Genomic DNA, 55,501 nt, shown 5'->3' on the forward strand with positions numbered 1-55,501 from the left:
GGACTCGGACGACGACGGCTTCGACGATCACGACGACGATCACGACGACGCGTTCGACGGCATCGAGATCGATGCGCTCGACGACGAGGCGGATGACGAGGAGGCCGACGACGAGTCCGACGGCGCCGCGTCGTCAGCCGAGGATCACGACGAGCGCGACTGACGCCGCCTGAGCAGCTGCACGGCGACGATGCCGGCGACGCCCAGGCCGGCGCCGATCAGCGTCGTCGGCACCAGCAGCGCGCTCGCGCGCTCGTCGATCGTGCCGCCGAGGGCGAGCACCACCCCGAGCACGACGAGCCAGCCGATCGTGCCGACGAGCAGCGCCTTCCGCGCATCGGCGCGGGCGGGCTCCGGGTCGGGGCGCCGCTCGTGCTCGGCGAGCCAGAGCCGCATGGTCAGCCCAGCTCCCCGAGCACGTAGTCGATCGCCGAGGTGAGCGCGCGCACGTCGTCGGGCTCGATGGCGGTGAACGTGGCGATGCGCAGCTGGTTCCGGCCGAGCTTGCGGTACGGCTCGGTGTCGACGACGCCGTTCGCCCGCAGCGCCTTCGAGATCGCCGAGGCATCCGTCGACTCGTCGAAGTCGATCGTGACGACCACCTGCGAGCGGTCGGCGGGGTCGGCGACGAAGGGCGTCGCCACCGTCGAGGCGGTGGCCCAGTCGTAGAGCACCGACGACGACTCGCGGGTGCGCGCGTCGGCCCAGGCGAGGCCGCCCGAGGCGTTCATCCAGTCGATCTGGTTCTCCATGAGCAGGAGCGTCGCGAGGGCGGGGGTGTTCAGCGTCTGGTTGAGCCGCGAGTTGTCGACCGCGTTCTTGAGGGAGAGGAACTCGGGGATGTACCGGCCCGAAGCGGCGATGCGCTCGACCCGCTCGATCGCGGCGGGGGAGAGGATGGCGAACCACAGTCCGCCGTCGGCCGCGAAGTTCTTCTGCGGGGCGAAGTAGTACACGTCGAACTCGTTCGCGTCGACGGCGATGCCGCCCGCGGCGCTCGTGGCGTCGACGACAGTGAGCGCGCCCGCGTCGCCGGCGACGCGCCGGACCGGGGCCTGCACGCCGGTCGAGGTTTCGTTCTGCGGCCAGGCGTACACGTCGACGCCCGCGATCGCCTCGGTGCGGGCGCTCGTGCCCGGCGCCGCGGTGCGGACGTCGGGGGCCTCGAGCCAGGGAGCCCCGGCGGCCTTCGCGAACTTGGCCCCGAACTCGCCGAAGGAGGCGAGCTGCGCGCGGCGCTCGATGAGCGAGGCGGCGGCGGCGTCCCAGAACGCGGTCGAGCCGCCGTTCCCGAGCACGACCTCGTAGCCCTCGGGGAGCGAGAAGAGCTCCGAGAGGCCCGAGCGGACGCGGCCGACGAGGTCCTTCACCGGGGCCTGGCGGTGCGAGGTGCCGAGGATGGCCGGGCCGAACTCGGCGAGATGGGCGAGCTGCTCGGGCCGCACCTTCGACGGGCCGCAGCCGAATCGTCCGTCGGCGGGCAGGAGTTCAGCGGGGATCACGAGGCTCGGCATGCGGATGAGTCTATCGATGGCGGCGAGCCCACTAGGCTGGAAGGCGGGCTGTGACGACACGGGGAGGAAGCAGCGTGACCGACCTCATCGACACGACGGAGATGTACCTCCGCACGATCCTCGACCTCGAGGAGGAGAACATCGTGCCGCTGCGCGCCCGAATCTCCGAGCGTCTCGGCCACTCCGGCCCGACCGTCTCGCAGACCGTGGCGCGCATGGAGCGCGACGGGCTCGTCGTCGTGTCCGGCGACCGGCACCTCGAGCTCACGCCCGAAGGGCGCAGCAAGGCCGTGCACGTCATGCGCAAGCACCGCCTCGCCGAGCGGCTCCTCTCCGACGTCATCGGGCTCGAGTGGGAGTACGTCCACGACGAGGCGTGCCGCTGGGAGCACGTGATGAGCGAGCAGGTCGAGCGCCGGCTCATCGAGCTCCTCGGCCAGCCGACCGAGTCGCCCTACGGCAACCCCATCCCCGGCCTCGAAGAGCTCGGCGTCCCCGCGGCGGCCCCGTTCATGAGCGGCGTCCGCAATCTCGTGCAGGCGCTCGGCGACACCACTGAGCCCATCCGCGGCGTCGTCCGCCGTCTGGGCGAGCCCGTGCAGTTCGACCCGGAACTGCTCGCCCAGCTCAAGCAGGCCGGCATCATGCCGGGAGCGAAGGCGACGTTCAGCGTCAACGGCGGCTACGTGCTCGTGCAGGTCGACGACGTCGAGGGCGGGCTGGAGCTCCCGGTCGAGGTCGCCGCGCACCTCTTCATCGGCGACTGACGCTTCGGCGACTGACTCTTCGGCGACTGAGCCGCAGCTGCGCTGCCCGCCGGTCAAGCTTGGGATCGGCTGTGAGTCGGCGCCGTTCGTGATCGGAATGTGACATTCCGGAGGGCCTCGCGTATTCTCGTTCGAGTCCGCCGGCGAGAAGCCAGTCGGTGGAACCGAGATCGAGACGCCCCCGACGTCCACCGCTCGATCCTGAAACCCGTGAAGCGCTCCGGCGCAGCCAGGTGGAACGCCGTTCCCGGCCGTGGGCGACGGAGGTAGTGTTTTGGCTCGTTCCCCCAAGCGACGTCTTCCCGGCGGCCGCGTCAGCAAAGCTGCGACCAAGGCCATCGTGCAGGCGAAGACCAGGGCGGATGATTCCGAGACGGCGATCACGCCCGTCTCGACGATCTCCACCCGACGATTCCGCCGCGGCGGCGTCGCGAACCTGGTCGTCATGTCCATCTCGGCCGGCCTCGTCGGCACGCTGGCGATCCCCGCCTACGCGTTCACGCCCGGCAGCGAGGACCCGGAGTTCGCGACGACCGCGGCGGCCGCGCTCACGAAGGCCGACCCGCAGTCGGTCGACGTCGCCGCCGAGGCATCCGCCGCGCCCGTCTCGCAGGACACGCTGGCCGTGACCACCGGCGCCTCCATCCAGGAGGCCGCCGAAGCAGAGGCCGCCCGCCAGGCCGCGCAGACCGCGATGACCTCGTACGCCGCCTCGTATGACGGCCCCTCGGTCGGCGACTTCCTGGCGAACCCGCCGTACCCGAACTTCGACCTCGCGAGCGTCTACAGCGTCGCGACGCAGTACATCGGCGTGCCCTACGTCTACGGCGGCGCGACGCCGGCGGGCTTCGACTGCTCCGGCTTCGTGATGTACGTCTACGCCCAGTTCGGCGTCTCGATGCCGCACTCCTCCGCGGGTCAGGGCGCGATGGGCACGCCGATCTCCGAGTCGGCCGCGGTGCCCGGCGACCTCGTCATCATGCCCGGCCACGACGGCTTCTACGCGGGCGGCGGAATGATCCTGCACGCGCCCTACGAGGGCGCCTCGGTGCGCGTCCAGCCGATCTGGACGAGCGACTACTCGATCGTCCGCATCGGTATCTGAGATGAACTTCGGGTGACCGCCCGGGGGAAACGGCGCGCCGGAGGCATCCTGCGCGCCGTTTCCTGTCGTACCCTGGAGCCCTGACGAACCGAACCGAACGGGGAGGCCGATGGTGCAGCGCGAGCGCGTCCATGCCAGGAACGCGCGCGCGCAATTCCACCAACGGTCGAGTCAACAGCCGAACGACCTGAGCGCCAACGCGCCGCACGGGCACCGTCCTCTGGACGGTGCCCGTTTTTCGTTCCAGCGACCCCCGCAGGCGACGATTCGCCGTCCCGTATCCCGCGGCCGGAAGCCACCCGGCCCCGTACGAAAGGTGACGTCATGAGCGGCACCCTCATCCTGAACGCGAGTTACGAACCGCTCGCCGTGGTCCCGATGCGACGGGCCATGCTCCTCGTGCTGAACGGCAAGGCCTCGGTCGTCGAGGCGGCCGACGGCTGGCTGCACTCGCGCTCCGCGCGGTACGCCGTGCCGAGCGTCGTGCTGCTGCAGCACTACGTGCGCGTCCCGATGCGGCCGGTGCCGCTCACCAGGCGTGCGGCGCTGCAGCGCTACGGCTACCGCTGCGCCTACTGCCGCGGCTACGGGGACACGCTCGACCACGTGGTGCCGCGGTCGAGGGGCGGCGGGCACAGCTGGGCCAATGTGGTCGTCGCGTGCCGGCGCTGCAACCACCGGAAGGCCGACAAGATGCTCGCCGAGATCGGGTGGCGGCTGCCGTTCGAACTGACCGACCCGGCCCCGACCCCGCAGGCCCGCGCCGGACTCTGGTCGACCCGCCACCCGGAGTGGGCGCAGTACCTCGGCTCGGTTCCGCAGCCGACGCTGCTCGCCGGATGACCCGTCTCGGATCCGCGCGGCCGAGCTCCGTGATCGGATCGTGACATCCGATCCGACGTGCCCTATGGTGGAACGAGTCCGGTGCGGTGCACGCCCTCCGGTCGCCCGAGACCACCCCGCCTCCCTCTGCGCGGGATCCGGAGGAACTGCACGTGAACGGTGACACCAAGCGCGACGCGATCGAGCGGCCGCGCGAAGGACGGCGCTCGGCGCCCGCGGCATCCGACTCCCATTCCTCGCCCGCCTCCGACGGCCGGGTCCGCCGACGCAGCCCGCTCCGCGTCCTCGGCGCCGTCGTCGCCGTGCCGGCCCTCGTCGGCACCGTCGCCATCCCCGCGTACGCGATGATGCCGGGCGCCGACGAGTTCGCGAGCAGCGCGAACTACAGCCTCACGCAGAGCGAGGCGCAGGACCTCGTCGTCCCGGGCCTCGTGAACAAGGCCGGCGTCGCCGCCGACAGCTACGAGGTCACGACGAAAGAGGAGATCGACCGCAAGTCGCGCGAGGCCGCTGCCGCGGAGCAGGCCGCCTGGTCGGCCGAGCTCGCCTCGCGCGCCGGCAACGGCAACTACGCCGTGTACACGGTGAAGGCCGAGGGCGACGACTACCCGTGGTGGGACCAGCTCCCCGACGACTACGGCGGCGGCCTGTCGCCGCTGCGCTACTACTACCGCGAGTGCGTCGACTTCGTCGCCTGGCGGCTCAACCGCGACGCCGGCGTCACGAGCGCCCCGTGGAAGTGGGACTGGTCGAACCTCGCCTCCGGGAGCGCGTACGCCTGGGCGGATGCGTGGTCCGCGAAGGGCTGGCCCACCTCCTCGACGCCCGTCGTCGGCGCGGTTGCCTGGTTCCCGTACAACCACGTGGCCTACGTGCAGTCGATCAACGGCGACGGCAGCGTGAACATCGAGGAGTACAACCAGAACTCCGACCACTCGTACCACCGACGCACGATCCCGGCGGGCGAGGCGCTGTACCTCTACCCGCCGGCCTGAGGCAGGCCGGCGCGGCCCCGCCTCAGCGGGGCGCCCGGGCGAGGCAGGCGGGAGCCGGCGTCGGCACGGTGTCGACGAGCTCCTGCGGCGCGCCCTCGGCGTCGAGCGCGACGATCGCGATCGAGTCGGAGCCCTGATCGGCGACGAGGGCGAATCGCTGGTCGTGCGTGAGCTCCAGGTCGCGGGGATGGATGCCGCCGGTCGTCACGCTGGCGACGTGCTCGAGCGCTCGCGCCGCACGGTCGAGCCGCAGCCCGGCGAGCGCGTCGGCGTCGCGGTCGCCGACGAGCACGACGCCGCCCCGCGTCAGCCTGATCGCGGAGACGCCGAGGCCACGGGGCGTCACCCCCTCGTCGACCGGGGACCAGCCGAGCTCCGCGCGCGCGTCGAGGTCGAGGACCGAGACCGTGCGGTCGAGCTCGTTCGCGACGAGGGCGAGCCGCCCGCTCACCACGAGGTGGCGCGGGCCGGCCCCGGCGTGCACGGCGATCTCGCCGGCCTCGAGCAATGCGCCGCTCGCCTCGTCGAGCTCGAGCAGTCGGATGCGGTCGGCCCCGAGATCGGGTCCGAGTACCGTCGTGCCGTCGAAGACGATCTGGTGCAGGTGCGAGGACTCCTGCCGCTGGGCGTCCGGCCCACTGCCTGCGAACGTGGCGCGGGCGACCGCGGCGGCGGGCCCGGGCCCGCCGATCGGATGGGAGGTGACCGAACCGCCGGAGTAGTTCGCGGCGAGCGCCCACGCCCCCTCGGGGCTGATCGCGAGGTGGCAGGGGTCGCCGTCGGCGGGGCCGAGCTCGGCGAGCGGGGCGAGGCCGCGCCCGTCGGCTTGCACCGACCACGCGGAGACGCCGCCGGGCGCGAGTTCGTGGGCGACGGCGAGGCGATCGCCGCGGAGCGCCAGGAACATGGGGTTGGCGCCGACCGCGATCGGCTCGTCGAGCTGCCAGCCGCCCTGCGCATCGACCTCGAGGCGGCGGACGCCGCTCGCGGGGCTGCCGAGGCCGCCCGTCGTCGACGCGCCCACCCAGAAGACCGTCGGCTCGCCGCTCATGCTGCTCCATTCCGCGGCGGACCGCTGTCGGGGCGCTGCTGGCGCCGACCGCCAGGGTATCGCGAGCCGGTAGACTCGCTAGGCCGCCCCCGTAGCTCAGAGGATAGAGCGTCGGTTTCCTAAACCGTGCGTCGCAGGTTCGAGTCCTGTCGGGGGCACGGTTCGATTTCTGCGATCGGTCATTCCTGGTCCCACGGGAGCGCCACCAGCGGGAGGATGTAGATCCTGCCGAGCACGGCGACCGGGTGCTTCGTCATATACTCGGCCGCTTCGTCGATCGAATCCGCAGTGATCACGTCGTAGCCGGCGAACCACTCCTTGAACTCCGGGAACGGGCCGTCGGTGATGAGCGTCCGGCCGTCGCGGACAGCGACGGACTTCGCCCGCTCGGGGCCGGCGACCGGGCCGCCCAGACTGAGTCGGTCGGCGTGCTCGCCCTCGGCCACCCAGCGCTCGAGCATCGCCTGGTCCTCGGACTGGGGCAGCTCGGCGCCGGTGGGGTCGGACATGTGGATGACGAGGTACTGGCTGCTCATGAGCGGGGTCCTTTCGGTGCTGCGAGTTGGTTTCGTCGGCGGATGAGGTGTCTGGTCTCGGCGGTGGTCCCGGCCAGCTCGATCGCGCGGTCGTAGGCCGCTCGGGCCTCGGCGGAGCGGCCGGTCGCGCGCAGCAGTTCCGCCCGGGTGACGTGGAAGGCGTGGTGGCCGTCGAGCCGTTCGGCGAGCCGCTCGACGATCACGAGGGCGAGTTCGGGTGAGTCGTGCTCGGAGACCGCGATGGCCTTGTTGAGCGTGACGAGCGGATTCGGGTCGATCTGCTCGAGCCGGGAGTAGAGGCGCGCGATGCGCGCCCAGTCCGTGTCACGCGGATGCGGGGCGGTGACGTGGGCGGCGTTGATCTCGGCGAGCAGCCGATACCTGCCCGAGGGCTCGTCGGGCTCACGGGAGGAGAGCAATCGCAGGCCCTCGGCGATGAGCGCTCGGTCCCACGATCCGCGATCCTGCTCGTCGAGCCGCACCAGCTCACCGTCGGCCGAGACGCGGGCCGGAGCGCGGGCGTCCGTGAGCAGCATCAGCGCGAGCAGCCCGGCGACCTCGGCGTCGTCGGGCCGGAGCTCCTGAGCGAGCCGGGCGAGACGGATGGCCTCCGCGGTGAGCTCGCGCCGGATCACCGGCGTGTCCGGGCTGGAGGCGAGGTACCCCTCGTTGAAGACGAGGTACAGCACCGCGAGGACGGCGTCCAGGCGCTCGGGAAGATCCTCCGCCGCGGGAATGGCGAAGGGGATGCCGGCCGCCTTGATCTTCGCCTTCGCCCGGCTGATCCGCTGACCCATGGTCGTGTCCTGCACCAGGAACGCGTGGGCGATCTCGGCGACGGTGAGCCCGCCGACGACCCGCAGGGTCAGTGCGACGCGCGCGTCGAGCGAGAGCACCGGATGGCAGCAGATGAACAGCAGCCGGAGTCGATCGTCCTCGACGGCGCCGGTCGGGGCGGCGGGTTCCGGATCCTGCATCGCCACCGCCTCCCGGTGCTTCTCGTCCCGACGCGCCTCACGTCGCAGCCGGTCGATCGCCCTGCGGTTGGCCGTCGTGGTCACCCAGCCGGCGGGGTTCGGCGGGATGCCGTGCCTCGGCCACTGCTCGACGGCGATCGCGAACGCCTCCGCGGTCATCTCCTCGGCCAGGTCGAGGTCGTCGAACCGCCGCGCGAGTCCGGCGACGATCCGCGCCCACTCCTCGCGATGCGTGCGCGCGAGCACTGTCGCGACGTCCCCAGGGGCGTCCCGAGCTTCGGGCATGGTCACCTCTTCTCGTTCCATCTGCACTACGAACGGGCCGTTCAGTTTTCGACAGTCTTTCGGAAAAGACGTCGGAGCGCGGTGGGGCCGGCGGCCTTCGGCAGCGGGGCCTCGGCCGCCTCGGCGGCCCGGCGTTCGGCGGCGACGCGACGCCGTTCCGCCTCGACCGCGGCCCGCTGCAGCTCGGCCCGCTGGGAGGCGATCATCAACACCGGATCGATGTGCATGGAGGTGGCCCTTCCCGATCACGCCGGAATCGGTGCATCCCGGCTATCAAGACCACGAACGGGTGCGGCGCGGTTCGACATCGTCGGCCCTCGTCGCCAGGTGCTGGTGCCGCCGGCCGCGCCGGAGCATGATGGGTCGCATGGACCTGCCGGTGATGCCGCCCGTCGCGCCGATGCTCGCGAAGTCGGTCAAGGAGATCCCCGACGTCGGCCACGTGGAGCCGAAATGGGACGGCTTCCGCACCATCGTCTTCCGCGACGGCGACGAGGTCGAGCTCGGCAGCCGCAACGAGAAGCCGATGACCCGGTACTTCCCCGAGCTCGTCGAGGCACTCCGGCGGGAGCTGCCGGAGCGGTGCGTGCTCGACGGCGAGATCGTGCTGATGCGCGACGGCCGGCTCGACTTCGAGGCCCTGCAGCAGCGCATCCACCCCGCGGCGAGCCGCGTGCAGCTGCTGGCGGGGGAGACGCCCGCGTCGTTCGTCGCGTTCGACCTGCTCGCGATCGGCGACGAGGACCTCACCGGTGTCGCGTTCGGCGAGCGGCGGCGCCGGCTCGAGGAGGTGCTGGCCGGGGCATCCGATCCGGTGTTCCTCACCCCGGCGACGGCCGATCTCGACGAGGCCCGCGACTGGTTCGAGCGCTTCGAGGGGGCCGGCCTCGACGGCGTCGTCGCGAAGCCGCTCGACGGCGTGTACCAGCCCGACAAGCGCGCGATGTTCAAGATCAAGCACGAGCGCACGGCGGACTGCGTGGTGGCGGGCTACCGCTGGCACAAGAGCGGCGACGTCGTCGGCTCGCTGCTCCTCGGCCTGTACGGCGACGACGGGCGACTGCACCACGTCGGGGTCGTGGCGGCGTTCTCGATGGCGAGGCGCGCCGAGCTCGTCGCGGAGCTGGAGCCGCTCGTCGAAACCGATCCGTCGCGGCATCCCTGGGGCGAGTGGGCGGACCAGGCCGCGCACGAGCAGACTCGGATGCCCGGCGCGGTGAGCCGATGGAGCGCCGGCAAGAACCTGTCGTTCGTGCCGCTGCGACCCGAGCGCGTCGTCGAGGTCGCGTACGACCACATGGAGGGCGAGCGGTTCCGGCACACGGCGCAGTTCCGCCGTTGGCGACCCGACCGCGACCCCGCGAGCTGCGACTACGGCCAGTTGGAGGCGCCGGGCGCGCTCGAGCTCGGCGAGATCCTGCCGCTCAGGAGCTGAGCGCCCGGCTCAGAGCACGACGCCGATGCCGGCCGAGAGCGCGGTGTGGTGCTCGAACACGAGGTTCGTCTCGGTCAGCGCGACGGCGGGGTTCGCCGAGAGATTCTTCAGCACGAACTGGCGCACGTGCGCGCTGTCGCGGACGCGCACGTGGATGAGGAAGTCCTCGGTGCCGCCGAGGAAGAACAGCTGCGCCACCTCGGGCTCGCGGCGGAGCTCGTCGGAGATCTGCTCCATGAGGTGACGGGCGCCGGGCCGGATGCGGACGCTGACGAGCGCCTGCAGGGTGAAGCCGAGGGCCACCGGGTCGATCTCGGCGGTGTAGCGCGTGATGACCCCCCGTTCGCGCAGCGAGCGCACGCGGGCGAGGCAGGTGGACGGCGAGATGCCGACCGCCCGGGCCAGGTCGACGTTCGGGATGCGGGCGTTCTCGTGCAGGCGGGCGATGATCGCCCGGTCGAGCTCGTCGAGGACGACGGGCCCCTGGTCGCGGATCTGCGGCGCATCGCTCATGATCGGCCTCGCAATCGTATGAATGCTCTTCTGATCGTGAGTCTACCGAATTCTGTGCGGAGGAGCTTTCGTTCCGGCGAATAAGCGGCGACCATTGAGCGTACCCACCCAACAGCATTCGGAGTCTGAAATGCACATCGGCGTGCCCGCTGAGATCAAGAACAACGAATTCCGCGTCGCCATCACCCCGGCCGGCGTCCACGCCTTCGCGCAGCGCGGCCACCGCGTCGATGTGCAGGCGGGGGCCGGCGTCGGTGCCGGCTACACCGACGAGGACTACCGCGAGGCCGGTGCCACGATCGTCGCGACGGCCGACGAGGCCTGGAGCGCCGAGCTCGTCCTCAAGGTCAAGGAGCCCATCGAGCCGGAGTACGGCTACCTCCGCAGCGACCTCACGCTGTTCACCTACCTCCACCTCGCGGCCGACCGCCCGCTCACCGACGCGATCCTCGCCTCGGGCGTCACGGCGATCGCCTACGAGACCGTGCAGCTCGCCGACCGCTCGCTGCCGCTGCTCACGCCCATGAGCGAGGTCGCCGGCCGACTGGCCCCGCAGGTGGGCGCCGCCTCGCTGCACGCCTCGAAGGGCGGCCGCGGCGTGCTGCTCGCGGGCGTCCCCGGCACGAGCCCCGCGAAGGTCGTCGTCATCGGCGGCGGCGTCGCCGGCGAGCAGGCCGCGGCGACCGCGCTCGGCCTCGGCGCCGACGTCACCGTCTTCGACATCTCGCTGCCGAAGCTGCGCGAGATCGACGCGCGCTACCAGGGGCGCATCAAGACCCTCGCCTCCTCGCCGTACGAGATCGCCCGCCAGGTGAAGGACGCCGACCTCGTCGTCGGCGCCGTGCTGATCCCGGGCGCCGCGGCGCCGAAGGTCGTCACCGACGAGATGGTCGCCACGATGAAGCCGGGCGCCGTGCTCGTCGACATCGCGATCGACCAGGGCGGCTGCTTCGAGGGTTCGCGCCCGACGACGCACGCCGACCCCACCTTCAAGGTGCACGACGCGATCTTCTACTGCGTCGCGAACATGCCCGGCGCGGTCCCCGCGACCTCGGCCCCCGCGCTCACGAACGCGACCCTGCCGTACGCGCTGAAGATTGCCGACCTCGGCTGGGAGGCCGCCCTCGACGCCGACCCGGCGCTCGCCAAGGGCCTCAACGCGACCGCGGGCAAGCTCACCAACGAGCCCGTCGCCGTCGCCCTCGGGATCGAGTACCAGGCGCGCTGAGCCGCGCCGCGCGACCTCGCCCCTCGCAGCCGATCGACCGCCTCGCGCGGTCGCGAGGGGTGACGGAACGTCGTGGCGGGCCGACTCCCAGCGCCCGTCGCGACCGGATGCCCCGACTGCACACGATGCGGTCGGGGCATCCGTCCGTTCAGGACTCGGTTCGCTCGCGGCTCAGTCGTCGCCGAGGACGACGGGCAGCCCGTGCTGATACCAGGCGAGGATGCCGCCCTCGACGTTCACCGCGTCGATGCCCTGCTGCTCCAGATACTGCACGGCCTGCGCACTGCGGCCGCCGACGTGGCACATGACGTAGACCGTGCGATCGCGCGGCACCTCGTCGAGGCGGGCGACGAGTTCGCCGAGCGGGATGTGGTGCGCGCCCTCGACCCGCGCCTGCGCGAGCTCTTCGTGCTCGCGCACATCGATCAGATAGGCGTCGGTCGCGGCGTGGACCTCCGCGGGGGAGCTGGACTGCATGGTGGGCCTCTCGACCTCCGTCACGATACCCGAGCCTCGACAAAGCACGAGGTTCCGGGCGTCGCTGCGCCGAATCGGGGGAGGAGCGACATAAGGTGGCCCTGTGCAACGGCTGGAACGCGATCAAGGAGACGAGCAACTGCTCGCGCGCGAGACGGATGCCGCGGCCGACGAGCTCACCCCCGACCCCGTTCCCCACGAGGCCGGGCGGCCCACGAGCCTCAGCCTCGGTGATCCCGCCCTCGTCGCGGGCAATGTCGCCGAGCCCACCTGGCGGCGCTGGCAGGACGAACTGCGCGCCGCGGGCGGACGCTCGCCGCTCGTGCGCTTCGAGGACACGCCGCGCACCCGGATCGAGCTCTCGACGACGCACCCGGGAGGCCTGCCGCAGTTCATCACGGGCAAATCGACGCTGCTGTCGAGTCTGATCCGAGACGAACTCGCGCTGCGCAATGCGCGCCTGGCCGCCGCCGAGATCACCCAGAAGGGCATCGAACTGCGCTCGGTGCGCGGCATCGAGTCGGTGCACCTCGCCATCGGGCTCGCCTCGTGGCGGCACAACGGCCAGGAGTACACCGCGCCCGTCCTGCTGCGCCCGCTCGCGATCCGTCGGTACGGGCGGGACTTCGAGCTGAAGCTCAAGGGGCAGCCGTTCCTCAACCCCGCGCTCGCGCGCGAGCTGCACGAGCAGTTCAAGATCACGCTCGACGCCGACGCGTTCGTCGCGCTCGCGATCACCAACGGCGTGTTCAAGCCCCAGCCCGTCATCGACCGCCTGCGCGGGCTGACCTCGCACCTGCCGTGGTTCAGCGTCGCCCCGCGGCTCGTCGTCTCCTCCTTCGCCGAGGTCGGCCCGGCGCTCGCCGCGGACGCGGACGGCACCGCGCATCCGGTCGTCGACGCGATCGCCGGCAACAAGGCGGCCCGCGCCTCGCTCGCGGCGCTGCCGGAGCTGCCGCGCCCCGTCCCGCAGGACGAGCGGCCGCCGTCGACCGACGTGCTCCTGCTCGACGCCGACCAGGAGCAGGAGCAGGTCGTCGCGGCGGTTGCCGCCGGCGCCTCGATCGTCGTGAAGACGCTGCCGGGCACCGGCGGAACGCAGACCATCGTGAACGCGATCGGCGCCCTCGTCGCCGCCGACAAGCGCGTGCTCGTCGCCGGCGCGCGGAAGGCGAGCCTCGACGGCATCGCCCACCGCCTCGGCCAGGTCGGCCTCGGCGGCATGGCGGTCACGACCGCGGGCATCCGGCGCGAGCTCATCCAGTCGATCTCGCGGAACGAGCGCGCCGAGCGACCCCGGGTGAGCGATGTCGACGACGCGCTCGTCCGGCTGCGCAAGGTCCTGCTCGACTACCGTGCCGCGCTCACCCGGCGCGACCCGGAGTTCGGCGCCTCGGTGCTCGAAGCGCTCACGGCGCTCGCCGACCTCGCCGCGCTGCCGGCGGCGCCCGACACGACGGCTCGACTCGACCACGCGGCGCTCGTCGCCCTGACGGGCGACCGCAGCCGAGCCGCGCAGGACCTCGCTCGCGCGGCCGCGCTCGGCGAGTTCCGCTACGGGCCCGGCGACTCGCCCTGGTACGGCGCCTCCTTCTCGAACTCCGAGGACGCCGAGCAGTCGCACGCGCTGGCGAAGCGGTTGAGCCGCAGCGAGGTGCCGCGCCTCCTCGAACGCGGACGGGCGCTCATCGCGCAGACCCGCCTGCGGCCGTTCGAGTCCGTGGCCGAGCTCGGGGTCTTCCTCCGGCTGCTCCTCGATGTCCGCGAGACGCTCGACAAGTTCCAGCCCTCGGTCTACGACCGGCCGCTCGGCGAGCTCATCGCCGCGACCGGTTCCAGGCGCGACTCGGAGGGGATGAGTGCCGCCAACCGTCGCAGGCTCCGCCGCCACGCCGGCGAGTTCCTGCGTCCCGGCGTGCACGTGTCGGACCTGAACGCGGCCCTCCGCGGCATCCAGCAGCAGCGCACGCTCTGGCAGCGGTACTCCGAGGCGGGTGCGATCCCCGCCGTGCCGGCCGGCATCGACGACGTCCACGTCGCCTACCGCACGGTGGCCGCCGATCTCTCCTCCCTCGACGGCCCGCTCGGCGTCGCGGGCACTCCGCGGCAGCTCGCGGCACGGCCGATCCGCGAACTGCAGTCCACGCTCGCCGGGCTCGCCGAGGAGTCGGAGGTGCTGCTGAACCTGCAGGAGCGCACGGCCCTGCTCGGCCGCCTGCGCGACCTCGGGCTCGACCCGCTGCTGCTCGACCTGTCGAAGCGGCACGTCCCCGAGCTGCGGGTCGCGGCGGAGCTCGAGCTCGCCTGGTGGCAGTCGGTGCTGGAGACCATGCTGGCTCGCGAGAAGGCGCTGCTCGGTGCGAACACCTCGGTGCTCGACCGGCTGGAGGCCGACTTCCGCCTCGTCGACGAGGCGCACGCCGCCGCGGCGGGGCCGCTCACCGCGTGGCGCCTCGCCGAGAACTGGAAGGTCGCGCTCGTCGACCACGCCGACGAGGCCGAGCGGCTGAAGAAGCTGCTGCGCAGCGACCGGGTGCGGCCGCAGCTGCTCCAAGCGGAGGCGCCGACGCTGTTCCGCGTGCTGGCGCCGGTCTGGCTCGCCTCGCCGTACGAGGTGCCCGCCATCGACGACACGATCGGCTTCGACGCGGTCGTGCTGGTCGACGCCGGCGCGACGACGATCGCCGAGAACCTCGGGGCGATCCGTCGAGCGAAGCAGATCATCGCCTTCGGCGACCCTGTCACGCAGACGCCGACGCCCTTCGAGACGGGCATCTTCGATCGGGACCAGCAGGGGCCGGCCGAGCACGGCGTGGATGCCGCGCACGCGGACTCCGCGCTGGCCCGGCTCGGCGAGCTGCTGCCGACCATGACCCTGACGCGCAGCTACCGCGCCGGCGGCGAGGACCTCGCCGAGCTCGTGAACACCTGGTTCTACGGCGGCCGCATCGTCTCGATGCCGTGGGCGGGCAGCTTCCTCGGGCACGGCAGCCTCGGGCTGCACTACGTGCCGGGCAACGGCCTGCCCGACCCCGTGACCGGTACGGTCGAGTCGATCGACACCGAGGTCGCGAAGGTCGTGGAGCTCGTCATGGAGCACGCCGTGAAGCGTCCGCGCGAGTCGCTCATGGTGATCACCGCGAGCCAGCGGCACGCCTCCCGCGTGTACCAGGCGGTGCTCGCCGCGTTCGCGAAGCGCAGCGACCTCTCCGACTTCATCCTGAAGGACCGTGCCGAGCCGTTCACCGTGCTCACCCTCGAACAGGCCGTCGCGCAGAGCCGCGACCGGGTGATCTTCTCCATCGGGTACGGCCGCACGCCGCACGGACGCCTCCTGTCGAACTTCGGAGCGCTCGGCGAGCCGGGCGGCGATCGGCTCCTCGCCGTCGGGATGACGCGCGCCCGCCGGTCGATGGACATCGTCTCGGCGTTCCGACCCGAGCACATCGACGAGGACCGTCAGGCGCACGGCGTGCTCGCGCTCGCGAACGTGCTCGCTCAGACCGAGGAGCGGCAGTCCGCCCCGGCCGAGTCCGGGACCGGCGACGCGATGCTCGCGGATCTCGGCGCCCGCCTCGAACGGCGCGGCATCCGGGTGAGCGTCGGTCACCGCGGCAGCCTCGCCCTCGCAGCGGCCCACGCCGGGAAGGCGGTGGTCGTCGAGACGGATGCCTCGCTCGACGGCATGAGCCTGCGCGAGTCGCTGCGACTCCGCCCCGAGGTGCTGCGTCGGCTCGGCTGGCACTACCTCCGCGTGCACAGCTTCGAGCTGTTCAGCAATCCGGATGCCGTGGCCGAGCGCGTGGCGACGTTGCTCGGCAAGCCGAGCCCGCGCCGCGCCGCAGCCCAGCGGTGACGGACACGCTCCGATGACCGGGGCGACGCCGACTCCCGAGTCGGAGCCGGGTGGGGCGCCGGGCGCCGAGGAGACGGGGCCCGCGGCGCCGGAGCGTCAGCGCGTCGTCCGAGCCCGGGGCGCCAGGCGGGCGAAGCTCACGCCGGCGCCTGGCAGCGACCCGTCGCCGGAGTCGCCGCTGGAGCGGGAACCGAGCCGCCCGGCCGGCCCCGACGACGAGCGGATCACGCGGGAGCGCCCGCCGCACTGGTGAGCGGCGAGGCATCCGACTGCACGAGAACGCCCGCTGCACCGAGGTGCAGCGGGCGTTCGGCGTGTCGGGGGAGGCCGTCAGCCGCTGTGGCGGCCGGAGCCGCCCGGAGCGGTCGAGCCGCCGTTCTGCGCGGCGAGCAGGTCGCGGATCTCGGCGAGCACGTCGAGCTCGGTCTCGGGCGTCTCGGGGTCGGGCTGGCCCGCCTTGCGCTTCGCCTCGGCGCGCTCCTTGAAGTGGTTCATCGGCATCACGAAGACGAAGTACACGACGGCCGCGACGGCGAGGAAGGAGATGATGGCGCCGATGATGGCGCCGAAGGAGAACTTGGCGTCGCCGACCTGCCAGACGAGCGCGTTGTTCAGGCTGTCCGCCTGGAAGAGCAGGCCGAGCAGTGGGTTGATGAGGTTCTCGACGATCGAGTTCACGACGGCCGTGAACGCGGCGCCGATGACGACTGCGACGGCGAGGTCGATGACGTTGCCGCGCATGATGAATTCTTTGAAGCCGTTGATCATGGCTCGCTCCCTCCGGGGTGGGCTGGTCGTCGCCACGATAACGCAGGCTCAGGCGGATGCCGCGGAGGTGCTCCCGCCGGTTCCTTGGCTGGTCGAACCGGACTTTGCGGGGCTGCCTCCGTTCGACGCGCCGCCCGACGTGCTCGAGCCTCCGCCGGTGGCGGACCCGGCCTTCGCCGAGCCCCCGCTGTCGCCGGAGCCCGAGCGCGAGTCCGTGCGGTAGAAGCCGGAGCCGTTGAACGTGACGCCGATGGTGTTGAAGAGCTTGCGCAGCTTGCCGCCGCAGACCTCGCAGACGGTCAGCGCGTCGTCGCTGAACGCCTGGTGGATGTCGAAGGCGTTCCCGCACTCGGTGCAGCGGTAGGAATACGTGGGCATGGGGATCTCCGGATGTTGCAGGGCGCCGACGCTCAGAAGGCGACGATGCGGGTGGGGGTGACGACGCCGTTCACGCCTTGGTCGTGGAGCTCGTGCGGCACGCGCTCGACGAACTCGCTGTCGAAGACGACGGCGTACACCGGAGGGCATTTTGCCATCGAGCCGAGGGTCTTGTCGAAATACCCGCGGCCCCAGCCGAGTCGCATGCCGCTCGCATCGACGGCCGCGGCCGGCACGACGATGAGATCGACGTCGTTGATCGCCATCGGGCCGAGCAGCTCGCCGACCGCCTCGGGCGTGCCGTGCAGCCCGAGCTGCTCGGTGTCCTCTTCGCCGACCGTCCAGTCGAGCAGGCCGTCCTCCCGGGTGACGGGGAAGAGTACGCGGAGCCCCTGCGCCTCGGCCCAGTTCACGAACGGCCGGGTGTTCGGCTCGCTCGGCATGGACAGGTAGCAGGAGAGCGACTCGGCGTTCGTCCGGGCGACGAGTTCTTGAAGCCGGGAGGTGAACCCCTCGGTCGCGAGTTCGCGCTCGTGGTTGGAACGGTTCTGGCGGCGCTCGCGGAGTTCGGCGCGGAGGATGCGCTTCTGGACGTCCGGATCGTCGGGCATGCTCTCATCCTAGACAGCGGAGGCCATCGGATAGGCTGTCCTGATGACCGAGCGCATTACGAAGGCCGTGATTCCGGCGGCCGGCCTGGGCACCCGCTTCCTGCCGGCGACGAAGGCGATGCCGAAGGAGATGCTCCCCGTCGTCGACAAGCCGGCGATCCAGTACGTCGTCGAGGAGGCGGTGCACGCAGGCCTGACCGACGTGCTGATGATCACGGGCCGCAACAAGAACGCGCTCGAGAACCACTTCGACCGGGTCGCCGAGCTCGAGGCGACGCTCGAGGCGAAGGGCGACACGGCGAAGCTCGAGAAGGTCAACGAGTCGACCGAGCTCGCAGACATGCATTACGTGCGGCAGGGCGACCCGCTCGGTCTCGGCCACGCGGTGCTCCGGGCGAGCATGCACGTCGGAGACGAGCCGTTCGCCGTGCTGCTCGGCGACGACATCATCGACGCTCGCGACGAGCTGCTCACGCGCATGCTCGCCGAGCAGGGCAAGCGCGACGCCTCGATCGTCGCGCTGCTCGAGGTCGACCCCGACAGCATCCACCTCTACGGGGCTGCAGAGGTCGAGCAGACCGACGACCCCGACGTCGTGCGCATCACCGGCCTGGTCGAGAAGCCCGCCAAGGAAGTCGCCCCGTCCAACTACGCCGTGATCGGCCGGTACGTGCTGCGGCCCGAGGTCTTCGAGGTGCTCGAGCGCACGGCGCCCGGCAAGGGCGGCGAGATCCAGCTCACCGACGCGCTCATGGAGATGGCCGGCGACGTCGAGGGCACGGGCGGCGTCTACGGGGTCGTGTTCCGCGGACGCCGCTACGACACGGGCGACAAGCTCGACTACATCAAGGCCGTCGTGCAGCTCGCCGGCGACCGTGACGACCTCGGCCCCGAGCTCAAGACCTGGCTGCGCGGCTACGTTCAGGGTCTCGACGGCTGAGACCCGAGCGGCGACCGCCTGGGGCCCTGCTCGACCGCTACCCTCTGAGCATGGCTTCAGCCGCCCTTCCCACGCTCCGCGACGGCGAGCTCGTGCTCCGAGGCATCCGAGTGCGCGACGCGCGCGCGCTCGAACGCGTGCTCGTCGAGAATCGGGCTTGGCTGCGCCGTTGGGAGGCCACGTATCCCGGTGGCGGCTTCGCGATCGACGTGAAGAGCTCCATTCGGAATCTGCTCTCCCACGCGCGGTCCGGGCACGGCCTGCCGTTCGTGCTCGAGGTCGACGGTGAACTCGTCGGCCAGCTGAACGTGTCGTCGATCTCGTACGGCTCGCTGTCCTCGGCGACGATCGGCTACTGGGTGGCGCAGAGCGTCGCCGGGCGCGGGCTCACGCCGGCCGCGGTCGCGCTCGCGACCGACTACTGTTTCCGCACGCTGCGCCTCCACCGGATGGAGATCTGCATCCGGCCGGAGAACGCGCCCTCGCTGCGCGTCGTCGAGAAGCTCGGCTTCCGCTACGAGGGGCTGCGCCGCAGGTACATCCACATCGACGGCGACTGGCGCGACCACTTCGCGTTCGGCCTCGTCGCAGAGGAGGTGCCGCGCGGCGTGCTCCAGCGGTGGCGCGACGGCCGCGTTCCACCCGGTGCCGCCGAGATCCACCCGGCCGATCGGGTGGCGGCGCTGCATCCGCTGCAGCTCGACGTCCGTTGAGCCCGCGAGGCCCCGGGGCCGTCGTGGCATCCCCTCGCTGACACACCCGCGAATCTCGCGGGACGTCGAGGCTCCGTGCCCTACCGTTGATGCATGGACGTGGTGGGCGGGGGCGTGCTGGTGGCGGTGGCCGCCGCGCTGTGGATCGTCTATCTGCTGCCGAACTGGTTCCGCCGGCGTCAGTACGAGGCGAGCGAGCGGCACGCGATCCGGCTGCAGCAGACCCTCCGGGTGCTGGCCGAGACCGCGGAGACCCCCGAGGCGGTCCGCCTCGAGGCCACGGCGCGCGAGGTCGTCGCCCAGCGGCGCATTCTCGCGGCGCAGGAGGAGGCGGCCGCCCACCAGGCCGAAGCCGCACGTCTCGCTGCCGAGGCCGAGGCCCAGATCGCGCTGGTCGAGCGCCGCGCGGCCGAGGAGGCCGTCGCCGCCGCTCGCGAACGCGCCACCCGCCTCGCGGCCGCGCAGGCGATGCCGGCGCTCCCGCAGGCGACGGGAGCCGTGGCCGCGCCGCCCGTGACGCGCGGTGCCGCGCGCGCCGCGCGCCGCCGGGGTCGTGCGTTCTGCTCCTCGGTCGTGCTCGTCGCGACCCTCGTCGTCCTCCTCGGCCTCGCCCTGGCGTGGCCCCTCGTCGCTCTGCTCCTGGCCGCCGCCGCCGGTGCCGGAGCCACGGCCGGACTCGTGCGTCTGGCTCGGCCTGCCGCCCCGGTCTCGGTGTCGACGGCGCAGTCCGTCGCGCCGATTCCCGCGGCGCCCGCGTTCGAGCCGATCGAGCTGCAGACCGCGCCGCCGCGCTCGGTGGAGTGGACGCCGCAGCCGCTGCCGCGTCCGCTGCACCTATCGCGGGGCACGATCGCCGCGACCGCCATGGCCTCCGTCGAGGCGGCGGCGAAGCTGCAGCGCGCCACGGCCGACGAGGCGATCGCGGCGAAGGCGGAGCGGATGGCGCCCAAGGTCCCCGTGCTGCGGCCGGCGGCCGAGACGGCTCGGCCCGCGGCATCCGCCACCGCTCGCACCGCCGCACCGGCCCGCGCGGAGTCCGCGCCGAACCCGTATGCCGCGATGGGCATCGTCGGCAGCGCGGAGCCCGGCTTCAACGACCTCGACACCGTCCTCCGACGTCGTCGCGCGGTCTGATCGCTCTGGACGACCCGCAGCGGTGGTGGTCACCACCACACTGTCGGAGGTGATAGGCTCGTTCACGGCTCGGGCCCATGGCGCAGTTGGTAGCGCGTCTCGTTCGCAATGAGAAGGTCGGGGGTTCGAATCCCCCTGGGTCCACCACGCACGAAGGCTCGAACCCCGGTCGACGGAGACGTCGGCCGGGGTTCGAGCCTTTTACGGTTCGGACGGGAATCCTCGGGCGAACGCGAGCACGGTGCGCCGATCGACGCCGTCGTCCGGGACGGGGCGACGGCGCCAGCTGAGCAGGACCGTTTCGATCTCGCGCCCGAGCTCGGCCAGCTCCTCGGGGGAGAGCCGCATCCAGGTGTGGACGGCGAAGGCGCTGTCCTCCCACGGTGGCTCTGCGCTCTGCAGGAACTCCCGGGCGCGCTCGTGGTCGCGTTGCGCGATCACCCCGTCCGCGGCGACCGCCGCGGCGTGCGTGGCCGGCGAGGCGCGGAACGAGCCATTGCTCCATCGTGCACCCCGCGATACGAGCTGCCAGCTGCGCTTGCGGCGGTCGTGGTCGCTCGACGGGGCCGGCTCCACCAGCTTGGCCGCGACGAGCACCTTCAGGTGGTGCGAGACGCTTCCGGTGGCGAGCTGCGCGAGCTCGGCGAGCGAGCCGGTGGTCTGCGGGCCGTGGGCGGCCAGCACATCCATGAGCCTGGCCCGGTCGGGGTGGGCCAGGGCGGTGAGCGCGCGCAGGTCTTCGACGGGCGCGATGTCGTTCGGCTGATCCTCGCTCATAGTCCGATCGTACCCGGATTCTTGCAAGCAGATTTGCGCAAATCGGCTTGTGAATCTACGGTGACTGCTATGACCTCCCTCGCTTCCACGAAGCTGGGTGCGACCGGTATCACCGTGTCCCGCCTGGGGCTCGGCACGATGATGTTCGGCCATGCGGGCAACCCGGATCACGACGACTGCATCCGCATCATCCATGCGGCGCTCGACGCGGGCATCACCCTGATCGACACCGCGGACATGTACTCCGGCGGCGAGTCCGAGGAGATCGTCGGCGCGGCGCTCCGACATCGGCGGGACGAGGTCGTCCTCGCGACGAAGGGGCACTTCCCACTCGAGGGAGCGCTCGGCGCGGGCGGGAACTCCCGACGTCATCTCACCCTGGCGGTCGAGGCGAGCCTCCGGCGGCTCGGGGTCGATCACCTCGACCTGTACCAGGTGCACCGTCCCGACTGGTCGACGGACCTTGAAGAGACGCTCGGCGTGCTCACCGACCTCGTGCGCGCGGGCAAGATCCGGGCGTTCGGCTGCTCGACCTACCCCGCCTTCGAGATCGTCGAATCGCACCGTGTGGCCGAGCAGCGCGGACTGATGCGATTCCGCACCGAGCAGCCCCCGTACAACCTCCTCGCCCGTGGCGTCGAGCGCGACGTGCTGCCCGTCGCCCAGCGGTGGGGCATGGGCGTGCTCACCTGGAGTCCGCTCGCGTTCGGGTTCCTCACCGGACGCCACCGCAAGAACGGGCCGATCGTCTCCGAGGGTCGCGCCGCGCTGCGTCCGGCCTGGTTCGACCCGAACGACCCGGTGACCGCGCGGAAGCTCGAGGTGGTCGAGCGGCTCGTGGCGGTCGCCGATGGGCTCGGCTGCTCGCTCCCGGCGCTGGCCACCGCGTTCCCGCTGCACCATCCCGCCGTCAGCTCGGTGCTGCTCGGCCCTCGAACCGCCGCGCAGCTCGCCGACTCGCTCCGCAGCGCCGACCTCGTCATCGACGACGCCGCGCTCGATGCGATCGACGAGATCGTCCCGCCCGGGACCGATGTCTACGACGCGGGCAACTGGACCTCGCTCCCGTGGATCGCCGAGCGGCATCGGCGCAGAGTCTGAGTCGCGACATGTCGGCGGTCGCGGGCAGGCTGGGCGCATGACCGAGTCAGAGACGACGAAACTCCCGGTGCCGCGCGTGGTCGACCGCGAGGAGTGGGCGGCTGCACGGGCGACGCTCCTCCAGCAGGAGAAGGCGCTCACCCGTATGAACGACGCGGTCTCCGCGATGCGCCGGCGGATGCCGGTCGTGGAGATCGAGCGGGACTACGTCTTCGAGGGGCCGAACGGGCCGGTTCGACTGCTGGACCTCTTCGACGGGCGTCCCCAGCTCATCGTGCAGCACTTCATGTACGGGACCGACTGGGCCGAAGGCTGCGACGGCTGCTCGATGATGGCCGACCACATCGGGCCGCTGTCCCATCTGCACGCCAGGCGCACCTCGTTCGCGATGGTCTCGCGCGCACCGATCGGGAAGCTCACCTCGTTCCGCGAGCGGATGGGGTGGGATCTGCCGTGGGTCTCCTCCGGCGGGACGAGTTTCAACGAGGATTTCGGGGCGACCGTCGACGGCGAGGAGCGGCAGGCGATCAGTGTGTTCCTTCGCGACGGGGAGCGGATCCTCCACTCGTGGACCACCTACGCGCGCGGCGAGGAGCGGTTCATGGTCGTCTTCGACCTGCTCGATCTGACGCCATACGGTCGGCAGGAGTCGTGGGAGTACTCCCCAGCCGGCTGGCCGCAGGAGCCGCCCTACACGTGGATGCGGCTCCACGACCGCTACGCTCAGCCCGATTCAGTCGGCTGAGCCGGCGCTCACTTCAACCCGGCGCACCAGGTACTTCGCGGGCTCCGGGAGGTCGACGAAGCCGTACTGCCGGTACAGCCCGTGGGCGTCGGAAGTGGCGAGCAGCGTGCGGGGGACGCCGAGTGCGTCGAGATCGGCGGCGACGCCGGTCATGAGCAGCTTGCCGAGTCCGGTGCCGCGCGCATCCGGGTCGACGAAGACATCGCACAGCCAGGCGAAGGTGGCCCCGTCGGTGACGACCCGCGCGTAGGCGAGCTGCGCGCCGGTCTCCTCGTCGTAGACGCCGTAGTTGCGGGAGGTGTCGATCGCGGCGTCCTGCGTCGCGCGGCTTCGCCCTTCCGCCCAGTACGCGAGCGTGCTGAGCCAACGGTGCACGAGGGCGCGATCGAGGCGGTCTGCGGAGTTCGAGAACACGTACGGGGCCATTCGACCAGCGTAGGGTGGGGGCTCCGCCGTTTCGCCGAACCGAGGAGCTCAGGGTGCCCACGCCGCAGCAGATCGTCGACTTCACCGAGCCGCCGGCGCCCGAGGGGCGGTCCCCGTTCGTCCGGCCGCAGCGCGTCGCGCCGGTCGAGGTCGTCGCGTACGACGAGCGCTGGCCGGCGATCGCGGCGGAGCTCGACACGTGCATCCGCGAGGCCCTCGGCACCCGGGTGCTGCAGCTCGAGCACGTCGGCTCCACCTCGGTGCCGGGGCTGCCCGCGAAGCCCGTCATCGACCTCGACCTCACCGTCGCCGACCCCGACCGGGAGGAGGCGTGGCTGCCGCAGCTCGAGGCCGCCGGGTTCGAGCTCACGGTGCGGGAGCCCTGGTGGCACGGCCACCGCTGCCTCTCCCTCGACTCGCCGCGCGCGAACCTGCACGTCTTCGGGCCGACGGGCCCTGAGCAGTACAAGCACCGGATCTTCCGCGACTGGCTGCGGACCGACGCCGCGGATCGGTCCCGATACGCCGAGGTGAAGTCCAGCGCCGCGCTGGCCGCGACGGAGGCGGGGGAGACGATCATGCAGTACAACGCCCGCAAGGCTGCGGTGATCCAGGAGATCTACGGGCGCGCGTTCCGGGCGGCCGGCCTGCTCGACTGAGTCGTCAGCTCACGCTCGCGCTCGCGAGCGCCGCGTCGAGCAGCAGTGCGAGGCTGCGATGGGCCGCCGCTCTGGCTGCGGAATCGCCTGGATGCCCCGCGAGCCACAGCGCCGCGTCGTTCATCGCGCCCGAGAGCATCGCGGTGAGCGGCTCGAGGAGCGCGCCGGTGACGCCGGCGGCGGCGAGCGCCTCGCGCAGGTGCACGACGGAGTGCTCGGCGTCGAGCTGGCGCCACTCGGCCCAGCCGATCACGGCGGGCGCATCGACGAGGAGCGTACGGACCGCCGAGGCATCCGTGACGGCGTCGAGGAACGCGATGCACCCTGCGCGCAGCTGCGCCGAGGCATCCGCTCCCGCCTGATCGGCGGCCGCGACGACCGCCGAGGCGACCCGCTCCTGCAGGTGCGCGACCACCGCGGTGAAGAGTCCGCGCTTGCTCCCGTAGTGGTGGTAGACGGCGCCGCGGGTGACGCCCGCGGCGGCGGCGACGTCTTCGAGTGCGACCGCGGCGAAGCCGGACTCGGCGAACAGCGCCGTCGCGGTGTCGAGGATCGAGCGGGCCGTGCGGGCGGCGTCTTCAGCGGAGGCGCGAGGCATGGGCTTCCTTTACGTACAGAATGTATGTAAAACTGGGGATCAAACATTCTCAGTGTACGTAAAGGAGTCCACGATGACCGTCACGAGTTGCTATCCGGTGCTGATGAGCGACGACGTCGCCGCCACGGCCCGCTTCTACCGTGAGGAGCTCGGCTTCGAGGCGACGTTCGAGAGCGATTGGTACGTGAGCCTCCGACTCGGCGATTGGGAGCTCGCGGTGCTCGACCGCGGGCACGACACCATCCCCGCGGGCTACGGCGAGGCCGCTGCCGGGGTGCTGCTGAACCTCGAGGTCGACGACGTGGACGCCGTGCACGCCCGGCTCGTGGGGGAGCGGGGCCTCGAGCCGGTGCTCGCCCTGCGGGACGAGGCCTTCGGGCAGCGGCACTTCATCGTCGCCGCGCCAGACGGCGTGCTGCTCGACGTCATCCAGCCGATCCCGCCGAGCGCGGAGTTCCTCGCGGCCTACGCCGCGGGGGCCGCAGAGGGGTGAGCCGCTCGCCCCGCGCTCAGCCCGCCTGCTGCTCGCGGCGCACCATCTCGCCGATCCAGATCGGCGCGAACGGCGAGGTGCAGTTCGGCGGCGTGGGGTAGTCCTTCAGCACCTCGAGGCGTTCGCCGATGTCGAGCGCCCGCGCCCGGAGTTCGGGGCGACGGATGCCGATCGTGGCGAGGCAGGTGTTCATCTCCCACTGCAGGCGGTCCGGGGCGTCCTTCATCTCCGCCTCGATCGTGTCGAGGAGGGCGGGGAAGTCGAGCACCTCGGGCCGCTTCGCCACCGCGTCGGAGGTGAGCGCCCAGCCGGCGCTCGCCACGATCGGGTCGGGGTCGGCGAGCCACGTCTTCCGCAGCTCCTCGGCGTGCGGCCCCTTCTTGACGACGTAGTTCACGAGCCAGTCGTGCACCTTCGGAGCCCGGGCCTCCCGCAGCATCTCGTCGAGCTCGGCCGGGGTGAACGCGCGCGGCTTCGAGATCAGGATCGCGACCAGGCGGGCGGCGGTGTCGTCGGTCGCCCAGAGCCGGAGCGCGAGCTCCTGGTCGGACTTCAGGCGCTTCGCGACGCCGCGGAGCTTCGTCAGGTTCACGCCGTGGTCGTCGCCGTGCCGGGCGTTCACCTCGCGCATGCGCGGATCCTCGAGCTCGGCGAGTTCGGCGAGCACCTCGTCGACGGTGGAATCGGTCATCGGAGCCCTCCGCTCGATCGCGACCAGCCTAGGAGCTAATAGCTGCGGCCCACGATCGCGACGAGGCCCTCGGGCGCCGCGTCGCTCGGCAGCTCGCCGTCGGCGGTCTGGAGGCACCGGACCGTGACGGCCTTCGCCGCCAGCTCGTCCTCGCCGGTCTCGCCGAGGGCCGCGTAGGGGATCCGGGCGAAGCCGGTGGCTGCCGCGGTGATCGCCTCCGCGACGGTCTCGACGTCGGCGGTGCGCCCGGCGAGCCGCTCACGCGCCTGCGCGAGCAGATTCGCCTGCATCTCCTCGAGCAGCGCCGGGACCACCGTGCGCAGCCGGTCGAGCGGCAGCGTCGTCTTGCCCTCGGCGTCGCGCCGGGCGACGGTGGCCTGCTGCGCGTCGAGGTCCCGCGGCCCGAGCTCGATCCGGAGCGGCACGCCCTTGAGCTCCCACTCGACGATGCGGCGCCCGAAGCCGGGGGTGCTGCGCGCGTCGAGCCGGACCCGGACACCTGCATCCGTCAGCTCGTCCGCGAGCGCGGACGCGGCCGCCACGGTGCGCTCGTCGTCCTTCACCGCGACGACGACCGCCTGGATCGGCGCGATCCGCGGCGGCACCCGGAGGCCCGCCTGGTCGCCGTGGGACATGATCAGGCCGCCCATCATGCGGGTGCTCGAGCCCCACGAGGTCGTCCAGCACGTCTGGACGGCGCCCGCGGCATCCGTGTACCCGATGTCGAACGCCCGCGCGAACTTCTGGCCCAGCTCATGGCTGGTCGCCATCTGCAGCGCCTTGCCGTCGCCCATCATCGCCTCGCAGGTCATCGTATTGACCGCGCCCGCGAACCGCTCGCGGGGACTCTTCACGCCGACGAGCACCGGAATCGCGAGCGTGTCCTGCAGGAAGTCCCGGTACACCTCGAGGTGGATGCGCCGAGCGTACGCCGCGGCGTCCTCCGCGGTGGCGTGTGCGGTGTGGCCCTCCTGCCAGAGGAACTCGGTCGTGCGCAGGAACAGGCGCGGCCGCAGCTCCCAGCGCACGACGTTCGCCCACTGGTTCAGCAGCATCGGCAGGTCGCGGTGCGACTGGACCCACTTCGACATCAGGGCTCCGAAGAGCGTCTCGCTCGTGGGGCGGACGACGACGGGCTCCGTCAGCTCCTTGCCGCCCGCGTGGGTGACGACGGCGAGTTCGGGGCTGAAACCCTCGACGTGCTCGGCCTCGCGCTGGAGATAGGACTCCGGGATGAACAGCGGGAGGGAGACGTTCTCGGCGCCCGTGCGCTTGATGCGCGCGTCGACGTCGGCCTGCATGCGCTCCCAGATCGCGTAGGCGTACGGTCGGATGACCATGGTGCCGCGCACCGGTCCGTTGTCGGCGAGCTGCGCCTTCTCCAGGACGTCCTGGTACCAGCGGGGAAAGTCGTCCTGCACCGACGCGAGCACGCCGGAGCCTCCGTGTTGCACCATGCCTTCACATTATGGAGAAGGACCGGCGAGGCTGCACCTTGCACCAACGACGAACGCCCGCCGTTGCGGGCGGGCGTTCGGTGGTGCTGGCGGAGGATGGGGGATTCGAACCCCCGAGGGCTTTCACCCAACACGCTTTCCAAGCGTGCGCCATAGGCCACTAGGCGAATCCTCCAAAGACCCCTCACGCACCCGCCAGAGCCCGGTTACCCTTGCTGCGTTTCCGCCCTGGGGGAGTTGGCCTGGATGGCGCCACGTGAGGAGCCTCGGACAGTCTACCCGAGCGAACGGCTCCGGATGAACGCACGCTCTCAGGCTCGAGCAATAGGCTGGGTTCGTGGCGCACAGCATCTACATCTGCTCCGCCGAGGGGAACACGGGCAAGTCCACCGTCGCGCTCGGGACCCTCGACACGCTCATCCACCGCGCGACCCGGGTCGGCGTGTTCCGGCCGGTCGCGCGTTCGACCGCGGAACGCGACTACGTGCTCGAGCTGCTGCTCGGCCACGACGGCGTCGTGGACCTCGCCTATGAGGACGCGATCGGGGTGGGCTACGACGACGTCCACGCCGACCCGGACGGGGCGCTCGCGACGATCGTGCAGCGGTTCAAGGCGGTCGAGGCGCGCTGCGACACCGTCGTCATCCTCGGCTCCGACTACACCGACGTGGCGAGCCCGACGGAGCTCGCCTTCAACGCCCGCATCGCCGCGAATCTCGGCGCGCCGGTGCTGCTCGTGCTCGGCGGTCGCGCGGGGCTCCAGGGCGCCGACCGCATCGGGCACGCCGATCACGCGGTGGGCGACGAGGCGCGTACCGCGCCCGAGCTCGCGCAGCTCGCCGAGCTCGCCGTCGAGGAGCTCGAGCGGGAGCACGCGAGCCTGCTCGGCATCGTCGTGAACCGCGCCGACCCGGCCGCGCTCGACGCAATCGTCGCCGAGGTGCGCACCGCCGTGCAGCGCGGCCCCGGCCGGCACGGCCGGCCTGCGGCATCCGTCGTCGGCGAGGCGCCGACCGCGGTCTGGGCGATCCCCGAGGACCGCTACCTCGTCGCCCCCTCGATGCGCACCGTGATGGAGGCGGTCGGCGGCGAGCTCTACGTCGGCGACCCCGACCTGCTCGACCGCGAGGCGCTCGGCGTCGTCATCGCCGCGATGTCGATGGAGAACGTGCTCAACTGGCTGACCGAGGGCGCGGTCGTGATCGTGCCCGGCGACCGCAGCGAGGTGCTGCTCGGCGTGCTCACCGCGCACTCGAGCCAGGCCTTCCCGTCGATCTCCGGCATCGTGCTGAACGGCGGCTTCCCACTCCCCGAGCAGGTGGAGCGGCTCGTGCAGGGGCTGAAGGCCGGCCTGCCGATCATCCGCACGCCGATGTCGAGCTACGAGACCGCGCTCGCGATCACGCGCACGCGCGGCCGGCTCGCCGCCGAGTCGCAGCGCAAGCGCGACACCGCGCTCGCGCTCTTCGAGAAGCACATCGACGCCGAGGCGCTGCTCGAACTCCTCGATGTCGCCCGCACCGACGTCGTCACCCCGCTCATGTTCGAGTACGGCCTGCTCGAGCGGGCGCGTCGCGTGAAGAAGCACATCGTGCTCCCCGAGGGCTACGACGACCGCATCCTCCGCGCCGCGGCGACCCTGCTCGCGCGCGAGGTCGCGGAGCTCACGATCCTCGGCGAGGAGATCGAGATCCGCTCGCGGGCGATCGGTCTCGGCCTCGATATCTCGCGAGCGACGGTGCTGTCGAACCACGACTTCGTGTACGTCACCCGCTTCGCGGAGGAGTACCAGCGTCGCCGCGCGCACAAGGGCGTCACGCTCGAGCAGGCGCGGGAGCGGGTGCAGGACGTCTCCTACTTCGGCACGATGATGGTGGAGCTCGGCATGGCCGACGGCATGGTGTCCGGCGCCGCGCACACGACGGCGCACACCATCCGGCCGTCCTTCGAGATCGTGAAGACCCGGCCGAACGTCGACATCGTGTCGAGCGTGTTCCTGATGGCGCTCGCCGATCGGGTGCTCGTCTACGGGGACTGCGCCATCGTGCCCGACCCGACGGCGGCCCAGCTCGCCGACATCGCCATCTCCTCGGCGCGCACGGCCGAGCAGTTCGGCATCGAGCCTCGCGTGGCGATGCTCTCGTACTCGACGGGCGGCTCGGGCGAGGGCGCCGACGTCGACAAGGTGCGTAAGGCGACCGAGCTCGTGCGGCTGCGGGAGCCGGCGCTCGCCGTGGAGGGCCCCATCCAGTACGACGCCGCCGTGGATGCAGCGGTCGCGCGCACGAAGCTGCCCGAGTCGGAGGTCGCCGGGCGGGCCACGGTCTTCGTGTTCCCCGACCTCAACACGGGCAACAACACGTACAAGGCGGTGCAGCGCTCGGCGGGGGCCGTCGCGATCGGCCCCGTGCTGCAGGGGCTCAACAAGCCGGTCAACGACCTCTCCCGCGGCGCCACGGTGCAGGACATCGTGAACACCGTGGCGATCACGGCGATTCAGGCGGCCGAGGGCGGCGTGCGATGAGCGTCGTGCTCGTCTGCAACTCCGGCTCGTCCTCCTTCAAGTACCAGCTCATCGACGTCGCGCGCTCGGAGACGCTCGCGAGCGGCATCGTGGAGCGCATCGGCGCCGGCGTCGGGCACGCCCAGCACCGGCACGAGGGACCGGAGAACACGAGCCACGGCTCGAACTGGGACGGCGCGTTCGAGGTGCCGGACCACTTCGCCGCCTTCGAAGTGATGCTCGAGGGCTTCGCGGCGCACGGGCCGTCGCTCGAGGAGTTTCCTCCGGTCGCGATCGGGCACCGGGTGGTGCAGGGCGGCGCGCGCTTCTTCGAGCCGACCGTCATCACCGAGCTCGTGAAGATCAACATCGACGAGCTGTCCTCGCTCGCGCCGCTGCACAACCCGGCGAACCTCGCGGGCATCGAGGCGGCGCAGCGCGCCTTCCCGGACGTGCCGCACGTCGCGGTGTTCGACACCGCGTTCCATCAGACGATGCCGCCGGCCGCCTACAGCTATGCGATCGACCGCGAGGTGGCGGCGAAGCACCGCATCCGCCGCTACGGCTTCCACGGCACCTCGCACCGTTTCGTCTCGCGGGCGACCGCCGAGTTCCTCGGCCGTCCGCTCGAGGAGCTGCGCACGATCGTGCTGCACCTCGGCAACGGCGCCTCGGCCTGCGCCGTCTCGGGCGGGCGCTCGGTCGAGACGAGCATGGGGATGACGCCGCTGGAGGGGCTCGTCATGGGCACGCGCTCAGGCGACCTCGATCCGGCGGTACTGCTGCACCTGCAGCGGCGCGCCGGCTACTCGGTGGCCGAGGTCGACGAGCTGCTGAACCAGCGCAGCGGTGTGCTCGGCCTCGGCGGGCACGCCGACATGCGCGATCTCGTCGCGGCCGCGGATGGCGGCGACCAGGCGGCGGTGCTCGCGCTCGAGGTGTACGCGCACCGGGTCCGTTCCTACGTCGGGGCGTACGCGGCCCAGCTCGGCCGGGTCGACGCGATCGTGTTCACCGCCGGGGTCGGCGAGAATGCGGCACTCGTGCGGGAGTGGTGCCTCGCCGGGCTCGAGGGCTTCGGCGTCATCGTCGATCCCGACCGCAACCGGGCGGGCGAGCGCGGGGCGCGGCGCATCTCGGGCGACGACTCCCGCGTCGAGGTGCTCGTGGTGCCGACGAACGAGGAACTCGAGATCGCCAGGCAGACGGCCGAGGTGGTCGCGTCCGGCGCCATCGGCTGAACGGGCCGGTCCCCGGCCGGCCGTGCGCAGCTAGTGAGCCGGTCCTGCGCGGGACGACGCGCGTCGGGAGTTTCACAAGGACTATTGCGCAACACTTCTTGTGGAACTAGGCTCGCGCTATGACCGACGAGACCCAGCGCCGCGAGCCGAGTCGCATCGAACTGCAGGACCTCGGCCGCATGCGGGCGCTCGCGAACCCCGCGCGCATGCGGCTGCTGGGGCTGCTGCGGCTCGACGGCCCCGCGACCGTGGGGGTGCTGGCCGAGCGCCTCGGCGAGGCGCCGGGCTCGGTGAGCTACCACCTGCAGACGCTCGCCAAACACGGCTTCGTCGAGGAGGCGCCGGAACTCGCCCGCGACCGCCGGGAGCGGTGGTGGCGCGCCGCCCACGACTACACCAGCTGGAATCCGCTCGCGTTCCGCGACGACCCGGCGACGCGGGCCGGGCTCGACGAGTTCCGTCGCCAGGTGCTCGACGGCTATCACCGGGAGCTCCTCGACGCGCTCGCGGCCGAACCCGCCCTCGACACCGACTGGGTCGAGGCATCCGAGTCGGCCGACGCCGCTGCGCACCTCACCGCGCCGGAGCTCGCCGAACTCTCGGCGGAGCTCGCCGACGTGCGTGACCGCTGGTTCCGCCGCGGCCGCGAGCGCCGGGACGGCACTCGGGCCGTGCGCATCATCACACACACCTTCGTGCGGAGCGAGCCGTGAGCGGGCCGGACCCGGCCGCGCTCGACGCGGTGATCGGCGCGCCCTCGCCGCGGCGGCGCGCGCCGCTCTTCGCGACCTTCGCGGCGGCGCTCTTCTCGCTCGGCGGCAACGCGATCGCGCTCGTCGCGATCCCGATCATCGCGCTCCAGCAGACCGGCTCGCCGCTCGCGGCCGGCGTCGTCGGCGTCTTCGCCACGGTACCGCTCGTCATCGGCGGCGCGTTCGGCGGCGTCCTCGTCGACCGCTTCGGCTACCGCGCGTCGAGCATCGTCGCCGACCTCGCGAGCGCCGTCACCGTGCTGGCCCTGCCGATCCTCCACGCGACGGTCGGCCTCGAGTTCGCGGTGATGCTGGCGCTCGTGTTCCTCGGCGGCCTGCTCGACCCGCCCGGCGACACCGCGAAGACCGCGCTCACCCCCGACCTCGCCGCGCTCGCGAGGATGCCGATCGCGCGGGCCGCGGGCATCCAGTCCGCCGTCCAGCGCACGGCCACGATGCTCGGCGCCGCCACCGCCGGTGCGCTCATCGCGTTCCTCGGGCCGATGCCGGCGCTGCTCGTCGACGCCGCCGGGTTCGTGATCTCGGCCGCCCTCGTGCTGCTGTTCGTACCGCGGGGGCTGCGAGCGGCCTCGGCGGGTGCGGGCTCGGGCTCGGCGGGCCGAGCGGGGGAGTCGGGGCCGGCCGCCGACGACGACGGCGCCGGCAGCCGCGGATTCGTGGCCGGTCTGCGCTTCGTCGCGCGGTCGCCGCTCCTGCGCGCGATCGTGCTGCTCGTGACGTTGACGAATGCGATCGACGCGGCCGGGATGATGGTGCTGAAGCCGCTCTACGCCACGGAGGTGCTCGGCGACCCGGCGCTGCTCGGCTTCATGGTGGGCTGCTTCGCGGGCGGCGCGCTCCTCGGTTCGACGGTGTTCGCGGCGGTCGGCCACCGCTGGTCGGGGCGGGTGCTGTTCGCCGCGTGCTTCATGCTCGCCGGCACCGTGCCCTACGCCGCGATGGCGCTCGGGGCGCCCGCGCCGGTGCTCCTGCCAGTGCTCGCCGTCTCGGGCTTCGCCGCGGGCGCGATCAACCCGATGATCGCGACGGCGATGTACGGCCTGATCCCCGACGGGATGCGGGCGCGCGTCTTCGGCGTCACGACCGCGGGCGTCACCGCGACGATGCCGCTCGGCGCGTTCCTCGGCGGACTCGCCGCCGAACAGTTCGGCGTGGTCGGCACGATGGCGGGCTGCGCCGCGCTCTACCTCGTGCTGGCGTCGAGCCCGCTCTCCCTGCGGGCCTTCGGCGGGCTGCGCGCGGCGAACGCCCGTGCAGCGGCGAGCGACGGCTGAGCCCTCACGTGACGGTGCACGTGCCCGTTCCGATCAGGGCGGGCAGGCTCGCGGTGACGAGCCGCTGCGACGAGGTCCAGCCGGAGCGCTGCATCGAGACCGAGAGGTAGCCGGTGCCGCCGAGGGCGGCGTTCAGCAGCCCGCCCGTGTACGTCGTCGTGTACGAGCCGCCGCTGGGGCCGGTCGTGGTGAGCGCGCTGCCGAGCAGCACCACCTCGAGCAGCAACGGGTTCGTTCCGGCCTTGTAGACCGCCTCGCCGACGGCATAGCCGGCGGGCACCTGCCAGGTGATCGAGATGCGCGCGGAGCCGAGCACGTTCGATGCCGTGCAGGCGGTCGCGAGCGCCGTCGGTGCCGGGATCGTCGCCGCCGAGATGGTGCCGAGGCCGGCCTCGGCGTCGCTCCACGCGGCCTCGGTCGGCCGAACGGGGAGCGTCAGCAGGCCGAGCACGACCACGGCGGCGAGTCCCACCGCTGCGCGGGACCGCGCGGGTCCGCGCCGGGTCACGACGGCCGCCTTCGGCGTCGACGCGCCTGCGCGCCGAGGAGACTGAGCGCCGCCCCGAGGGCGAGGAGGCCCGCCGCGAGCAGCAGCCGGAGCTCGGGCGCGGCGCCGCTCGCCGCCAGCCCGGTCCGCGGGCTCGTCGCTCGGGGCTCGCCGTCGCTCCCGGTGGCGAGGAGCTCGCCGAAGCCGTCCGCCTGCACCCGCCACTCGGCGCGTGTCCCGGGGACGGCGTCCTGCTCCGGCATCCGCACGTCGAAGCGAAGCCAGCCACCCGGATGGCCGGGGACTTCGCCCAGGGCGAGGGCGCTGATCGAGGCGTCGAGCCGCTGTTCGGGCACGAGCTCGCGGCCGGACGCGCAGCTGCCGGCGACGGGCGCGCCATCGCAGGCGACGACGCGCAAGAGGATCGGGGTCGGCTCCGGCACCGCGACGTCGAGCCGGAGCTCGATCGTGCCAGTAGCGCGCGCGACTGTGGACGCGCCGAGCAGGAGGGTGGCGGATTGCCCGGGCGCGAGCCGCGCGAGGGCGAGTGGATCGCCGACGATCGCGAGCCTCAGGAACTCGCCCTGCACCACCCGCTCGAGCGGCGCCGCCTGCGCGGGCGCGCCGCCGAGCGCTGCGGCGACCGCGACCGCGAGTGCGGCGACGGCGCCGAGGGTTCCGATCCGTGCGCCTGCGGGGGATGCCTCGGGCTCGGCATCGGAGTCGGAGTCGCGCCGCCGCTCGTGCGGCCGGGGTGCCCGCGGCCCGCGGGGCCAGAACGCCCAGAGCACGAGCGCCGTGAGTCCGAGCGTGAGCCCGCCGAGCACGACCGGCTGCTGGAGCGCGGTGATGACGCCAGCGACACCCGGCACCGACCACAGCACGATCCGCACGGTGGCGACGTCGTACGGCGAGGGGTCGTCGACGGGATTCGCGTCGCCCCGCAACGTGAGCGCCCGGTGCTCGTCGTCGCCGTTCGGCGAGGCCTCGATGCCGACCACGCGGTGCGTGACGGGCAGCCGCCCGTCGCGCTCGACGGTGACGACGTCGCCGAGCCGCACCTCGGCGGCCGGGATCTCGCGCACCAGGGCGGCCGAACCGGCCGGGATGGTCGGGCTCATCGAGCCCGTCGCGAAGAGCATGATGGTGACGTTGAACGCGAGCGCGGCGACGACGAGGGCGATGCAGACCGCCCCCGCCGCGGCGAGCAGGAACAGCACCGCGTCGCCCGCCGCGCGCCCGACCCGCGCGGCGCTCACGTCGTCTCCGTCATTCCTGCCCCCGTCCCCCGTCGAGGTCTGCGATTCACTGGTTCGAGCTGGTCGTGACCGTCCACTTGAGCGTGCCGCTCTGCCCCTGGACCGTGCTCGGTGCGGTCGGTTTCATCCGCACCTGGAAGCAGAACCGCACGACGTTGCCCGCGGCCTTGGTGATCGCCGCGGACTTCCCGGCCGGCACGGCCGCCGTCGTGTCGGTGAACGTGGCGTCGGTGTAGATCGACGAGTCGCTGCACGCCGTGCCGGTGCCGGCGAGCACCGCGACCTTGTAGTCGAGCTGCGCCGTGAGCGTGCCGGACCCGCCGGGGGCGATCGCCGACAGCACGGCCTGGCCGTCGGCGGTCGTCGCGGCCGTCGTGCGGACGTCGAGTCCCGCCGTCGCGGTCGCCGACGGCGAGAGGCCGGCGACGGCGAAGGTCAGTGCGGCCGGGGCCGCGTCGCTCGTCTGGGCGTACGACGCCGACGCGGTGTCCTTCGCCTCGGAGACGAAGACGCTCGCGCTGAAGCTGCCGGTGCCCACCTCGGCGTCGTTCCACGCGGCCAGGGTGGCGGTGGCGCCGACGCCGAGCACGAGCCCGGAGGCGAGGATGGCGAGGAGCCGACGGCGGGCGACGCCGTGCGGCCCGCGCCAGCTGCGGTGCCGCGGCACGATCGGCCTACGAGATCGGGGCCGCTGAGGTGCCGAGGAACTCCCACGTGATGGATCCCGTCTGCGACTGGCCGAGCGCGCTGCTCGCGGTGACCGCGATGCAGTAGTTGCGCTGCTCGGACAGCGAGGCGAGCGTGCCGATCTCGTCGGGCGTCGTCAGCGTGGCCGGTGTCGAGTTCGGCACGACCGAGGTGCCGGCGGCGAACGCCGAGGCGTCGCAGCTGGTCCCGGCCCCGACATCGACGATGCCGTAGCTGACGTTCGGTGCGATGGTCCCCGTGCCGCTCGAGGTGAGCGTGAGGTCGGCGCCGTAGTTCGAACCGGTGCCGAGCTTCAGCGAGAACAGGTGATACACCGTGGCGTTCGGCGTCAACCGGTCGGCTCCGACGGCGAAGGTGAGCGCTGCGCCTGGCGCGGTCGGGTGCTCGCTGAACGCGGTCCCGTCGGGACTTCCGACGAGCGAGAACGCCCCGGAGCCGAAGGTGCCGCTCGCGAACTCCCGATCCGTCCAGGCGGCGAGCGTGATCGCCGCGCCGACGCCGAGCACCAGCCCTCCGGCCAGTATCGCCATGATCTTCCGGCGCCCCCGCGCCCCGTCCGCGCCGTCCGGCGGCTGCTCGGGCCCCCCAGCCCGAGCCGCCGCCGGAGCGGTCGCAACAGTGTCCTGATGCATGTTTCCCCCGATGTGCCGCATTCGCGACGGTTTCCCTTGCGCGGCAACGTACTCCTTTGCCAGCCGGACTGGTGTCCCCCTTTCGGAGGCCATGCCGCCCCCGGATGGTCGCCGGGGGGATGCCTCGCGCGCGGGTGCGCGGAGGTGCACCCGGGCGCGCGCGCGGGGGCCCGCACACGCGCGCGCGAGGGCGCCCGCGCGCGTTGAGATGAGCGATGCTCACCCCGATTCGGGGGGATGCCGAGGAATTTTCAACGAAGTCTTGAATCCGGCTCAGCTCCTGTGGCAGCGTGTGCGCCATCGACCGCAGCGATCGACACGCTGCGTCGGAAGGCGACGAAGCCGAGGGGAACGGCTTCGCCCACGGGGGAGGGAAAATGTCGCGTCCGCGTACACGTATGTCCGGGTTCGGGATGGTTCGGCGGGGGGTTGTCTCGTCGGGTTCTGGGCGGGCGGGGGTGGTGCGCGGGCTTGCCGCGGGCACCGTGGCCCTGCTCGTGGTCGGGGGTGGTGGGGCGCTGAGTGCGCAGGCCGCCCCTGGGGATCCGTCCCAGGCGTTGGGGCAGTTCCTGGGGGCGGATCTGCTGCAACTGCAGGCCGCGGACCTGGCCTACGCCTACGCCTCGGATCCGGGCGGTCCGCCCAGTGAGGCCGACCCGTTCGATCTCGCGGTGCTGCAGGCACTGGGCCTGCAAGTCGACCTGATCGGGAACGGGCTGGTGCAGGTGCCGCTGCTGACCGACGGGACCGGGCCGGGTTTGTTGAACCTCGGCGAGATCGGCGTGATCAACAGTTACGCCGGCACCGCGTCCACGACGGACTCGGTCGCCGCGTCCGGCGCGGTCGCCGATGACGGCACGATCTCGGTGTCCGAGGACGCCGACCCGGCCGATTTCGGCAACACGACGGTGAACCTCACCGATCTGCTCGACCAGCTCGGCGTCGCCGCCGTCACCGACGAGCTCATCGACGAGGCCTCCCTGGAAGTCGGGGCCCTCGCCACCCGCGCCGCGAAGAACGGCGGCACCGGGATCACCAGCGACTACCGCGTCACCGACCTGAAGCTGAACCTCTCCAGCCCCGCGGTCGCGGGCCTCGCGACCCAGGTCCGGGGGACCCTGAACAAGGCGGCCACCGAGCTCACCAGCGTCGTCGAAGCCCTCGCGGGGCCGGGCGGCGCCGTGCAGGGCGTGGTCGACGCGATCGCCGACATCCAACTCCTCGGCGTCGCGAACGTCAGCCTCGGCGACGCGACCATCGCCGTGACGCCGCCGAACCTGAGCCAGCTCGTGGACCAGCTCCTCGGCGGACCCAACGCGATCCTCTACAGCGACGACGGCGCCATCAGCGTGAACCTCACCGACGGCACCGTCTCGGTCGACCTCGCCGAACTCGTCAACCCCGGCGGACCCAACCTCAACGGGCTCCCCGCCAACACTTCAGTGCTCACGCCCGAGGTCATCGGGATGATCACCGACGGCGTGAACCAAGCCCTCGGCAAACTCGTCGGCCACCTCACCGGCGGCCTCGACGCCCTCCTCGAATCGACCCAGATCTCGCTCAACGTCGGCCTCAGCGTCGTCGCCCTCCCCGCCCTCGGCGGACTCCAACTCGTCAACGCCCCCATCATCATCAACGGCACCCTCACGCAATTCCTCAACGGCACCGCCACCACCGACCTGTCCCAGCTGCAGCTGCTGCCGGGCGTGCCCACGTGCCTCGGCGTCGAGGTCGGCGGGATCTGCACGGGCGTCGACATCAACACGCTGCTCGCCTCGGTGCTCACGACCGTGACGAACACGATCGTGCCGACCATCCTCGCCGGCGTGGTCGCCCCGATCCAGACGCTGCTCACCAGCACGAGCGGCGAGATCACGACGGCACTCAACGGGGTCGTCGACGCGGTGCTCACGCTGCTCGAGCCCGCGCTCGACGGGTTGCTCGCCAACATCGCGGTCATCCGCATCAACGAGCAACCCACCGAAGCCCCGCTGAACGAATCAGGCGGCGACCTCGGGCCGGGCTCCTTCACCGTGCGCGCGCTCAGCGTCACCCTGCTGCCCAACGTCGCGAACACGGATCTGGCCAAGCTCGACCTCGCCTCCTCGACCGTGCTCGCCGCGGCGCTGCCGCCGGTCATCACGACCCTCTCGCCGAACCAGGGGCCCGAGGGCGGCGGCACGCTCGTGACGATCACGGGCACCGACCTCGCCGACGCCAGCCAGGTCACCGTGGACGGTGGGTCGGTGCCGTTCACCCAGGTGAGCGGCACCCAGGTGACGTTCACCACCGCGGCGCACGCGCCCGGTCCGGTGAACGTGACGGTGACGACGCCGGGCGGCACGAGCAATGCGCTGCCGTTCACGTTCATCCCGGCACCGGAGATCACCTCCCTCGCACCCGATTCCGGTCCCACGGCCGGCGGCACGCCCGTGACGATCACGGGCACCGACCTCGGGGGCGCCACCGACGTGTCGGTGGACGGAGCATCCGTCGCCTTCAGCCAGGTGAGCGGCACCGAGGTGACGTTCACGACCGCGCCGCACGCGGCCGGGCCGGTGGACGTGACGATCACGACCCCGGGCGGCACGAGCGCTCCGATGACGTTCACCTACGTCCCGGCGCCGACGATCACCTCGCTCGCGCCGAACCAGGGTCCGACCGCCGGCGGCACGCCCGTGACGATCACGGGAACCGACCTCGGGGATGCCAGCGCGGTGTCGGTGGACGGGGCCTCCGTCGCCTTCACCCAGGTGAGTGGCACGCAGGTGACGTTCACGACCGCGCCGCACGCGGCCGGGCCGGTGGACGTGACGATCACGACCCCGGGCGGCACGAGCGCTCCGATGACGTTCACCTACGTCCCGGCGCCGGTGATCACGACGCTGACCCCGGACGAGGGGCCGGCTTCGGGTGGGACGCCGGTCACGATCGACGGCACGGACCTCGCCGGAGCGACCGCGGTCACGGTCGACGGCGCCTCGGTGCCCTTCACGCAGGTGAGCGGCACGCAGTTGAGCTTCACGACGCCGCCGCACGCGGCCGGCCCGGTCGACGTGACCGTCACCACCGCGGGCGGGACCAGCGGCCCGCTCACTTTCACCTACCTGCCCGCGCCGCTCCTCACTGAGCTGGACCCGGATGCCGGGCCGACCGCGGGCGGCACACCCGTGACGATCACCGGCAGTTTCCTCGGGGATGCCAGTGAAGTCACGGTCGACGGCGTCTCGGTGGCATTCACCGGGGTCACGTCGAGCGAGATCACGATCGTGACCCCGCCGCACGCCGCCGGTCCGGTCGAGGTCGTCGTGACGACGCCGATGGGCGTCAGCAACCCGCTCACCTTCACCTACTACGACGTGCCCGTGATCGCCTCGCTCACGCCCTCCGCCGGGCCGACGTCGGGGCTCACGCTCGTCACGGTCGACGGCACGAACCTCGCCGGTGCGACGGGGCTCACGGTGGACGGGGCCTCGGTGCCGTTCACCCAGGTGAGCGGCACGCAGCTCACCTTCCTCACCCCGGCGCACGCCGCGGGCCAGGTCGACGTGATCGTGACGACACCGGGCGGCGCGAGCAACGCGATGCCATACACCTACGTGCCGGCGCCGGTGCTCACCGCGCTCGACCCCGACGAGGGGCCGACGGCGGGCGGCACGGTGGTGACGATCACGGGCACGGACCTCGCGGACACGACGGAGGTGACGGTCGACGGCGCATCGCTGCCCTTCACGCAGGTGAGCGGCACCGAGGTGAGCTTCACGACCGATCCGCACGCGGCCGGAGCTGTGAACGTCGTCGTCACCACCACCGGCGGGCCGAGCAACGCGCTGCCCTTCACCTTTGTCCCGGCGCCGGTGATCACCTCGCTGGCTCCGGACGAGGGGCCGACGGCGGGCGGCACGCTCGTGACGATCACGGGCACCGACCTCGCCGGCGCCACCGAGGTGTCGGTCGACGGCGCCTCGGTGGCCTTCAGCCAGCTGAGCGGCACGCAGGTGACGTTCACCACGGCGGCGCACGCCGCCGGCCCGGTGGACGTGACCGTCACGACCGCGGGCGGCGAGAGCGCGCCGATGACGTTCACCTTCGTCCCGGCGCCGGTGATCACCTCGCTGGCTCCGGACGAGGGGCCGACGGCGGGCGGCACGCTCGTGACGATCACGGGCACCGACCTCGCCGGCGCCACCGAAGTGTCGGTCGACGGGGCATCCGTCGCCTTCACTCAGGTGAGTGGCACCGAGGTGACGTTCACGACCGCGGCGCACGCCGCGGGTCCGGTGGACGTGACGATCACGACCGCGGGCGGCGAGAGCGCGCCGATGACGTTCACCTTCGTCCCGGCGCCGGTGATCGCCTCGCTCGCGCCCGACCACGGCCCGACGACCGGCGGCACGCCCGTGACCATCACGGGCACCGACCTGGCTGGCGCGACGGAGGTCGCCGTCGACGGGGTATCCGTCGCCTTCACCCAGGTGAGCGGCACCGAGGTGACCTTCACCACGGCGGCGCACGCGGCCGGCCCCGCCGACGTCACGATCACGACGGCCGGGGGTGAGAGCGAGCCGATGACGTTCACCTTCATCCCGCCGCTCGGGCTCGCTTCGCTCAGCCCCGACCACGGGCCGGAGACCGGCGGGACCACGGTGACGATCTCGGGCGCAGGCCTCGACTCCACGACCGGGGTCACGGTCGACGGGGAATCGGTGCCGTTCACGATCGAGGACGACGGCACGGTGACGTTCGTCACCCCGCCGCACGCCCCCGGCCTGGTGGAGGTCGAGGTGACCAACCCGCTCGGCTCCGAGTCGCTGCCGTTCACGTACAACCCGGTCACGACGGTCGACGAGGTCGATCCGCCGAGCGGGCCGGAGGCCGGCGGCACCGAGGTGACGATCACCGGCTCCTGCTTCACCGGTGCGACGGACGTGCAGTTCGGCGGGACCTCGGCCACGAGCTTCACCGTGGTGAGCGACACCGAGATCACGGCCGTGGTGCCCGCCGGCACCGGCGTCGTCGACGTGACCGTTCTCGGCATCGGGGACTGCGGCACCGGCACCCTGCCCGACGGCTACAGCTACCTGCCGCCGGTGAACGCCCTCGCGCTCATGCCGGACCGCGGCCCGGCGAGCGGCGGCACGGCCGTGCAGGTGACGGGCACCGGGCTCGGCGGCGCGACGGAGCTGCTGCTCGACGGCGAGTCGGTGCCGTTCACCCAGGTGAGCGACAGCCGGGTCGACTTCGTGACCCCGCCGCACGCGGTCGGTCCCGTCGAGGTGACCGTCACCGCGGCCGGGGGCACGAGCGAGCCGCTGACGTACACCTACACGCCGGCGGGCATCGACACGGTGACGCCGCCGAGCGGTCCGTCGACCGGCGGCACCGAGGTGACGATCAGCGGGCAGTGCTTCACCGGCGCGACCGCCGTGAAGTTCGGCTCCAAGAACGCGAGCTCGTTCCGGGTGGTCGACGATCGCACGATCCTCGCCGTCGCCCCGGCCGGGACCGGCGTCGTCGACGTCACCGTGGTCGGCAGCGCCGACTGCGGCACGGCGACGCTCGCGAAGGCGTACACGTACCGATCGGGTGCGATGGCCTCCACCGGGTTCGACGCCGCCCCCGCGGTGCTCGGCGGGGTGGCGGCGCTGATCGCCGGATTCGGTGCGCTCCTGATGGCGCTCCGAGGCAAGCGGCGCCGCGCCTAAGAGGAGCGGGAGCGGGGGTCGGTGCCGCGGCGCCGGCCCCCGCTCTCCTGCGCTGCGGGCCAGGGCCAGGGGCGGTCGCGCGGTCGGCCGTCAGCCGGCGAGGCGGGCGCAGTCGATGCAGAGCGTCGCCGTGGGGCGCGCCTCGAGGCGCGCGACCGAGATCGGCTTGCCGCAGTTCGTGCACACCCCGTAGCTGCCGTCGGCCAGCCGGGCGAGCGCGCGATCGACCTCGGCGAGCTCGAGCTCGGCGTCGGCCAGGACCGCCGTGCGCTGCGACCACTCCTGCGTCATGGTCGGGCCCTCCGGGTCGTGCTCGTCGTCGGCCGAGGCATCCGACCGGGCGCTGCGCACCTCGGCGATGCCCTCCCGATGCTCCGCGAGGCGTGCTTCGGCCTCGGCGCGTTCGGCCCGGAGCGCCTCCTCGAACTTCGCCATCCGGGAGTCGCTGAAGTGCCTGGTCATCGTCGCCCCTCTCCGCCGGTCCGGCGATGGCATCCGGCGTCCTGGCATGGTACGCCCGCCGGATGCCTCGATGCGGGAGGCGTGTCGGCGGGGGTGGCTACGATTGTGTGGTGGTCACCGCCCTCTATCGCCGCTACCGGCCCGAGACCTTCGCCGAGATGATCGGCCAATCGCAGGTCACCGAGCCGTTGATGACGGCGCTGCGCACCGACCGGGTGAACCACGCCTATCTGTTCAGCGGCCCGCGCGGCTGCGGCAAGACGACGTCGGCCCGAATCCTCGCCCGCTGCCTGAACTGCGCCGAAGGCCCGACCGACTCACCGTGCGGGGTCTGCCCGAGCTGCGTCGAGCTCGCCCGCGGCGGCGGCGGCTCGCTCGACGTCGTCGAGATCGACGCGGCCAGCCACGGCGGCGTCGACGACGCCCGCGACCTCCGCGAACGCGCCATCTTCGCCCCGGCGCGCGACCGCTTCAAGATCTTCATCATCGACGAGGCGCACATGGTGACCTCCGGCGGCTTCAACGCGCTGCTGAAGATTGTCGAAGAGCCGCCCGAGCACGTGAAGTTCGTCTTCGCGACGACCGAGCCCGAGAAGGTGCTCGGCACCATCCGCTCGCGGACGCACCATTACCCGTTCCGCCTCGTGCCGCCCGCGCCCATGCTCGAGTACGTGCAGCAGCTCTGCGCCGAAGAGGGCATCCAGGTCGAGCCCGGCGTGCTCGCCCTCGTCGTGCGGGCCGGCGGCGGTTCTCCGCGCGACACTCTCTCGCTCCTCGACCAGCTCATCGCCGGGTCCGAGGGCTCCACCATCGACTACGAGCGCGCCGTCGCGCTGCTCGGCTACACGCACGGCGCGCTGCTCGACGAGGTCATCGACGCGATCGGCGCCCGCGACTCCGCGGGCGCGTTCGCCGCGGCCGACCGGGTCGTTCAGACCGGGCAGGACCCGCGGCGCTTCGTCGAAGACCTGCTCGAACGCCTGCGCGATCTCATCGTGGTCGCGGCGTCGTCGCCCGAGGCCGCCGCCGCGGTGCTCCGCGGGGTGCCCGACGACGAGCTCGCGCGCATGGCGGTGCAGGCCCGTGCCTTCGGCCCGGCCGAACTCTCGCGCGTCGCCGACCTCGTCAACCAGACGCTCACCGAGATGACCGGGGCCACCTCGCCCAGGCTGCACCTCGAACTCATGCTCGCCCGGGTGCTCGTGCCGCCGGCGGCGAGCGGCGCCGCGCCTGCCGCGCCCGCGCCCACCGCGCCGGCTGCCGCAGTTCGGCAGGCCGCCGCTCCTGCCGCCCCGACTCCGGCCACTCCTGCTCCTGCTCCCGAAGCTGCTGCCGCTCCCGCTGCAGAGCCGAAGCCCGAACCGGTTGCGGAGTCCGTTCCGCCCGCACGCTCCTCGCCCGCGCCGGCGAACTCCGAGCCGCCGGCCGCGGCCGAACGCCCTGCCGCTGTGCAGGCCGCGGCACCCGTGGCGTCGGCACCGGCACCGAAGCCGAGCGGCCCGATCTCGCTGCCGCAGTTCCGCGACGCCTGGCCCGAGGTGCTGTCCGTGCTGCAGAGCCGCAAGCGCACCGCGTGGATGGTCGCGTTCACCGCGAAGGTGCGCGACTACCGCGACGGCGACGTGCTCGTGCTTTCGTTCCCGAGCGTGCAAGACGTCGAGGGCTTCCGCGGCGGCCCGCCCGGGCAGAGCGTCGCCGAGCTGCTGCGCGAGGCCATCGAGCACGTGCTCGGCGTCCGCGTGAAGTACATCGCGAAGCCCGAGGCCGCGTTCGCGGGCGAACCGGCGCCCGCCGAGCCCGCGCCCGCGGCGGCTCCGGCGGCAGGCGGGCGGCCCGACCCGGCCGACGGCGCACGGCAGCCGGCCTCGTCCTCGCTGTCCGCGACGTCCACGACCGTCGCCGCACCTGCGCCGAAGTCGGCCGCACGCCCGGCATTCGGCGGCGACGTCGCCGCCGGCTCAGGCGCAGCGTCCGTCGGCACCGCGCCCCTCGACTCAGGCCCCGTCGACTCGTGGGCGACGGTGGCGATCCCGCGCGAAGAGCCCGCGGTCGTCGAGCCCGCACCGATCGGCGCCGTCGCCGCGTCGCTCCCGCCCGCGCCGGCGCGGCCGGCCGCAGCACCGGCGTCGACGCGCGACGACGAGCCCCCGGCCCCCGACGACGCCGACGCGCCGCCGGAAGACCACGAGCCGCCGTTCGACCCGGGTCCCGAGCCCGAGCTCGACGCGACCCCGGTGCGCGAGGCATCCGCACCGGACGAGGCGGCTCCGCAGCGCGCGGCGACCCAGTCGGCGGCCGCGTCGAGCGCACCCGCGCAGCGCGAAGCCGAAACGCCGCGCGCACCCGCCGCCCAGCGACCGCCCGCCGCGCAGCGCGGCGGCCGTGCCGGCGGCTCGTCCGGCGGCTTCCAGCGCTACGGCGAGGCCGTCGTCCGCGAGGTGCTCGGGGCGACCTTCCTCGAAGAGGTCGAGGCACCGCCGCCCCCTGGGCGCGGCGGCTACGGGGAGCGTGGCTAGCCCGTGTACGAAGGCATCGTCCAAGAACTGATCGACGAGCTCGGCCGTCTGCCCGGCATCGGGCCGAAGTCGGCGCAGCGCATCGCGTTCCACATCGTGCAGACCGAGCACTTCGACGTCACCCGGCTCGCCGAGGTGCTGCTCGAGGTGCGCGACAAGGTGCGCTTCTGCGACATCTGCGGCAACGTGTCCGAGCAGGCCACCTGCTCGATCTGCCGCGATCCGCGGCGCGACCCCAGCCTGATCTGCGTCGTCGAAGAGGCCAAGGACGTCGTCGCGATCGAGCGCACCCGGGAGTTCCGCGGGCTGTACCACGTGCTCGGCGGCGCGATCAGCCCGATCGACGGCATCGGCCCAGATGAGCTGCGCATCCGGCAGCTCATGCAGCGCCTCGCCGACGGCACCGTGCGCGAGGTCATCATTGCGACCGACCCGAACCTCGAGGGCGAGGCGACCGCGACCTACCTCAGCCGCCTGCTCACGACCCTCGAGATCCGGGTCACCCGGCTCGCCTCCGGGCTCCCCGTCGGCGGCGACTTGGAGTACGCCGACGAGGTCACCCTCGGTCGTGCCTTCGAGGGCCGCCGCGTCGTCGGCTGAGCCGAGAGGCCGAGCGCAGTGCCGCGCGGAGCGATCAGCGCAGCACCTCGACGAGCACGACCCAGGCATGCACGATCGACGCGGCGATCGCGAGCAGCGTGCCCGCCGCGAGCAGCCACAGGCCCGCGCCCCCGCCGGCTTCGCCCGCGATCACGAGGAGGAGCGCCCCCGCCAGGTAGGCGAGGAGCGGCAGCACTCCCGCGATCGACTTCCCGAATCGGACGCCGAATGTCGGGCTCTGCGCGCGATCCGCGAAGACGCTCCGCACGGCGTGCACCTGGAACGCGGTCGCCGCGAGCGCGGCCAGCAGCACCTCGACCCCGAAGAGCCGGGCGGGCTGCGTCGGGGCGATCGCGAGTCCCGTGGTGACGATCGCCAGCACGAGCGTCGCGAGGCTGCCGGCGATGCGCGCGGTGAGTGAGGACTCGCCGGTGATCCGGGCGATGTTCACCGACATCGCCACGATGAGCAGGCCGGCGAGCGCCGCGGTCGCCCCGACCATCGCGACATTGAACTCGGTCCACTCGCGCAGCTCCGGCATGGGGCGATGCTAGCGCCGCGCGCGTCCGCGCGACAGGGTGCGACGAGCGGTTGACGCGGGCGGGCGGCGGGCGTAGGAAGGGCGCGAACGCCGCGCGGGCCTGCCGCCCGCCGCGAGGGAGGAACGACGATGAGCGGTCAGGCGGATGCGCGGCGAGTCGCGCCGAGCGAGCGGCTGGCGGACTGGATGGCGGGGTACCTGCGCGCCTGGCGGGGAAACGACGCGGCCGAGATCGGCAGCTTGTTCAGCGACGACGCGGTGTACCTGACGGCGCCCGATGCGGAACCGAGGCGCGGCCGCGAGGCGATCGTCGCGGGCTGGCTCGAGGACGCCGACGCGCCGGGGGAGTGGTCGTTCGACTGGTGGGTGGTGCACGAAGGGCCGGACATCGCGTTCGTGCAGGGCCGCACCGAGTACCCCGCGGAGCGCGACTACCTGAACCTCTGGGTCATCCGCTTCGCCGACGACGGACGGGCCGCGGAGTTCACCGAGTGGTACCTGGCCCGCCCGCACGAAGCCTGACGCAGCCACGAACACCCACGTGGGCCCGCCGTCCGGCGGCGATGTCACATGGCGATCGGGGAATGCCGCCAGCCGTATGATGAAGACTTCCGACGACGGGCCCGTCGGCCCGCGCGCGCCCAGAACCCCGGGAGGCCACGTGAGCTTGATCGTGCAGAAGTTCGGCGGGTCGTCCGTCGCCGACGCCGAGAGCATCAAGCGGGTCGCAAAGCGCATCGTGGAGACGCGCAAGGCGGGCAACGACGTGGTCGTCGCCGTCTCCGCCATGGGCGACAGCACCGACGAGCTGCTCGACCTCGCGAACGAGGTCACGCCGATCCAGGCCCCCCGCGAGCTCGACATGCTCCTCTCGGCGGGCGAGCGCATCTCGATGGCCCTCCTCGCGATGGCCATCAAGAGCATGGGCCACGACGCGCGCAGCTTCACCGGCAGCCAGGCCGGCATGATCACGGATGCCACGCACGGCGCCGCCCGCATCGTCGACGTCACCCCCGTGCGCCTGCGCGAAGCGCTCGACGACGGCGCGATCGTCATCGTCGCCGGCTTCCAGGGCTTCAGCCGCGAGTCGCGCGACATCACCACGCTCGGCCGCGGCGGCAGCGACACCACCGCGGTCGCCCTCGCGGCCGCGCTCGAGGCGGACGTCTGCGAGATCTACACCGACGTCGACGGCGTCTTCACCGCCGACCCGCGCGTCGTGAAGCGCGCGCACAAGCTCGGCCGAGTCACGAGCGAGGAGATGCTCGAACTCGCCGCCTCCGGCGCCAAGGTGCTGCACATCCGCGCCGTCGAGTACGCGCGCCGCCACGGCGTGACCCTGCACGTGCGCTCGTCGTTCAACAACACCGAGGGGACCGTCGTCTACGACCCCTCGCGCGCCCCCGAAGGAGCCGAAGTGGAAGAATCCGTCATCGCCGGCGTCGCCGTCGACCTCTCCGAGGCCAAGATCACGGTCGTCGGGGTTCCCGACAAGCCGGGCGTCGCCGCCAAGATCTTCAAGATCGTCGCCGCCACGAACGCGAACGTCGACGTCATCGTGCAGAACGTCTCGGCCGCCGCGACCGGCAAGACCGACATCTCCTTCACGCTGCCGAAGGCCGACGGCGAGAAGGCGCTCACCGCGCTCGCCGGTGCGCAGGAGGCCATCGGCTTCGGCTCGCTGCAGTACGACGACCAGATCGGCAAGCTCTCGATCGTCGGCAACGCGATGCGCAACGCCTCCGGCGTCTCGGCGAAGCTCTTCGAGGCCCTCTACGAGGCCGGCATCAACATCGAGATGATCTCCACCTCCGAGATCCGCATCTCCGTCGTCACCCGCGCCGACAGCGTCAATCAGGCCGCCGTCGCCGTGCACACGGCGTTCGGCCTCGACGCCGACGAGGACGCCGTCGTGCACGCGGGCACCGGTCGCTGATCCCGGCGAACGGCCCGGATGCCGCGGCGCAGCGCCGGGGCATCCAGCCGAAGCATCCGGCCGGAATGCGTGACGTTCCTGCCAATCCCGCCGGTGATCGCGGATTTCCGGCCGGCACCCGCCCCGCGTCGGGCACACTTGAAGAGCTACGAATACGAGGGACAACATGAGCAACGGTGTGAACATCGGCGTCGTCGGCGCCACCGGTCAGGTCGGCGCGGTCGTGCGCCGCCTGCTCGAGGAGCGGGACTTCCCGGTCGCGAGCATCCGCTTCTTCGCCTCCGCGCGCTCGGCGGGCACGACCCTGCCGTTCAAGGGCGAGCAGATCGTCGTCGAGGACGCCTCCACGGCCGACCCGACGGGGCTCGACCTCGCGATCTTCTCCGCCGGGGCGACGCTCTCGAAGGCCCAGGCGCCGCGCTTCGCCGCGGCCGGCGTCACCGTGATCGACAACTCGAGCGGCTGGCGCATGGACCCCGACGTGCCGCTCGTCGTGAGCGAGGTGAACCCGCACGCCATCGATGAGGCGCGCAAGGGCATCATCGCGAACCCGAACTGCACGACGATGGCCGCGATGCCCGTGCTGAAGGTGCTGCACGAGGAGGCCGGCCTCGAGCGGCTCATGATCTCGACCTACCAGGCGGTCTCGGGCGCCGGGCTCGCCGGCGGCGAGGAGTTGCTCGAGCAGGCCCGCGCGGTCGTCGCGCAGGACGCCATCTCGCTCGTGCACTCTGGCGACGCGGTGTCGTTCCCCGAGCCCGCGAAGTTCCCCCGGCCGATCGCCTTCGATGTGATCCCCCTCGCCGGCTCGATCGTCGACGACGGCGACAACGAGACCGACGAGGAGAAGAAGCTGCGCAACGAGAGCCGCAAGATCCTCGAGCTGCCGGGCCTCCGCGTCGCGGGCACCTGCGTGCGCGTGCCGGTGTTCACCGGGCACTCGCTCTCGATCCACGCGGAGTTCGCGAACGAGCTTACGCCGGAGCGGGCGACCGAGCTGCTCGCCGCCGCGCCCGGCGTCGAGCTCAGCGATGTGCCGACGCCGCTCCAGGCCGCCGGCAGCGACCCGAGCTACGTCGGCCGGATCCGCGCCGACCAGTCGGCGCCCGAGGGCAAGGGGCTCGTGCTCTTCGTCTCGAACGACAACCTGCGCAAGGGCGCGGCGCTGAACGCCGTGCAGATCGCCGAGCTCGTCGCCGCGAAGCTGCCCGCCGCCGTCTGAGCCGCGCTCTCCGAACGCCCCGTGGCCACTGGCCCGGGGCGTTCGTGTGTCCGGGGAACGACGACCCTTGACGCGGCTGAGTTTTGTATACAGAATACTGAGATAGCAGTTCCCCCGACCGGCGTACGTCGCCGGCTCCTCCTGCAATGACGAAAGAGGTAGCGGAATGGCCCGCGCGAACTCGAAGATGAGGCGGCTGTTGGCGATCGGCGCAGCGAGCGCCCTCGCCATCGGCCTGGCGGCGTGCAGCGGTGGGGGAGGTGCGAAAGACGCGAACACCGTCGTGTGGTCGACCTGGGGAACCGCCGAGGAGCTCACCCGGTACCAGGACTTCAACAAAGAGTTCATGAAGCGCCACCCCGACATCACGGTGAAGCTCCAGCCGGTCGCGAGCTACGAGGAGTACCACTCGAAGCTGCTCGCCCAGCTCGCGAGCAACACCGCCCCCGACGTCTTCTACGTCGGCGACGACAAGATGGGGCAGTTCGTCGACTCCGGGCGGCTCATGCCGCTCAAGGAGCTGATGGAGTCGAAGGACAGCCAGACGAAGCCCGACGACTTCTTCCCCGGCCTCTTCGGCGCGGCCGAGCAGGACGGCGAGTACTACGGCGCGCCGAACGACTCGAACCCCGACGTGCTCTGGTACGACAAGACGGCGCTCGCCGCGGCCGGCATCACCGAGGACCCGGCGACGCTCGCGGAGCAGGGCGAGTGGACGACCGAGAAGTACCTCGAGATGAACGCCAAGCTGAAGGACGCCGGGCTCACCGGCTCGATGTTCTGGAACTACTGGGCGACGCACTGGAGCTGGCTCTCCTCCCAGGGCCTGCCCGCGCCGTACGACGAGTCGGGCGCCTTCACCGCGAACAGCGACCCGGCGAGCGTCGCCGCCATCGGCGAGCTCGGCGCGCAGTTCCAGGACGGCACCTTCGTCGTCGCGGACACCCTCCCCGACGGCGCCGGCGCCGACAGCGTCTTCGTGACCCACAAGGCCGGCTTCTTCGTGCAGGGCCGCTACACGATCGGCACCGTGCAGACCGCGGGCGAGCCCGACGCGTACGACATCGTGCGCTGGCCGACCCCGGACGGCCAGGCCGCGCCGACCGGCGTCGCCGTGTCCTTCCTCGCGATCAACGGCAAGACGAAAGCGAAGGACGCCGCGTTCACCTTCTGGACCGAGTTCCTCTCGGCCGAGGGCCAGACGTTCCGCCTCGAAGGCGGCGGCAACGCCGTGCCCTCGATCAAGGGCGCCGACGACGTCGTGCTCGAGGACGGCTACCCGGCCCACGCGCAGACGTTCCTCGACATGCGCGACATCGGCTTCACCAACTACGCCGCCGAGGCGCGCGTGCCCGGCCTCTCGACGGGCATCAGCGAGGATTTCCTGAAGCTCTACCAGGGCAAGGCGGACGCGCAGCAGACGCTCGATGCGGCCGCGGCGCTCGTGGAGAAGTCGGGGAAGTAGCGTGAGCGATCTCGCCACCGGCGAGCGGATGCCGCAGGCAGTGCCTGCGGCATCCGCCCCGCCCGCGACACCGCGGAAGGAGTCGGCCTGGCGCCGACGCGACCGCCGCTGGGGCTATCTCTTCATCGGCCCGCAGCTTCTCGGCATGACCGTCTTCGTCGTGCTGCCCTTCGCTGCGAGCCTCGTGCTGGCCTTCGCCAGCTGGGACGGCCTCAGTGACCTCAGCTGGGTCGGCTTCGAGAACTTCACCGCCCAGTTCCAGGACGAACTGCTCTGGCGCTCGATCGTGAACACGCTGATCATCGCGGTCGTCACGGTGCCGATCGGTCTCGGCCTCGCGGTCGTCATCGCGGTCGCGCTCGAGCGCTTGAAGACCCGCACGCTCTACCTGGTGCTCTTCTTCGCCCCGGTCGTCACCTCGACGGTCGCGGTCGCGATGATCTGGCAGCAGATGTTCCGCTCGGACGGCGTGCTCTCCACGACGATCGCGAACGTCTTCGGCATCGACCCGCCGGACTGGCTGGGCGACCCGAAGCTCGCCCTCCTCGCCGTCTGCATCGTGACGATCTGGTCGTCGCTCGGCCTGAACGTCGTGATCTTCCTCGCCGGGCTGCAGAACATCTCGCCCTCGGTGATCGAGGCGGCCCGCATCGACGGTGCCGGCGCGTGGCGGCTCTTCCGCAGCATCCGGCTGCCGCTGCTCTCGCCGATCGTGTTCTTCTCGTCGGTCGTTGCGTTCATCTCCTCGCTGCAGACCTTCGACACGGTCTACGTGCTGGTCTCGAACGCCGGGCCCGACAACGCGACGCGCACGATCGTCTACCACATCTACGATCTCGGCTTCGGCAAGTTCCAGATCGGCCCGTCGAGCGCGGCGAGCGTGATCCTGCTCCTGCTGACCCTCGTCATCACGGCGATCCAGTTCGGGGCCCAGAAGAAGTTCGTGCACTACGAGGACGACGCCGCATGAGTCTCACGAACCCCAGCCTCGTCGACGGAACCCAACTGCCGCCGACCGACTCGACCATCGCGCTCAGCGCCCCCGGCTACCGGCCTCGCGCGCCGCGCACCGGCAAAGGCAAGCGGCGGCTGAGCCAGACGCTGCTGCACGCGCTGCTCGTCGTCGGCGGGCTCGCGATGGTGTTCCCGTTCCTGTGGATGCTGCTCACCTCGTTCAAGACGCTGCCGCAGCTGCTGAAGGAGCCGCTGTCGGTGCTGCCGCAGCCATGGACCTTCGACAACTACGCCGATGCGTGGAACGCGGTGCCGTTCGGCCAGGCATACCTGAACAGCCTCTACATCGCGGCGCTCGTGGTCGCGGGGACGCTGCTCACGGCGTCGATGGCGGGCTACGCCTTCGCCCGGATCCGCTTCCGCGGGGCGAAGGTGCTCTTCATCCTGTTCCTCGCGACGCAGATGATCCCGAAGCAGGTGACGCTGATCCCGTTCTACCTGCTCATGACGCAGCTCGGCTGGGTCGATTCGCACCTGGCACTGATCGTGCCGGGGCTGCTGGCGAACCCCTTCGCGGTGTTCCTCATGCGGCAGTTCGTGCTGTCGCTGCCGAAGGAGCTCGAGGAGGCCGCGATCGTCGACGGTGCGGGGCGATGGCGGATCTTCTGGAGCATCATCCTGCCGAACCTGAAGCCGGGGCTCGCGGCGCTCAGCATCATCGTGGCGCTCGACGTGTGGAACGCCTTCCTGTTCCCGCTCGTGCTGCTGAACACGCCCGACCTCTTCACGGTGCCGCTGCTGCTCTCGGCGTTCCAGGGGCAGTTCGGCTCCATCAATTACGGCCTCGTGATGGCGGCCAGCGCGATCTCGACGATTCCGATGCTGATCGTGTTCGTCATCGGGCAGCGCCGCATCCTGAACAGCATGGCCGCGTCGGGCCTGGGGGGACGATGAGCGGACGGCCGGATGCCGCGCGGCTCGCCGGCCTCGCGGGCGCGCACCTCGACCTCGCGCGGGCGCCGTTCACGCTGCCCCGCTCGCGGGTGCTCGTGTTCCGCGTCGACCGCGAGGCCGCGGCGGACGCTCTCGGCGAGGGCGGCGCGCCCGCGCCGGCGACCGCGCTCCGGGTGCACACCTCGGAGTACGAGCGCGGGCTCGACGAGTGTCGGGTGCTCGACGAGCTGCGGGTGCTGGATGCCTCGGGCGAGCCGCTCCCCGTCACCGGGGTGCTGCCGCACGCGATCGAGTTCGGCGGGGGAGCGGCGACGCTCGGCTTCGCGGGACCGACGGCGCTCACGGCCGGTGCGGCGGGCGATGCTCCGCTGTTTCTCGAGTGGCTGCGGCCCGACGGCGGGCGCGAGCGGCGCGGGCTCGAGGGCTCGGGCGACGCGGTCCGACTGTCAGTCGGCGCGGACCGCGGCGTGCTCGCCGAGGCATCCGCGACTCACGGCGCCGAGCTCGCCGAGAGCGAGGCGGTCTGGCTCGACTGGTTCGAGAAGTGCCCCGTCGTGCGCCCCGAGCTGCAGTCCATGGCGGCGTTCTGCTGGTGGGTGCTCGGCGCGAACGTCGTTGAGCTGCCCGGCCTCGGCGCGGCGCGCGGCGTCGTGCCGTCGAAGATCGGCTACGTCGGCGTCTGGCAGTGGGATGCGTACTTCATCGCGCTCGGCCTGCGGCACGGCGACCCGGCGCTCGCGCGCGAGCAGCTCGAGATCGCCTTCCGCTTCCCGGCCGCCGACGGGCAACTGCCCGACGTCGTGCACGAGGAGGGCGTGCTCGCCACGAGCGATGACCTGCCGCAGGCCGACCGCGACCGGCTGCGCCGCGCGGGCTCAGACATCGCCGACCCGGACGCGCCCGTGCCGCTCACGAAGCCGCCGCTCGCGGCCTGGGCCCTCGCGAAGGTGCTCGAGGCCGAGGACCGGCCGGAGTGGGCGCGCGAGCAGCTCGCGGTCATCCGCCGCTCGCAGGACTGGTGGTTCGCGGGCAGCGACCTCGACGGCGACGGGATGCCCGAGTACGGGCACCCCTACTCCTCGGGGCTCGACGACAGCCCGATCTTCGACGGGCCGCTGCCGACGACGGCGCCCGACCTCGGCGCGTACCTCGTGCTGCAGGACCTCGAGCTCGCCCGGCTCGCCGAGCGCTACGGCGCGGATGCCGCGGGCGATCCCGCCGCGCACCGCGACCGCGCCGCGGCCACGATGCGCCGGCTGCTCGAGCTCTGGGAGCCGGAATCCGGGCGGTTCACGGCGCGGGCCGCGGGGGAGCGGGTCGCGAGCGACGCGATCGTCGGCTTCATGCCGCTGCTCACGGGCGAGCTGCCCGCCCCCGTGCTCGCCGCGCTCGAGGCGGCGCTCGCCGACCCGGCGCGCTATGCGACGCCGTGGGCGGTGCCGACGGTGTCGGCCGCCGATCCGGACTTCTCTCCGGAGCGGATGTGGCGCGGGCCCGTCTGGGTGAACACGAACCGGCTCATCGTCGAAGGGCTGCAGCGCTCGGGGCGTCCGGAGCTCGCCCGCGAGCTCGCCGAGCGCACGGCGGCCCTCGTCGTGCACGGCGGCGGGCCGCACGAGTACTTCAACCCCGAGACCGGCCGGAAGGCCCGCACGGCGACCACCGCGTTCGGCTGGTCGGCCGCGCTCTTCCTCGACCTCGCGGTCGAGCTCTCGGCGCCCGCGACGTAGCGACCGGGCGGGCGCGGCGGAGGAGATTCGTGCCGGAGGAGGGTCGAACAGCCCGTGGAGGCCTCCGCCGTGGATCTCCTCCACGCGCGCATCGCTCGGAACCTCGAGCTCGGGGCCCATTGCACCCACCATTTGTATTCAATATGCAATTCACGAGACAAGGAAGTCACATGAAGCGAACCCGCATCCTCTCCGCCGCGACCGCGCTCGCCGGCGCCGCCCTGCTCGCCGGCTGTGCCATGGGCGGCGGTCAGCCCGCCGGGCCCGTCGCGCTCGACCCCGACGCGAAGCTCGGCGGGGAGATCACCGTCTGGTCGTGGGACGTCGCGGCGACCGCGCTCGAGCGGCTCGCGCCCGAGTTCGAGGCCGAGCACCCGGGCACGAAGATCACGGTGGTCGACGTCGGCTACGACAACGCCTACGACAAGCTCTCGGTGGGGCTGCAGGCCGGCAGCGGCCTGCCCGACGTCGTGACGATCGAGACCGACCGGGCGCCCGGCTACCTGAACGAGTTCCCGAACGGCCTCGTCGACCTCACCCCCGTGCTCGGCGATGACGAGGCCGACTTCGACCCGTTCAAGTGGGCAGCGCAGTCGGACGCCGACGGCGCCCTGAAGGTCGCGCCGTGGGACTCCGGCACGGTCGGTCTCTTCTACCGCAGCGACTACTTCGCCGAGGCGGGCATCGCCCCCGACTCGATCGAGACCTGGGACGAGCTCGTCGCGGCGGGCGAGCAGATCAAGGCGAAGACCGGGCACACGCTCATGTCGCTCGACGTCGCGACCGGCGGCGGCTTCCAGATGCTCCTGCAGCAGCAGGGGCAGGGGCTGTTCGACGAGAACGGGGACATCACGGTCAACTCGCCCGAGGCGGTCGAAGCCCTCACCCTGCTGCAGACGATCAACGAGAAGGGCCTGCTGAAGAACGTCACCGGCTGGGACGGCCGCGTCACGAGCGCGAAGGACGGCGACTCCGCGGTCACGCCCGAGGCGGTCTGGTGGATCGGCACGCTCCAGGGCGACGCCCCCGAGCTGAGCGGCACGTACGGGGTCACCGAGCTGCCCGCCTTCGAAGCCGGCGGCGTGCGCACCTCGAACAGCGGCGGCTCCGGCCTCGCCGTCCCCGCGCAGGCGAAGAACCCGGCGCTCGCCGCGGCGTTCATCGAGTTCGCCCTCGCCGACGCCGACACCCAGGCCTCGATGATGGAGCACGAGGGGCTGTTCCCCTCGTACCTGCCGGCCCTCCAGGCCGAGTACTTCGCCGCGCCGCAGGAGTACTTCGACGGCCAGCCGGTCTACGAGCTCTTCGCCGAGCAGACCGCGAACATCCCGCCGATCGTGTTCACCACCGACAACGCGAAGGCGAGCGACCTCGTCGCGAACGCCGTCGTCGCGGCCGTGCTGAACGGCGCCGATCCGAAGCAGGCGCTCGACGACGCGGCCCAGCAGATCGCCACCGCGACCGGT

General features: G+C 72.1%; 52 protein-coding genes, 3 tRNA genes and 1 other RNA gene (2 of these 56 only partly in view). 32 read left to right on the forward strand and 24 right to left on the reverse strand.

Annotated features, from left to right (window positions below; genetic code table 11):
- A protein-coding gene (locus tag QSJ60_RS07595; RefSeq protein ID WP_285463186.1) for a DUF3027 domain-containing protein crosses the window boundary here: on the forward strand, positions 1-163 show its final stretch. Its footprint begins 536 nt before the window's first position; only the last 163 of its 699 coding nucleotides appear in the window; the start codon falls outside the window, past its left edge; its stop codon occupies positions 161-163.
- Here the strand turns inward: QSJ60_RS07595 and QSJ60_RS07600 are convergent.
- Positions 145-396: a DUF2530 domain-containing protein gene (locus tag QSJ60_RS07600; RefSeq protein ID WP_230764994.1), complete on the reverse strand. Its 252-nt coding sequence runs from the start codon at positions 394-396 to the stop codon at positions 145-147. The genes QSJ60_RS07595 and QSJ60_RS07600 overlap by 19 nt on opposite strands.
- 2 nt (positions 397-398) lie before the next feature.
- Entirely contained in the window at positions 399-1,514 is a 1,116-nt protein-coding gene (serC, locus tag QSJ60_RS07605; protein ID WP_230764996.1) for a phosphoserine transaminase, read from the reverse strand.
- A gap of 74 nt (positions 1,515-1,588) precedes the next feature.
- Between serC and QSJ60_RS07610 the strand changes: the two genes are divergently transcribed.
- The 4 genes from QSJ60_RS07610 to QSJ60_RS07625 all read left to right on the forward strand — a co-directional run bounded on the left by QSJ60_RS07610 (position 1,589) and on the right by QSJ60_RS07625 (position 5,224).
- Positions 1,589-2,281, forward strand: coding sequence for an iron-dependent transcriptional repressor DtxR (locus QSJ60_RS07610; protein WP_189083870.1), 693 nt, complete (start codon positions 1,589-1,591; stop codon positions 2,279-2,281).
- Between the two features lie 274 nt (positions 2,282-2,555).
- Positions 2,556-3,386: a C40 family peptidase gene (locus tag QSJ60_RS07615; RefSeq protein WP_229781505.1), complete on the forward strand. Its 831-nt coding sequence runs from the start codon at positions 2,556-2,558 to the stop codon at positions 3,384-3,386.
- A gap of 324 nt (positions 3,387-3,710) precedes the next feature.
- Complete coding sequence (locus QSJ60_RS07620; protein ID WP_230764998.1) at positions 3,711-4,229, forward strand: HNH endonuclease; 519 nt, start codon at positions 3,711-3,713, stop codon at positions 4,227-4,229.
- 152 nt (positions 4,230-4,381) lie between these two features.
- Positions 4,382-5,224, forward strand: a complete 843-nt coding sequence (locus tag QSJ60_RS07625) for a CHAP domain-containing protein (RefSeq protein ID WP_189083879.1) — start codon at positions 4,382-4,384, stop codon at positions 5,222-5,224.
- Between the two features lie 22 nt (positions 5,225-5,246).
- Here the strand turns inward: QSJ60_RS07625 and QSJ60_RS07630 are convergent, their stop codons facing one another.
- Positions 5,247-6,275 carry a lactonase family protein gene (locus QSJ60_RS07630; protein WP_285463187.1) on the reverse strand — a complete coding sequence of 343 codons (1,029 nt, stop codon included), beginning with the start codon at positions 6,273-6,275 and terminating at the stop codon, positions 5,247-5,249.
- 85 nt (positions 6,276-6,360) lie between these two features.
- Between QSJ60_RS07630 and QSJ60_RS07635 the strand changes: the two genes are divergently transcribed.
- A tRNA-Arg gene (locus QSJ60_RS07635) sits at positions 6,361-6,433 on the forward strand.
- Between the two features lie 21 nt (positions 6,434-6,454).
- On the opposite strand, the gene QSJ60_RS07640 is transcribed toward QSJ60_RS07635, so the two are convergent.
- Genes QSJ60_RS07640 through QSJ60_RS07650 form a run of 3 tightly spaced genes read right to left on the reverse strand, consistent with a single transcriptional unit; the run spans position 6,455 to position 8,300 of the window.
- Positions 6,455-6,811 carry a YciI family protein gene (locus QSJ60_RS07640; protein WP_230765001.1) on the reverse strand — a complete coding sequence of 119 codons (357 nt, stop codon included), beginning with the start codon at positions 6,809-6,811 and terminating at the stop codon, positions 6,455-6,457.
- Complete coding sequence (locus QSJ60_RS07645) at positions 6,808-8,073, reverse strand: RNA polymerase sigma factor (protein WP_230765002.1); 1,266 nt, start codon at positions 8,071-8,073, stop codon at positions 6,808-6,810. The genes QSJ60_RS07640 and QSJ60_RS07645 overlap by 4 nt, the downstream gene beginning before the upstream one ends.
- Before the next feature lie 41 nt (positions 8,074-8,114).
- Positions 8,115-8,300 (reverse strand): hypothetical protein, encoded by a 186-nt coding sequence (locus QSJ60_RS07650; protein WP_230765004.1) that lies wholly within the window; start codon positions 8,298-8,300, stop codon positions 8,115-8,117.
- Positions 8,301-8,440: 140 nt separating this feature from the next.
- Between QSJ60_RS07650 and QSJ60_RS07655 the strand changes: the two genes are divergently transcribed.
- Entirely contained in the window at positions 8,441-9,508 is a 1,068-nt protein-coding gene (locus QSJ60_RS07655) for an ATP-dependent DNA ligase (protein WP_189083884.1), read from the forward strand.
- Positions 9,509-9,517: 9 nt separating this feature from the next.
- On the opposite strand, the gene QSJ60_RS07660 is transcribed toward QSJ60_RS07655, so the two are convergent.
- A complete protein-coding gene (locus QSJ60_RS07660) occupies positions 9,518-10,021 on the reverse strand; it encodes an Lrp/AsnC family transcriptional regulator (protein ID WP_189083885.1) in 504 nt (167 codons plus the stop codon).
- Between the two features lie 130 nt (positions 10,022-10,151).
- Between QSJ60_RS07660 and ald the strand changes: the two genes are divergently transcribed.
- Positions 10,152-11,249, forward strand: coding sequence for an alanine dehydrogenase (gene ald, locus QSJ60_RS07665; protein WP_189083886.1), 1,098 nt, complete (start codon positions 10,152-10,154; stop codon positions 11,247-11,249).
- Between the two features lie 171 nt (positions 11,250-11,420).
- On the opposite strand, the gene QSJ60_RS07670 is transcribed toward ald, so the two are convergent.
- Positions 11,421-11,726 (reverse strand): rhodanese-like domain-containing protein, encoded by a 306-nt coding sequence (locus QSJ60_RS07670; protein WP_189083887.1) that lies wholly within the window; start codon positions 11,724-11,726, stop codon positions 11,421-11,423.
- A gap of 103 nt (positions 11,727-11,829) precedes the next feature.
- On the opposite strand from QSJ60_RS07670, the gene QSJ60_RS07675 reads away from it, so the two are divergent.
- Positions 11,830-15,582, forward strand: a complete 3,753-nt coding sequence (locus QSJ60_RS07675; protein ID WP_285463188.1) for an AAA family ATPase — start codon at positions 11,830-11,832, stop codon at positions 15,580-15,582.
- 330 nt (positions 15,583-15,912) lie between these two features.
- Here the strand turns inward: QSJ60_RS07675 and mscL are convergent, their stop codons facing one another.
- The 3 genes from mscL to QSJ60_RS07690 are packed head-to-tail and all read right to left on the reverse strand — an operon-like array spanning position 15,913 to position 17,339.
- Entirely contained in the window at positions 15,913-16,350 is a 438-nt protein-coding gene (gene mscL, locus QSJ60_RS07680; RefSeq protein ID WP_189083889.1) for a large conductance mechanosensitive channel protein MscL, read from the reverse strand.
- 48 nt (positions 16,351-16,398) lie between these two features.
- Positions 16,399-16,728: an FmdB family zinc ribbon protein gene (locus QSJ60_RS07685; protein ID WP_285463189.1), complete on the reverse strand. Its 330-nt coding sequence runs from the start codon at positions 16,726-16,728 to the stop codon at positions 16,399-16,401.
- 32 nt (positions 16,729-16,760) lie between these two features.
- The gene (locus QSJ60_RS07690) at positions 16,761-17,339 is read right to left on the reverse strand and encodes a 5-formyltetrahydrofolate cyclo-ligase (RefSeq protein WP_189083891.1); all 579 of its coding nucleotides are present in this window, start codon (positions 17,337-17,339) and stop codon (positions 16,761-16,763) included.
- Positions 17,340-17,382: 43 nt separating this feature from the next.
- Between QSJ60_RS07690 and galU the strand changes: the two genes are divergently transcribed.
- The 4 genes from galU (at position 17,383) to QSJ60_RS07710 (ending at position 20,273) form a co-directional block, all read left to right on the forward strand.
- Positions 17,383-18,279: a UTP--glucose-1-phosphate uridylyltransferase GalU gene (galU, locus tag QSJ60_RS07695; protein WP_285463190.1), complete on the forward strand. Its 897-nt coding sequence runs from the start codon at positions 17,383-17,385 to the stop codon at positions 18,277-18,279.
- A gap of 50 nt (positions 18,280-18,329) precedes the next feature.
- The gene (locus QSJ60_RS07700; RefSeq protein ID WP_285463191.1) at positions 18,330-18,992 is read left to right on the forward strand and encodes a GNAT family N-acetyltransferase; all 663 of its coding nucleotides are present in this window, start codon (positions 18,330-18,332) and stop codon (positions 18,990-18,992) included.
- 93 nt (positions 18,993-19,085) lie between these two features.
- Positions 19,086-20,126 (forward strand): hypothetical protein, encoded by a 1,041-nt coding sequence (locus tag QSJ60_RS07705; protein ID WP_285463192.1) that lies wholly within the window; start codon positions 19,086-19,088, stop codon positions 20,124-20,126.
- Between the two features lie 71 nt (positions 20,127-20,197).
- A tRNA-Ala gene (locus QSJ60_RS07710) sits at positions 20,198-20,273 on the forward strand.
- 54 nt (positions 20,274-20,327) lie between these two features.
- Here the strand turns inward: QSJ60_RS07710 and QSJ60_RS07715 are convergent.
- Complete coding sequence (locus QSJ60_RS07715) at positions 20,328-20,903, reverse strand: ArsR/SmtB family transcription factor (RefSeq protein WP_230765018.1); 576 nt, start codon at positions 20,901-20,903, stop codon at positions 20,328-20,330.
- 69 nt (positions 20,904-20,972) lie between these two features.
- On the opposite strand from QSJ60_RS07715, the gene QSJ60_RS07720 reads away from it, so the two are divergent.
- Both QSJ60_RS07720 and QSJ60_RS07725 read left to right on the forward strand, forming a co-directional pair.
- A complete protein-coding gene (locus tag QSJ60_RS07720; RefSeq protein WP_285463193.1) occupies positions 20,973-22,004 on the forward strand; it encodes an aldo/keto reductase in 1,032 nt (343 codons plus the stop codon).
- Positions 22,005-22,041: 37 nt separating this feature from the next.
- Entirely contained in the window at positions 22,042-22,749 is a 708-nt protein-coding gene (locus QSJ60_RS07725) for a DUF899 domain-containing protein (RefSeq protein WP_230765021.1), read from the forward strand.
- Here the strand turns inward: QSJ60_RS07725 and QSJ60_RS07730 are convergent.
- The gene (locus QSJ60_RS07730; RefSeq protein WP_285463194.1) at positions 22,738-23,175 is read right to left on the reverse strand and encodes a GNAT family N-acetyltransferase; all 438 of its coding nucleotides are present in this window, start codon (positions 23,173-23,175) and stop codon (positions 22,738-22,740) included. The two genes, QSJ60_RS07725 and QSJ60_RS07730, sit on opposite strands and share 12 nt — an antisense overlap.
- Positions 23,176-23,228: 53 nt before the next feature.
- Between QSJ60_RS07730 and QSJ60_RS07735 the strand changes: the two genes are divergently transcribed.
- Entirely contained in the window at positions 23,229-23,834 is a 606-nt protein-coding gene (locus QSJ60_RS07735) for a GrpB family protein (RefSeq protein ID WP_285463195.1), read from the forward strand.
- Positions 23,835-23,838: 4 nt separating this feature from the next.
- Here the strand turns inward: QSJ60_RS07735 and QSJ60_RS07740 are convergent, their stop codons facing one another.
- Complete coding sequence (locus tag QSJ60_RS07740; protein ID WP_285463196.1) at positions 23,839-24,432, reverse strand: TetR/AcrR family transcriptional regulator; 594 nt, start codon at positions 24,430-24,432, stop codon at positions 23,839-23,841.
- A 73-nt stretch (positions 24,433-24,505) separates the two neighbouring features.
- Here QSJ60_RS07740 and QSJ60_RS07745 point away from each other — a divergent pair, with 73 nt between their 5' ends.
- On the forward strand, positions 24,506-24,925 hold the full coding sequence (locus QSJ60_RS07745) for a VOC family protein (protein ID WP_285463197.1): 420 nt from the start codon (positions 24,506-24,508) through the stop codon (positions 24,923-24,925).
- Between the two features lie 16 nt (positions 24,926-24,941).
- On the opposite strand, the gene QSJ60_RS07750 is transcribed toward QSJ60_RS07745, so the two are convergent.
- From QSJ60_RS07750 to ffs, 4 genes are all read right to left on the reverse strand, one after another.
- Positions 24,942-25,616, reverse strand: coding sequence for a DNA alkylation repair protein (locus QSJ60_RS07750; RefSeq protein WP_285463198.1), 675 nt, complete (start codon positions 25,614-25,616; stop codon positions 24,942-24,944).
- A gap of 35 nt (positions 25,617-25,651) precedes the next feature.
- The gene (gene proS, locus QSJ60_RS07755; protein WP_285463199.1) at positions 25,652-27,073 is read right to left on the reverse strand and encodes a proline--tRNA ligase; all 1,422 of its coding nucleotides are present in this window, start codon (positions 27,071-27,073) and stop codon (positions 25,652-25,654) included.
- Between the two features lie 87 nt (positions 27,074-27,160).
- Positions 27,161-27,248 (reverse strand) — tRNA-Ser (locus QSJ60_RS07760).
- Positions 27,246-27,342: signal recognition particle sRNA small type (ffs, locus tag QSJ60_RS07765), an RNA gene on the reverse strand. Before ffs ends, QSJ60_RS07760 begins: the two co-directional genes overlap by 3 nt.
- A 68-nt stretch (positions 27,343-27,410) precedes the next feature.
- Here ffs and pta point away from each other — a divergent pair.
- The 4 genes from pta (at position 27,411) to QSJ60_RS07785 (ending at position 32,864) form a co-directional block, all read left to right on the forward strand.
- Positions 27,411-29,597, forward strand: a complete 2,187-nt coding sequence (gene pta, locus QSJ60_RS07770; RefSeq protein WP_285463200.1) for a phosphate acetyltransferase — start codon at positions 27,411-27,413, stop codon at positions 29,595-29,597.
- Positions 29,594-30,817: an acetate/propionate family kinase gene (locus QSJ60_RS07775; RefSeq protein WP_285463201.1), complete on the forward strand. Its 1,224-nt coding sequence runs from the start codon at positions 29,594-29,596 to the stop codon at positions 30,815-30,817. Before pta ends, QSJ60_RS07775 begins: the two co-directional genes overlap by 4 nt.
- 119 nt (positions 30,818-30,936) lie before the next feature.
- Positions 30,937-31,530 carry a winged helix-turn-helix domain-containing protein gene (locus QSJ60_RS07780; protein WP_285463202.1) on the forward strand — a complete coding sequence of 198 codons (594 nt, stop codon included), beginning with the start codon at positions 30,937-30,939 and terminating at the stop codon, positions 31,528-31,530.
- The gene (locus tag QSJ60_RS07785) at positions 31,527-32,864 is read left to right on the forward strand and encodes an MFS transporter (protein ID WP_285463203.1); all 1,338 of its coding nucleotides are present in this window, start codon (positions 31,527-31,529) and stop codon (positions 32,862-32,864) included. Before QSJ60_RS07780 ends, QSJ60_RS07785 begins: the two co-directional genes overlap by 4 nt.
- Positions 32,865-32,868: 4 nt before the next feature.
- Here QSJ60_RS07785 and QSJ60_RS07790 read toward each other — a convergent pair whose 3' ends face one another.
- The 4 genes from QSJ60_RS07790 to QSJ60_RS07805 are packed head-to-tail and all read right to left on the reverse strand — an operon-like array spanning position 32,869 to position 35,848.
- The gene (locus QSJ60_RS07790) at positions 32,869-33,372 is read right to left on the reverse strand and encodes a hypothetical protein (RefSeq protein ID WP_285463204.1); all 504 of its coding nucleotides are present in this window, start codon (positions 33,370-33,372) and stop codon (positions 32,869-32,871) included.
- Positions 33,369-34,610 carry a signal peptidase I gene (locus tag QSJ60_RS07795; RefSeq protein ID WP_285463205.1) on the reverse strand — a complete coding sequence of 414 codons (1,242 nt, stop codon included), beginning with the start codon at positions 34,608-34,610 and terminating at the stop codon, positions 33,369-33,371. The genes QSJ60_RS07790 and QSJ60_RS07795 overlap by 4 nt, the downstream gene beginning before the upstream one ends.
- A gap of 46 nt (positions 34,611-34,656) precedes the next feature.
- Positions 34,657-35,277, reverse strand: a complete 621-nt coding sequence (locus QSJ60_RS07800; RefSeq protein ID WP_285463206.1) for a SipW-dependent-type signal peptide-containing protein — start codon at positions 35,275-35,277, stop codon at positions 34,657-34,659.
- Between the two features lie 7 nt (positions 35,278-35,284).
- The gene (locus QSJ60_RS07805) at positions 35,285-35,848 is read right to left on the reverse strand and encodes a SipW-dependent-type signal peptide-containing protein (RefSeq protein ID WP_285463207.1); all 564 of its coding nucleotides are present in this window, start codon (positions 35,846-35,848) and stop codon (positions 35,285-35,287) included.
- 560 nt (positions 35,849-36,408) lie between these two features.
- On the opposite strand from QSJ60_RS07805, the gene QSJ60_RS07810 reads away from it, so the two are divergent.
- Positions 36,409-41,655 (forward strand): IPT/TIG domain-containing protein, encoded by a 5,247-nt coding sequence (locus QSJ60_RS07810; protein ID WP_285463208.1) that lies wholly within the window; start codon positions 36,409-36,411, stop codon positions 41,653-41,655.
- Positions 41,656-41,745: 90 nt separating this feature from the next.
- Here QSJ60_RS07810 and QSJ60_RS07815 read toward each other — a convergent pair whose 3' ends face one another.
- Positions 41,746-42,117, reverse strand: a complete 372-nt coding sequence (locus QSJ60_RS07815; protein WP_189084397.1) for a TraR/DksA family transcriptional regulator — start codon at positions 42,115-42,117, stop codon at positions 41,746-41,748.
- A gap of 110 nt (positions 42,118-42,227) precedes the next feature.
- On the opposite strand from QSJ60_RS07815, the gene QSJ60_RS07820 reads away from it, so the two are divergent.
- Together QSJ60_RS07820 and recR are read left to right on the forward strand one after the other, a co-directional pair.
- The gene (locus tag QSJ60_RS07820; RefSeq protein ID WP_285463209.1) at positions 42,228-44,633 is read left to right on the forward strand and encodes a DNA polymerase III subunit gamma and tau; all 2,406 of its coding nucleotides are present in this window, start codon (positions 42,228-42,230) and stop codon (positions 44,631-44,633) included.
- Between the two features lie 3 nt (positions 44,634-44,636).
- Positions 44,637-45,233, forward strand: coding sequence for a recombination mediator RecR (recR, locus tag QSJ60_RS07825; protein ID WP_230767555.1), 597 nt, complete (start codon positions 44,637-44,639; stop codon positions 45,231-45,233).
- 34 nt (positions 45,234-45,267) lie between these two features.
- Here recR and QSJ60_RS07830 read toward each other — a convergent pair whose 3' ends face one another.
- Positions 45,268-45,774, reverse strand: a complete 507-nt coding sequence (locus QSJ60_RS07830; RefSeq protein ID WP_285463210.1) for a hypothetical protein — start codon at positions 45,772-45,774, stop codon at positions 45,268-45,270.
- A 129-nt stretch (positions 45,775-45,903) separates the two neighbouring features.
- Here QSJ60_RS07830 and QSJ60_RS07835 point away from each other — a divergent pair, with 129 nt between their 5' ends.
- From QSJ60_RS07835 to QSJ60_RS07870, 8 genes are all read left to right on the forward strand, one after another.
- Positions 45,904-46,296 carry a nuclear transport factor 2 family protein gene (locus tag QSJ60_RS07835; RefSeq protein WP_285463211.1) on the forward strand — a complete coding sequence of 131 codons (393 nt, stop codon included), beginning with the start codon at positions 45,904-45,906 and terminating at the stop codon, positions 46,294-46,296.
- A gap of 139 nt (positions 46,297-46,435) precedes the next feature.
- Positions 46,436-47,710, forward strand: coding sequence for an aspartate kinase (locus QSJ60_RS07840; protein ID WP_230767561.1), 1,275 nt, complete (start codon positions 46,436-46,438; stop codon positions 47,708-47,710).
- A gap of 166 nt (positions 47,711-47,876) precedes the next feature.
- Positions 47,877-48,932 (forward strand): aspartate-semialdehyde dehydrogenase, encoded by a 1,056-nt coding sequence (locus tag QSJ60_RS07845; protein WP_285463212.1) that lies wholly within the window; start codon positions 47,877-47,879, stop codon positions 48,930-48,932.
- Between the two features lie 199 nt (positions 48,933-49,131).
- Entirely contained in the window at positions 49,132-50,397 is a 1,266-nt protein-coding gene (locus QSJ60_RS07850; RefSeq protein ID WP_285463213.1) for an ABC transporter substrate-binding protein, read from the forward strand.
- Position 50,398: 1 nt separating this feature from the next.
- Complete coding sequence (locus QSJ60_RS07855) at positions 50,399-51,367, forward strand: carbohydrate ABC transporter permease (protein WP_285463214.1); 969 nt, start codon at positions 50,399-50,401, stop codon at positions 51,365-51,367.
- Entirely contained in the window at positions 51,364-52,305 is a 942-nt protein-coding gene (locus QSJ60_RS07860; RefSeq protein ID WP_230767575.1) for a carbohydrate ABC transporter permease, read from the forward strand. The genes QSJ60_RS07855 and QSJ60_RS07860 overlap by 4 nt, the downstream gene beginning before the upstream one ends.
- Positions 52,302-54,035, forward strand: coding sequence for an amylo-alpha-1,6-glucosidase (locus tag QSJ60_RS07865; RefSeq protein ID WP_285463215.1), 1,734 nt, complete (start codon positions 52,302-52,304; stop codon positions 54,033-54,035). The genes QSJ60_RS07860 and QSJ60_RS07865 overlap by 4 nt, the downstream gene beginning before the upstream one ends.
- Positions 54,036-54,205: 170 nt before the next feature.
- A protein-coding gene (locus QSJ60_RS07870; RefSeq protein ID WP_285463216.1) for an ABC transporter substrate-binding protein crosses the window boundary here: on the forward strand, positions 54,206-55,501 show its 5' portion. 18 nt of this gene lie beyond the right edge of the window; only the first 1,296 of its 1,314 coding nucleotides appear in the window; it begins with the start codon at positions 54,206-54,208; the stop codon falls past the right edge of the window.

The organism is Agromyces sp. NBRC 114283 (genome assembly GCF_030268405.1).
GTDB lineage: Bacteria > Actinomycetota > Actinomycetes > Actinomycetales > Microbacteriaceae > Agromyces > Agromyces mediolanus.

What these genes read in the sequence shown, in the direction of transcription:
- QSJ60_RS07600 (WP_230764994.1), bottom strand. Translation starts at nt 396, where the DNA reads ATGCGGCTCTGGCTCGCCGAGCACGAGCGGCGCCCCGACCCGGAGCCC.
- serC (WP_230764996.1), bottom strand. Translation starts at nt 1,514, where the DNA reads ATGCCGAGCCTCGTGATCCCCGCTGAACTCCTGCCCGCCGACGGACGA.
- QSJ60_RS07620 (WP_230764998.1), top strand. Translation starts at nt 3,711, where the DNA reads ATGAGCGGCACCCTCATCCTGAACGCGAGTTACGAACCGCTCGCCGTG.
- QSJ60_RS07630 (WP_285463187.1), bottom strand. Translation starts at nt 6,275, where the DNA reads ATGAGCGGCGAGCCGACGGTCTTCTGGGTGGGCGCGTCGACGACGGGC.
- QSJ60_RS07640 (WP_230765001.1), bottom strand. Translation starts at nt 6,811, where the DNA reads ATGAGCAGCCAGTACCTCGTCATCCACATGTCCGACCCCACCGGCGCC.
- QSJ60_RS07645 (WP_230765002.1), bottom strand. Translation starts at nt 8,073, where the DNA reads ATGCCCGAAGCTCGGGACGCCCCTGGGGACGTCGCGACAGTGCTCGCG.
- QSJ60_RS07650 (WP_230765004.1), bottom strand. Translation starts at nt 8,300, where the DNA reads ATGCACATCGATCCGGTGTTGATGATCGCCTCCCAGCGGGCCGAGCTG.
- QSJ60_RS07655 (WP_189083884.1), top strand. Translation starts at nt 8,441, where the DNA reads ATGGACCTGCCGGTGATGCCGCCCGTCGCGCCGATGCTCGCGAAGTCG.
- QSJ60_RS07660 (WP_189083885.1), bottom strand. Translation starts at nt 10,021, where the DNA reads ATGAGCGATGCGCCGCAGATCCGCGACCAGGGGCCCGTCGTCCTCGAC.
- ald (WP_189083886.1), top strand. Translation starts at nt 10,152, where the DNA reads ATGCACATCGGCGTGCCCGCTGAGATCAAGAACAACGAATTCCGCGTC.
- QSJ60_RS07670 (WP_189083887.1), bottom strand. Translation starts at nt 11,726, where the DNA reads ATGCAGTCCAGCTCCCCCGCGGAGGTCCACGCCGCGACCGACGCCTAT.
- mscL (WP_189083889.1), bottom strand. Translation starts at nt 16,350, where the DNA reads ATGATCAACGGCTTCAAAGAATTCATCATGCGCGGCAACGTCATCGAC.
- QSJ60_RS07685 (WP_285463189.1), bottom strand. Translation starts at nt 16,728, where the DNA reads ATGCCCACGTATTCCTACCGCTGCACCGAGTGCGGGAACGCCTTCGAC.
- QSJ60_RS07690 (WP_189083891.1), bottom strand. Translation starts at nt 17,339, where the DNA reads ATGCCCGACGATCCGGACGTCCAGAAGCGCATCCTCCGCGCCGAACTC.
- galU (WP_285463190.1), top strand. Translation starts at nt 17,383, where the DNA reads ATGACCGAGCGCATTACGAAGGCCGTGATTCCGGCGGCCGGCCTGGGC.
- QSJ60_RS07700 (WP_285463191.1), top strand. Translation starts at nt 18,330, where the DNA reads ATGGCTTCAGCCGCCCTTCCCACGCTCCGCGACGGCGAGCTCGTGCTC.
- QSJ60_RS07705 (WP_285463192.1), top strand. Translation starts at nt 19,086, where the DNA reads ATGGACGTGGTGGGCGGGGGCGTGCTGGTGGCGGTGGCCGCCGCGCTG.
- QSJ60_RS07715 (WP_230765018.1), bottom strand. Translation starts at nt 20,903, where the DNA reads ATGAGCGAGGATCAGCCGAACGACATCGCGCCCGTCGAAGACCTGCGC.
- QSJ60_RS07720 (WP_285463193.1), top strand. Translation starts at nt 20,973, where the DNA reads ATGACCTCCCTCGCTTCCACGAAGCTGGGTGCGACCGGTATCACCGTG.
- QSJ60_RS07725 (WP_230765021.1), top strand. Translation starts at nt 22,042, where the DNA reads ATGACCGAGTCAGAGACGACGAAACTCCCGGTGCCGCGCGTGGTCGAC.
- QSJ60_RS07730 (WP_285463194.1), bottom strand. Translation starts at nt 23,175, where the DNA reads ATGGCCCCGTACGTGTTCTCGAACTCCGCAGACCGCCTCGATCGCGCC.
- QSJ60_RS07740 (WP_285463196.1), bottom strand. Translation starts at nt 24,432, where the DNA reads ATGCCTCGCGCCTCCGCTGAAGACGCCGCCCGCACGGCCCGCTCGATC.
- QSJ60_RS07745 (WP_285463197.1), top strand. Translation starts at nt 24,506, where the DNA reads ATGACCGTCACGAGTTGCTATCCGGTGCTGATGAGCGACGACGTCGCC.
- QSJ60_RS07750 (WP_285463198.1), bottom strand. Translation starts at nt 25,616, where the DNA reads ATGACCGATTCCACCGTCGACGAGGTGCTCGCCGAACTCGCCGAGCTC.
- proS (WP_285463199.1), bottom strand. Translation starts at nt 27,073, where the DNA reads ATGGTGCAACACGGAGGCTCCGGCGTGCTCGCGTCGGTGCAGGACGAC.
- QSJ60_RS07775 (WP_285463201.1), top strand. Translation starts at nt 29,594, where the DNA reads ATGAGCGTCGTGCTCGTCTGCAACTCCGGCTCGTCCTCCTTCAAGTAC.
- QSJ60_RS07780 (WP_285463202.1), top strand. Translation starts at nt 30,937, where the DNA reads ATGACCGACGAGACCCAGCGCCGCGAGCCGAGTCGCATCGAACTGCAG.
- QSJ60_RS07805 (WP_285463207.1), bottom strand. Translation starts at nt 35,848, where the DNA reads ATGGCGATACTGGCCGGAGGGCTGGTGCTCGGCGTCGGCGCGGCGATC.
- QSJ60_RS07815 (WP_189084397.1), bottom strand. Translation starts at nt 42,117, where the DNA reads ATGACCAGGCACTTCAGCGACTCCCGGATGGCGAAGTTCGAGGAGGCG.
- QSJ60_RS07830 (WP_285463210.1), bottom strand. Translation starts at nt 45,774, where the DNA reads ATGCCGGAGCTGCGCGAGTGGACCGAGTTCAATGTCGCGATGGTCGGG.
- QSJ60_RS07835 (WP_285463211.1), top strand. Translation starts at nt 45,904, where the DNA reads ATGAGCGGTCAGGCGGATGCGCGGCGAGTCGCGCCGAGCGAGCGGCTG.
- QSJ60_RS07845 (WP_285463212.1), top strand. Translation starts at nt 47,877, where the DNA reads ATGAGCAACGGTGTGAACATCGGCGTCGTCGGCGCCACCGGTCAGGTC.
- QSJ60_RS07860 (WP_230767575.1), top strand. Translation starts at nt 51,364, where the DNA reads ATGAGTCTCACGAACCCCAGCCTCGTCGACGGAACCCAACTGCCGCCG.
- QSJ60_RS07865 (WP_285463215.1), top strand. Translation starts at nt 52,302, where the DNA reads ATGAGCGGACGGCCGGATGCCGCGCGGCTCGCCGGCCTCGCGGGCGCG.